42 protein-coding genes and 2 pseudogenes (1 of these 44 only partly in view) are annotated in these 44,223 nt (G+C 36.2%); 31 read left to right on the top strand and 13 right to left on the bottom strand.

Translation table 11 applies throughout. The features are described 5' to 3' along the window. The 3 genes in view from cagE to cagG are tightly spaced (at most 54 nt apart) and all read left to right on the top strand, a layout consistent with a single transcriptional unit that may run on beyond the window. On the top strand, nt 1 holds a 1-nt sliver of the coding sequence (cagE, locus tag J5F42_RS02755; RefSeq protein WP_283491522.1) for a cag pathogenicity island type IV secretion system ATPase CagE. It extends 2,951 nt beyond the left edge of the window; a 1-nt sliver of its 2,952-nt coding sequence is all that appears in the window; its start codon lies off the left edge, out of view; only part of the stop codon is in view: it crosses the left edge, with 1 base visible at nt 1. Nucleotide 2: 1 nt separating this feature from the next. Continuing rightward, a complete protein-coding gene (gene cagF / locus J5F42_RS02760; protein WP_097699139.1) occupies nt 3–809 on the top strand; it encodes a type IV secretion system chaperone CagF in 807 nt (268 codons plus the stop codon). A 54-nt stretch (nt 810–863) separates the two neighbouring features. Continuing rightward, nucleotides 864–1,292, top strand: coding sequence for a cag pathogenicity island type IV secretion system translocation protein CagG (cagG, locus tag J5F42_RS02765; RefSeq protein WP_078249171.1), 429 nt, complete (start codon nt 864–866; stop codon nt 1,290–1,292). On the opposite strand, the gene J5F42_RS02770 is transcribed toward cagG, so the two are convergent. Then, nucleotides 1,289–1,489, bottom strand: coding sequence for a hypothetical protein (locus tag J5F42_RS02770; RefSeq protein WP_000562352.1), 201 nt, complete (start codon nt 1,487–1,489; stop codon nt 1,289–1,291). The two genes, cagG and J5F42_RS02770, sit on opposite strands and share 4 nt — an antisense overlap. On the opposite strand from J5F42_RS02770, the gene J5F42_RS02775 reads away from it, so the two are divergent. The 3 genes from J5F42_RS02775 to cagL are packed head-to-tail and all read left to right on the top strand — an operon-like array spanning nt 1,476 to nt 4,286. Further along, the gene (locus J5F42_RS02775; protein WP_001920864.1) at nt 1,476–2,420 is read left to right on the top strand and encodes a hypothetical protein; all 945 of its coding nucleotides are present in this window, start codon (nt 1,476–1,478) and stop codon (nt 2,418–2,420) included. The two genes, J5F42_RS02770 and J5F42_RS02775, sit on opposite strands and share 14 nt — an antisense overlap. Nucleotides 2,421–2,430: 10 nt before the next feature. Continuing rightward, nucleotides 2,431–3,576, top strand: coding sequence for a cag pathogenicity island type IV secretion system translocation protein CagI (gene cagI / locus J5F42_RS02780; RefSeq protein WP_097699141.1), 1,146 nt, complete (start codon nt 2,431–2,433; stop codon nt 3,574–3,576). Beyond that, nucleotides 3,573–4,286 (top strand): cag pathogenicity island VirB5 family T4SS-associated adhesin CagL, encoded by a 714-nt coding sequence (gene cagL, locus J5F42_RS02785; RefSeq protein ID WP_097639153.1) that lies wholly within the window; start codon nt 3,573–3,575, stop codon nt 4,284–4,286. The genes cagI and cagL overlap by 4 nt, the downstream gene beginning before the upstream one ends. A gap of 80 nt (nt 4,287–4,366) precedes the next feature. On the opposite strand, the gene cagN is transcribed toward cagL, so the two are convergent. Further along, nucleotides 4,367–5,287, bottom strand: coding sequence for a cag pathogenicity island type IV secretion system protein CagN (gene cagN, locus J5F42_RS02790; protein ID WP_097639152.1), 921 nt, complete (start codon nt 5,285–5,287; stop codon nt 4,367–4,369). A 14-nt stretch (nt 5,288–5,301) separates the two neighbouring features. Next, a complete protein-coding gene (gene cagM / locus J5F42_RS02795; protein WP_078294566.1) occupies nt 5,302–6,432 on the bottom strand; it encodes a type IV secretion system apparatus protein CagM in 1,131 nt (376 codons plus the stop codon). A 613-nt stretch (nt 6,433–7,045) separates the two neighbouring features. Between cagM and cagP the strand changes: the two genes are divergently transcribed. The 4 genes from cagP to cagS all read left to right on the top strand — a co-directional run bounded on the left by cagP (nt 7,046) and on the right by cagS (nt 9,185). After that, a complete protein-coding gene (gene cagP / locus J5F42_RS02800; RefSeq protein ID WP_000812858.1) occupies nt 7,046–7,390 on the top strand; it encodes a cag pathogenicity island protein CagP in 345 nt (114 codons plus the stop codon). Nucleotides 7,391–7,700: 310 nt separating this feature from the next. Next, complete coding sequence (locus tag J5F42_RS02805) at nt 7,701–7,886, top strand: hypothetical protein (RefSeq protein ID WP_079337943.1); 186 nt, start codon at nt 7,701–7,703, stop codon at nt 7,884–7,886. Next, a complete protein-coding gene (gene cagQ / locus J5F42_RS02810; protein WP_097699142.1) occupies nt 7,823–8,203 on the top strand; it encodes a cag pathogenicity island type IV secretion system protein CagQ in 381 nt (126 codons plus the stop codon). Before J5F42_RS02805 ends, cagQ begins: the two co-directional genes overlap by 64 nt. 382 nt (nt 8,204–8,585) lie before the next feature. Next, on the top strand, nt 8,586–9,185 hold the full coding sequence (cagS, locus tag J5F42_RS02815; RefSeq protein WP_000069543.1) for a cag pathogenicity island protein CagS: 600 nt from the start codon (nt 8,586–8,588) through the stop codon (nt 9,183–9,185). A gap of 201 nt (nt 9,186–9,386) precedes the next feature. Here the strand turns inward: cagS and cagT are convergent, their stop codons facing one another. Further along, complete coding sequence (cagT, locus tag J5F42_RS02820; protein ID WP_000776470.1) at nt 9,387–10,229, bottom strand: type IV secretion system apparatus protein CagT; 843 nt, start codon at nt 10,227–10,229, stop codon at nt 9,387–9,389. 35 nt (nt 10,230–10,264) lie between these two features. Further along, nucleotides 10,265–10,921 (bottom strand): cag pathogenicity island translocation protein CagU, encoded by a 657-nt coding sequence (gene cagU / locus J5F42_RS02825; RefSeq protein ID WP_001000423.1) that lies wholly within the window; start codon nt 10,919–10,921, stop codon nt 10,265–10,267. Nucleotides 10,922–11,301: 380 nt separating this feature from the next. Here cagU and cagV point away from each other — a divergent pair, with 380 nt between their 5' ends. From cagV to cag5, 7 genes are all read left to right on the top strand, one after another. Then, nucleotides 11,302–12,060 (top strand): cag pathogenicity island type IV secretion system protein CagV, encoded by a 759-nt coding sequence (gene cagV, locus J5F42_RS02830; RefSeq protein ID WP_000900801.1) that lies wholly within the window; start codon nt 11,302–11,304, stop codon nt 12,058–12,060. A 4-nt stretch (nt 12,061–12,064) separates the two neighbouring features. Then, on the top strand, nt 12,065–13,672 hold the full coding sequence (gene cagW, locus J5F42_RS02835) for a cag pathogenicity island VirB6 family T4SS protein CagW (protein WP_283491523.1): 1,608 nt from the start codon (nt 12,065–12,067) through the stop codon (nt 13,670–13,672). Nucleotides 13,673–13,724: 52 nt separating this feature from the next. Continuing rightward, nucleotides 13,725–15,293, top strand: coding sequence for a type IV secretion system apparatus protein CagX (gene cagX / locus J5F42_RS02840; RefSeq protein WP_283491524.1), 1,569 nt, complete (start codon nt 13,725–13,727; stop codon nt 15,291–15,293). A 14-nt stretch (nt 15,294–15,307) separates the two neighbouring features. Beyond that, complete coding sequence (locus tag J5F42_RS02845; RefSeq protein ID WP_283491525.1) at nt 15,308–20,509, top strand: CagY family CD-EC repeat-containing protein; 5,202 nt, start codon at nt 15,308–15,310, stop codon at nt 20,507–20,509. 135 nt (nt 20,510–20,644) lie between these two features. After that, complete coding sequence (gene cagZ / locus J5F42_RS02850; protein ID WP_000418837.1) at nt 20,645–21,244, top strand: cag pathogenicity island translocation protein CagZ; 600 nt, start codon at nt 20,645–20,647, stop codon at nt 21,242–21,244. A 4-nt stretch (nt 21,245–21,248) separates the two neighbouring features. Beyond that, a complete protein-coding gene (virB11, locus tag J5F42_RS02855; protein ID WP_000133864.1) occupies nt 21,249–22,241 on the top strand; it encodes a cag pathogenicity island type IV secretion system ATPase VirB11 in 993 nt (330 codons plus the stop codon). Between the two features lie 8 nt (nt 22,242–22,249). Continuing rightward, the gene (cag5, locus tag J5F42_RS02860; RefSeq protein WP_097699146.1) at nt 22,250–24,496 is read left to right on the top strand and encodes a VirD4 family type IV secretion system ATPase Cag5; all 2,247 of its coding nucleotides are present in this window, start codon (nt 22,250–22,252) and stop codon (nt 24,494–24,496) included. Between the two features lie 482 nt (nt 24,497–24,978). Here cag5 and cag4 read toward each other — a convergent pair whose 3' ends face one another. From cag4 to cag1, 5 genes and pseudogenes are all read right to left on the bottom strand, one after another. Further along, a complete protein-coding gene (cag4, locus tag J5F42_RS02865; protein WP_283491526.1) occupies nt 24,979–25,488 on the bottom strand; it encodes a VirB1 family T4SS lytic transglycosylase Cag4 in 510 nt (169 codons plus the stop codon). Nucleotides 25,489–25,497: 9 nt separating this feature from the next. Further along, entirely contained in the window at nt 25,498–26,943 is a 1,446-nt protein-coding gene (cag3, locus tag J5F42_RS02870) for a type IV secretion system outer membrane cap subunit Cag3 (RefSeq protein WP_097699148.1), read from the bottom strand. Then, nucleotides 26,936–27,595 carry a topoisomerase DNA-binding C4 zinc finger domain-containing protein gene (locus J5F42_RS02875; protein WP_024369399.1) on the bottom strand — a complete coding sequence of 220 codons (660 nt, stop codon included), beginning with the start codon at nt 27,593–27,595 and terminating at the stop codon, nt 26,936–26,938. Before J5F42_RS02875 ends, cag3 begins: the two co-directional genes overlap by 8 nt. Next, a pseudogene (locus J5F42_RS07890) lies at nt 27,564–27,721 on the bottom strand (cag pathogenicity island protein). The gene J5F42_RS02875 and the pseudogene J5F42_RS07890 overlap by 32 nt, the downstream one beginning before the upstream one ends. Before the next feature lie 15 nt (nt 27,722–27,736). Then, a complete protein-coding gene (cag1, locus tag J5F42_RS02880; RefSeq protein WP_097562447.1) occupies nt 27,737–28,084 on the bottom strand; it encodes a cag pathogenicity island protein Cag1 in 348 nt (115 codons plus the stop codon). A 173-nt stretch (nt 28,085–28,257) separates the two neighbouring features. Between cag1 and J5F42_RS02885 the strand changes: the two genes are divergently transcribed. Then, complete coding sequence (locus J5F42_RS02885; protein ID WP_283491527.1) at nt 28,258–29,112, top strand: SEL1-like repeat protein; 855 nt, start codon at nt 28,258–28,260, stop codon at nt 29,110–29,112. A 147-nt stretch (nt 29,113–29,259) separates the two neighbouring features. Here J5F42_RS02885 and glnA read toward each other — a convergent pair whose 3' ends face one another. Further along, the gene (gene glnA / locus J5F42_RS02890; protein ID WP_097699922.1) at nt 29,260–30,705 is read right to left on the bottom strand and encodes a type I glutamate--ammonia ligase; all 1,446 of its coding nucleotides are present in this window, start codon (nt 30,703–30,705) and stop codon (nt 29,260–29,262) included. Nucleotides 30,706–30,952: 247 nt separating this feature from the next. Here glnA and J5F42_RS02895 point away from each other — a divergent pair, with 247 nt between their 5' ends. The 12 genes from J5F42_RS02895 (at nt 30,953) to J5F42_RS02950 (ending at nt 39,514) form a co-directional block, all read left to right on the top strand. After that, nucleotides 30,953–31,162, top strand: a complete 210-nt coding sequence (locus J5F42_RS02895; protein ID WP_000739617.1) for a hypothetical protein — start codon at nt 30,953–30,955, stop codon at nt 31,160–31,162. A 455-nt stretch (nt 31,163–31,617) separates the two neighbouring features. Next, nucleotides 31,618–32,067: a 50S ribosomal protein L9 gene (gene rplI / locus J5F42_RS02900; protein WP_001880660.1), complete on the top strand. Its 450-nt coding sequence runs from the start codon at nt 31,618–31,620 to the stop codon at nt 32,065–32,067. A gap of 3 nt (nt 32,068–32,070) precedes the next feature. Next, nucleotides 32,071–32,613, top strand: a complete 543-nt coding sequence (hslV, locus tag J5F42_RS02905; protein ID WP_045003743.1) for an ATP-dependent protease subunit HslV — start codon at nt 32,071–32,073, stop codon at nt 32,611–32,613. Then, nucleotides 32,613–33,944, top strand: coding sequence for an ATP-dependent protease ATPase subunit HslU (gene hslU, locus J5F42_RS02910; protein WP_283491528.1), 1,332 nt, complete (start codon nt 32,613–32,615; stop codon nt 33,942–33,944). The genes hslV and hslU overlap by 1 nt, the downstream gene beginning before the upstream one ends. Next, on the top strand, nt 33,944–34,849 hold the full coding sequence (era, locus tag J5F42_RS02915; protein ID WP_283491601.1) for a GTPase Era: 906 nt from the start codon (nt 33,944–33,946) through the stop codon (nt 34,847–34,849). Before hslU ends, era begins: the two co-directional genes overlap by 1 nt. Beyond that, entirely contained in the window at nt 34,846–35,838 is a 993-nt protein-coding gene (gene csd6, locus J5F42_RS02920) for a cell shape-determining L,D-carboxypeptidase Csd6 (protein WP_078280297.1), read from the top strand. Before era ends, csd6 begins: the two co-directional genes overlap by 4 nt. A gap of 251 nt (nt 35,839–36,089) precedes the next feature. Beyond that, nucleotides 36,090–36,698, top strand: coding sequence for a MarR family transcriptional regulator (locus J5F42_RS02925; protein WP_097699764.1), 609 nt, complete (start codon nt 36,090–36,092; stop codon nt 36,696–36,698). Beyond that, complete coding sequence (locus J5F42_RS02930) at nt 36,695–36,940, top strand: hypothetical protein (RefSeq protein WP_001872712.1); 246 nt, start codon at nt 36,695–36,697, stop codon at nt 36,938–36,940. Before J5F42_RS02925 ends, J5F42_RS02930 begins: the two co-directional genes overlap by 4 nt. A 7-nt stretch (nt 36,941–36,947) precedes the next feature. After that, nucleotides 36,948–37,229, top strand: a complete 282-nt coding sequence (locus J5F42_RS02935) for a hypothetical protein (RefSeq protein ID WP_014419567.1) — start codon at nt 36,948–36,950, stop codon at nt 37,227–37,229. Between the two features lies 1 nt (nt 37,230). Continuing rightward, nucleotides 37,231–37,479, top strand: a complete 249-nt coding sequence (locus J5F42_RS02940) for a hypothetical protein (RefSeq protein ID WP_001258096.1) — start codon at nt 37,231–37,233, stop codon at nt 37,477–37,479. 14 nt (nt 37,480–37,493) lie between these two features. Beyond that, nucleotides 37,494–37,652 (top strand): hypothetical protein, encoded by a 159-nt coding sequence (locus J5F42_RS02945; protein ID WP_000545119.1) that lies wholly within the window; start codon nt 37,494–37,496, stop codon nt 37,650–37,652. Nucleotides 37,653–37,702: 50 nt separating this feature from the next. After that, nucleotides 37,703–39,514 carry an AAA domain-containing protein gene (locus tag J5F42_RS02950; RefSeq protein ID WP_283491529.1) on the top strand — a complete coding sequence of 604 codons (1,812 nt, stop codon included), beginning with the start codon at nt 37,703–37,705 and terminating at the stop codon, nt 39,512–39,514. A 275-nt stretch (nt 39,515–39,789) separates the two neighbouring features. On the opposite strand, the gene J5F42_RS02955 is transcribed toward J5F42_RS02950, so the two are convergent. Then, entirely contained in the window at nt 39,790–39,957 is a 168-nt protein-coding gene (locus J5F42_RS02955) for an urease-enhancing factor (protein ID WP_078249852.1), read from the bottom strand. 431 nt (nt 39,958–40,388) lie between these two features. Here J5F42_RS02955 and cagA point away from each other — a divergent pair, with 431 nt between their 5' ends. After that, a complete protein-coding gene (gene cagA / locus J5F42_RS02960; RefSeq protein ID WP_283491530.1) occupies nt 40,389–43,934 on the top strand; it encodes a type IV secretion system oncogenic effector CagA in 3,546 nt (1,181 codons plus the stop codon). Between the two features lie 62 nt (nt 43,935–43,996). Here the strand turns inward: cagA and J5F42_RS07965 are convergent. Then, nucleotides 43,997–44,101, bottom strand: a pseudogene (locus J5F42_RS07965) (RNA-guided endonuclease InsQ/TnpB family protein); the annotation flags it as partial. Nucleotides 44,102–44,223 lie beyond the last annotated feature (122 nt).

Below are 44,223 nucleotides of genomic sequence, written 5' to 3' on the forward strand. Positions count from 1 at the left end.
AAATGAAACAAAGTTTGCGCGAACAAAAATTATTGAAAATTTTAGAAAATGATGTCTTGACGATTTTGGATAGTTTTTCTAATTACCTTTTTGAACTGAGAGAAGAGTTGGACTTCATAGAAGAAGAAATGGAAGGTGAAATCACTGAACAAAACCTTACCGCTCTTTATGATTTTTCTAATTTCTTAGAAGACCATGTCAATGTGTTTTATGAGAATGTTTTGAATATAGATGATATCAAAACAGAACACCTTTATTCAGGTCTCATAGATAGTCTTAACGCTAATCTTCACTTTGTCAAGTCATTTCTCAGTAATCAGGATTTAGACTTCCGCTTTTTTAAAGAAATAAACGAAGGGCAAGATCCCCAAAAAACATTATCAAGATTAATTCCTCTTCAAAGTGGGAAAAATGATGCAAGCTCGTTTAAAGCCAATAATTCTTTTGTTTCATTAGTTTATGTTTATGCTTACTTCATGCTAGAAACTATCAGGCAGTCGTATAGGATTCTCAGATTACTAGAAAAACCTATCAATAACAACATAAGCGAGGATATGCAGAACGATATAGAGAATTTTTTTGTTCAAGCAAATTTTTTAGAATACTATGTTCAGAACAAAATATACCCAACCAATCATGCCTATGACTTCACGCATTTGATCATGGACTCTATTATTCCTAATTGGATTCAAACTGATATGAGCGTTGAAGCTAAAAAGAAAGAGCTTTTTGAAAAATATTTTCAAAACATTGATGAAGTAACAAACAAAATGCTCGATCAAGAAAATCAAAACAAAAACAGCGATTGAGTGGTGTTAATGCGCTAGAATAATGCTAAAAATAAGAATAAAGGAGTCAAAAGTATGAAAACGAATTTTTATAAAATTAAATCACTATTTGCTTGGTGTCTTATCATTGGCATGTTTAACGCTCCGCTTAACGCTGACCAAAACACGGATATAAAAGATATTAGTCCTGAAGATATGGCGCTAAATAGCGTGGGGCTTGTTTCTAGAGATCAACTAAAAATAGAGATCCCTAAAGAAACCCTAGAGCAAAAAGTGGCCGTACTCAATGACTATAATGATAAGAATGTTAATATCAAGTTTGACAACATAAGTTTAGGGAGTTTTCAACCTAATGATAATCTAGGTATCAATGCGATGTGGGGCATTCAAAATCTTCTCATGAGCCAAATGATGGGCGATTACGGTCCAAACAATCCTTTCATGTATGGTTATGCGCCAACATACTCAGATTCATCGTTTTTACCACCGATCTTAGGGTATTAACTAGGGGGTATTAACATGGCAGGCACACAAGCTATATATGAATCATCTTCTGCAGGCTTCTTATCGGAAATTTCCTCAATCATCTCAAGCACAAGTGGTGTCGCAGGGCCATTTGCAGGAATAGTAGCGGGCGCTATGTCAGCAGCGATTATTCCTATTGTTGTGGGATTTACTAATCCGCAAATGACCGCTATCATGACCCAATACAATCAAAGCATCGCTGAAGCTGTAAGCGTGCCTATGAAAGCCGCTAACCAACAATACAACCAATTGTATCAAGGTTTTAACGATCAAAGCATGGCTGTGGGGAACAATATCTTAAATATCAGCAAATTAACAGGGGAATTTAACGCGCAAGGCAACACGCAAGGCGCGCAAATTGGTGCTGTCAATAGTCAGATTGCGAGCATTTTAGCGAGTAACACTACCCCTAAAAATCCTAGTGCTATTGAAGCTTATGCGACGAATCAAATCGCTGTTCCTAGCGTGCCAACAACGGTTGAAATGATGAGCGGTATATTAGGCAATATTACAAGCGCGGCACCAAAATACGCCCTAGCTCTACAAGAGCAACTGCGTTCTCAAGCAAGCAACAGCTCAATGAATGACACAGCCGATTCCCTTGATAGCTGTACCGCTTTAGGTGCACTTGTTGGCTCATCAAAAGTGTTTTTTAGTTGCATGCAAATTTCTATGACGCCCATGAGCGTTTCTATGCCCACTGTTTATGCCAAATACCAAGCGTTAGCCACTAATGCCCTAACTTCAGGCGTTAATCCTATGACCACCCCTGCATGCCCTATTGGGGACAAGGTTCTTGCTGTTTATTGCTATGCTGAAAAAGTAGCAGAAATTTTGAGAGAATACTATATAGAATTTGTGAAAAACAATACCAATTTGTTGCAGAACGCTTCTCAAATGATACTCGGTCAATCAGGATTAGCTACTAGCACCTATGACACTCAAGCGATTTCTAACATAAGCTCGCTATATAATTACAATATAGTAGCGAATAAATCTTTTTTGAAATCGCATTTGACTTACCTTGATTACATCAAAGACAAGCTTAAGGGGCAAAAAGATAGCTACTTAACAGAAAGGGTGCAAACTAAAATAATCGTGAAGTGAGGAAAGAGATGTGAAATGTTTTTTAAGCATATTTTCTTTCTTGACTTTTTGTGGCTTGTCCTTGAATGGTGCAGAGGTAGTAATGACGCTTGAACCTGCCTTAAAAGCCATTCAGGCGGACGCACAAGCCAAACAAAAAACCGCTCAAGCCGAATTAAAAGCCATAGAAGCTCAGTCTAGTGCCAAAGAAAAAGCCATTCAAGCGCAAATAGAGGGAGAATTGAGAACCCAGCTTGCAACCATGAGCGCTATGTTAAAAGGGGCTAATGGCGTTATTAATGGTGTCAGTGGCATGACAGGGGGGTTTTTTGCAGGTTCAGACATCTTGCTTGGCGTCATGGAAGGGTATTCAAGCGCGCTTAGCGCATTGGGGGGGAATGTCAAAATGATCGTGGAAAAACAAAAAATTAACACCCAAACAGAAATCCAAAACATGCAAATCGCGCTCCAAAAAAATAACGAAATAATCAAGCTCAAAATGAACCAGCAAAACGCTCTCTTAGAAGCGTTAAAAAACAGCTTTGAACCGAGCGTTACTCTAAAAACACAAATGGAAATGCTTTCTCAAGCTTTAGGAAGTTCTTCTGATAACGCTAAATACATCGCTTACAATACGATCGGCATCAAGGCGTTTGAAGAAACCTTAGAAGGTTTTGAAACATGGTTGAAAGAGGCTATGAAAAAAGCGACCCTTATTGACTACAATTCCCTAACAGGTCAGGCTTTGTTTCAAAGCGCCATCTATGTGCCTGCTCTTAGTTTTTTTTCAAGCATGGGCACACCATTTGGAATCATTGAAACATTCACTCTAGCACCCACAAAATGCCCCTATCTTGATGGGCTAAAAATTTCAGCATGCCTTATGGAACAGGTTATTCAGAATTACAGAATGATTGTAGCCCTTATTCAAAATAAACTGAGTGATGCAGATTTTCAAAATATCGCTTATTTGAATGGGATCAATGGAGAAATCAAAACCTTAAAAGGATCAGTAGATTTGAACGCGCTCATAGAAGCTGCTATCTTAAACGCAGAAAATCATTTAAACTATATAGAGAATCTTGAAAAAAAAGCCGACCTTTGGGAAGAACAACTGAAATTAGAGAGAGAAACGACAGCAAGAAACATTGCCGGCTCTAAAGTTATTGTCAAATGAAAACACTCGTGAAAAATACCATATCTTCTTTTTTGCTATTGTCTGTTTTGATGGCAGAAGATATAACAAGCGGCTTAAAGCAACTGGATAGCACCTACCAAGAGACCAACCAACAAGCGCTCAAAAACTTAGATGAAATTTTTTCAACCACTAGCCCTAGCGCTAATGATAAAATGGGTGAAGAAGATGCTCTAAACATCAAAAAAGCGGCCATGGCTTTGAGAGGAGATTTAGCGTTATTGAAAGCCAATTTTGAAGCGAATGAGTTATTTTTCATCTCAGAAGATGTGATTTTTAAGACTTATATGTCTAGCCCTGAACTTTTATTAACCTATATGAAAATCAATCCCTTAGACCAAAAGACTGCTGAACAGCAATGCGGAATATCCGATAAAATTTTAGTTCTTTATTGTGAGGGGAAGCTGAAAATCGAGCAAGAAAAACAAAATATAAGAGAGCGTTTAGAAACTTCTCTAAAGGCGTATCAGAGCAACATTGGAGGTACAGCTTCTTTAATCATTGCTTCACAGACGCTTGTAGAAAGCCTAAAGAATAAAAATTTCATCAAAGGAATCAGAAAGCTTATGTTAACTCAAAACAAGGTTTTTTTAAATTATTTAGAGGAGTTGGACGCATTAGAAAGATCCCTAGAACAAAGCAAGCGACAATACCTACAAGAAAGGCAATCAAGTAAGATCATTGTCAAATGATTTTCTGAGATGACAAGCTATGATTTCTCATTTTTGGGATTTGTTTCTCTAGTTGTTTTTTGGGCTAATAATTTGGATCGCTATTTTTTTCCATGAGCGATGCTTTGTTCTATTTGATTAATGACGCTATTGGGCAGTTCAGATTTAGAGCGATTGTTTGAGAATGTTGCATCTTTTGCTTCATTTTCTTTTGTATCAGTAGCTCCAAACTCGCTTGCATTTGTAGTATCTTGGTAGCTATTTTCTTGCTCCATTTCTTTTTTTCTCTTCTCACAAATAGCGCACGAAGCTATAAGAAAGGTTCTATTGTTGCTGTTATTAAGAGCGAGTTTTAAACCACTCAGGTGTTGTCTAGAAAACTTGTTATTTTCTGTCTCTATTTCTTGAATTTTTTCTAATAAGGGGGCAAGAATTTTTTGATCCTTGATTCCTTTGATCAAACACTTTCTTAACCCATCATAATCGTTGCTTGAAATAATACACTTATTGATAACGATTTCAATTTCAGGCGTTCTCCACTCATTAGGCACAAGCGGAGCAGTAGGTTTTACAAAAGCTTCATTCACCTTATTGATCATCTCATCAAAGTTATCATCTTTATTAGATTTGGTTTCAGTGGAAGAATTGCTATTAGGGTTGTCATTCAAAGGGTTAGCGTTAATTTCGTTTAATTCTTGCAATCCTCTGTGCTTAGCCGCTTTTTTTTGAACAGAAGAGTTGTTCTTTTTTTCAAACGCTTCAATATTCTTTTGAATTTGCTCTACTCTCGCCCTATCATTCCGTAATTTTTCTCTCAAAGCGTTAGTGGCGAATTCTTTTTCCTCTTTTGTAATTTCTTTGTCGTCATGTCTTTGATAGAGTGTTTTGATTTTTTTAAAGCCTAAAGCCACCAATTCTTTGTATTCACTCGGTAATAATGCCGTATTGATAGCGTTTAAGCCCCCATAAACAACCAAAGAATAAAGAGCGACAGAACCTAATTTTTTGAAGATACTTTTCAAGAGCGTCTCCTTTCTTATTCAAAGGGATTATTCTTGGCAACATTGTTTCGGTATGCAGAAACCACTGTTTTGAAGAAATTAAATATCTTGTAGTGTTCTTTTTGCATAGTGGTTTTGTCATGCATCATAGGATCGCTATCTACGAAAATATTGTATTCATTAGTCTTTTTTAATATAGATTTTTTGGATTGGGTATCAAAATTGAAGCTGTCTAAAACCAACAAACACAATTTTTGTTTTTGAGCGAAACTCAATTTTTGATTGGTAAAGTTTTTAGTCAGAGTATTCAATTCCACATCATCTTTGACATTTTTCAACAAGTTAGAAAAAGCCTCATAGCCCTTTAAGTATTTCTCATTGATCTTATCAATCGCCATGCTAAACGCCAAGCGTTCCGAGTTAAAAATAAGCGTGTTAGTAGCTTTTTGAGCAATATCTTTTGCTTTGGAGTCAAATTTGTTTCTTTCAAGCTGTAAGTAATAATCTATATTATCCAATTCTTTTCTGCTCAATAGATTAGAAATGTTATTGGAATATTCTTCAATCGCTTGCTTGTAAGATAAAGCTAATCGGCTCGCTTTTTTGTTTTGTTCTTCATCTAAAGAAAACACACCCATTTGAAGCAAAGCCTGAGCCTTATCTTTAGTGGTAGCGGTAGTTTTTTTAAAAATACTGCTCGTTTTCACCTGAGGGTAGTAATAACTCAAACGCTCCTTATCCTCTTTGGTGAATGTTTCTTGGTTTAAAACATAGGCATAAGGGTTAGGAAGAAGTTTCTTATAGAGAGGGTTATCTTTTAAGGCTTGCTCTAGATCACCATAAGCCTTTGACTTAGCAGTAAGGATTTTACCTCTTGTCTCTTTCTCTAGAGCCTCTTTTTCTTTTTTGTATTTGTTCTCTAAGTCTAAAAGGACTTTAGCTCTGTAATCCACAAGCTCTTTGATTTTTTGTTTTCTAAAAACCAAGTCTTCTAAGAAATCATGCGTATTGTTTAAGAGCTTCTTGCGAGCCTTAAGAGCGTCTTCTTTTGCAGCCACTTCTTCTTGTTCTTTTTTTATCTCGTTGAAAAATGAACCAAACTGCTCCACATTAGCCGACAAAACTCCAAACGCAACCAATGAGCTAAAAACGATTTTTGCAAGCATCTTATAGTTTTTGTAACCTTAAAATTTCAAAAAATATCAATACATTTTACCACAATTTCCACAAAACTATGGATCAAAACTTTTCCATATTCAAAAGGTAAGTAAAATCTAGGTCTTTGAGTATCAAGTTAATAAAATAATAGCTCATTTTTGAAAAATAATAGATCACATCTGAGCGTGTTTAGCTAGTATTCAAAAAGGTTTTTGATTGGATCAGATTAGGGATTATTGAAATCATAAAAATTCAAAAGGGCTTTTTCCATTTTTTGGTATAACAATAACATTACCTTTCTTAATATAGTGTTATGTTTTTCTTGCTTGTATGCGGCTTGTTGGTATTTTTTAAGTTTCTCTTAAGGTTATTTTTATACAATGGATTGGTGTTTTTTGGATAGAAACTCCTTTATTCCTTGATAGGTGTTTTCTGTTCTTTGTTTGGCATAAACAAACAAATCGTTGGTTTGTGCTATACCACATGCTAGTATCAGCATAGTAGGGTATTCTTTGGGATTTTGAGCTAGATTAAGGTGGTTTTTTAAAAGACTTATTATTTCCTATGCTCCTTTGCTCCTTTATAGGTTCACCGCCTTGAACTATTGCTTTAAAAACCAAAATGAAACAACCGATTAGCAAATTAAAACAAAACTTCTTACAATTCAAACATTCTTTCAATAAACATTTAGATAAGTACAGCCTTTATTATAGGCTGTTCAATATTAGCTCTATCGTTATAGGTTTTTTAATAGGGCTTTTTTCTTATGGGGCAGGGGTGATTTTAGTTTATCCAATATTATTCTTATTTGCTCTTATAACAAAACCTAGCTTTTTTTATTACACTACTTATCTTTTGCTACTCGTTTCTCTCAGCATAATAAGCAAATACTATCTCTTAAGCCACGCAAATTTCACGATGAAGCTAATCATACTTATGACTCAATGGCAAAATTGGTTCTTATGATTCGTTCAAAAATTTCTCAAGACTTGATTTAGAGAAATTTCTTTATTTCCAAACATTAGCATAAAACCTTACTGACTAAAAACTAAAATCTTTTTAAGCGCATACCCAAAGCTAGCTTATTTGAAAAAACCAATCTATTTTTGGTATTCAAATCCTAAAACCCCATGATTTTAAATTTAAAGGAGCGTTTTTTAAAAATAATTCTGCATCTAGTGTGTTAGTAATTTGTTTTTGATATGGTGGTGGTTTTCCAAATTAATATTGAGAAAAATTTGCTATAATTAGGAGATAAAAATAAAAAGGATATGGCTTGTTTGGTGGCAAAATATTTGATTTTTTTGCGATTGGTGGCTACTTATCGCTTGATTTCATGAGTAATCTTACCAATAGATTCAAGAATTTTCTTAGTAGCTTTAGGTATGCTATTGTGAAATGCTTCCTACTAAAACACGCATTAGAGATCCGAACAAGCAAGAACTTACACAACCAAAAATAAAAGGACTGATCATGGGAAAAATTTTAGCTTCTTTGTTGGGTGGCGGAACAAATCTTTTTACAGGTTTATCCAGTGATTTGTTTTCTATGATATTAAATTTTTTGTTCTTTCTGATGTTAATGATGGGACTTAATGAAGCATTAGGGAAAAAATTTAACTTGCCTATGGACAATATCAAGAATTTTATGGCAGAAGTGCTGAAGAATGGATTCGATAGTATCAAAAACATGGGATCTGCTTTGGTTGGTAATGGTTTTGGTAGCAACAAATCAGACAAAGCCACTAATAAAATGAGTGTCTCTCAAGTAAGACTCTAGTGGTGTATTAACTCTCTAAAGATGAAATTTTTTCATCTTTCATGCAGAGCTTTGTTTGATCAACAAGGCAATAGATTACTAGCTGAATGTTATGATTTTATTACTTAAGACTCCTTTTTGAAAATGAGTTATCTTGACTCTTTATTTTAGTTGTAACGCATTCTTACAACTTATCTTGCTTTATAACATTAAAACTTTTTTAAATCGGTTTAGGGCTATTTGTGAAAGCGTTTTTTGATGGTTAAAAAAATAGTTTCTTGCTCTTTGAATTATGACCGCTCTGAAATTTTCACACAACAGATATTGTATAATTTCAATATAAACCTTTACGATCTGAACAATCTAAAGAGAAACCAAATCCATTGAAGGGATTAAGAGCGATATGAGTAATAACATGCGAAAACTCTTCTTAATGATTGCCAACTCAAAAGATAAGAAAGAAAAACTTATTAAGAGCTTGCAAGAGAACGAACTTTTAGGCACTGATGAAAAAAAGAAAATCATGGATCAAATAAAAACCATGCATGATTTTTTTAAACAGATGCATACAAACAAGGGAGCGTTAGATAAGGTTCTAAGAAATTACATGAAAGATTATCGCGCTGTTATCAAAAGCATTGGTATTGATAAATTTAAAAAGGTTTATCGTTTGCTTGAGAATGAGACTATGGAACTGTTGCATGCGATTGCAGAAAATCCTAATTTCTTATTCTCCAAATTTGATCGATCAATTCTTGGAATATTTCTGCCTTTCTTCAGCAAGCCCATCATGTTTAAGATGAGTATTAGAGAAATGGACTCGCAAATAGAATTGTATGATACTAAGCTCCCACTATTGAAATTGTTTGTGATGACAGATGAAGAAGTGAATTTCTATGCTAATCTAAAAACCATTGAACAATATAACGACTATGTTAGGGATTTGCTGATGAAATTTGATCTTGAAAAATACATGGAAGAAAAAGGAGTGCAAAATGCTTGATATGGAAAACGAACAAAAAATCTCGGTGTAACTAACAAAATTCAGTTTGAAAAATATTCGTCTTGGGCAGAGACAGAATTAAAAAATGATGAGCACTTTAAAAAGATTACCTACTTGATCGCCTTACCTATCAAGTAAAGCTAACGCCCGTTGGCGTTTCTCTCTACCCTTAGAAAAATCTATTCTCTCCTTTTCTTTCAATCACTTACCACTGAGCAAACTTCTGATTTGATTGCGTAAGTATTCATTCTCTCTTTCTTCTTGCAACTTCTCCCTAACTTCTTCCTCTTTGGCTTGCATGTTCAAGTTGCCATTCTTAAAAATCTCAGAACTAATCACATTCTGCCTCATTTGATAACCTGCACGATTACTCAATGTTTCTAAAATTTCTCGTTGGTTATTTTTCCTAGTGGTATATTCTTGTTCCTTGTCTTGCAAGAGAGTTTTGTAATACTGATTGATTTTTTCTAGCTGGGCTTTTTCTCTTGCCACTTCATTGATCACTTGCTTGTTGTTTGCTCCACTCACATCATAGCCATGCAAGTTTTTTGTGTTAGCTCCTAGCATTGGCTGACTTCCTTGCAACACATCAAAGGTCTGTGGTTGTTCTTTGTTGTTGGGATTATCATTGTAGTTACTCGCTATCATCACCACACCCTTTTGATTCAAAGTAGGCTGCAAGTAAAAATCAATGTCAGATCTTGCTCCATTAGCTTGGAAGTAATTCTTGTATTGAAGGATCTTATTAGCATCGCCTATGAGCGTAATCTTTTTAGAATGATGAACAAGTTTGAAAGTTAGTACAACTTGTTTATTATCCAACAAATAGTCCTTGTAATTTGGCAACTTCACTTGCACCATGAATGGTGTGTCTTTGAGTTTGTCGTTTAAGGGGATCTCACTATACTTCTCTATCAGTTCATTATACACAGGCGTATAAACATGGTTCTTTTGTTTCACCACTTTTTTCGCATAATTACTGCACGCGCTTAAAGTTAAGCACAGAATTGTCGCACCGATTAAAACACTTGCTCTCAGTTTCATTGTTGTTTCTCCTTATTGCTCTCGTTTCATTAGTTTCATTCTGCACCGCCTTGTTTCTTTGAAGTGAAAAGACCATTGATAAAATTTTTTATACCAATAACCTTAATAACTTTATAAATCAAATAGCCCATACCTATGAAGCAAATGTTTTTCAAAACAAAGAGTACCTTGTCGTTAGTGCTACCAATTCCTAAGATATATAGTTCATAAATAGATCTAATTGTTTCTAATCCAAAAAACAAAACCGCACCCACACCAAAGGCATAGTAAAAATACTGAAGTTTTAGTTTTGTTTTTAGACTTTCCACTAGCTCCATGTTTTTGCTAGTTCTTAAAAATACAAAATAGATTGCAAACAAAACAAATATCCCACCCATACACAATCCTAACAGATGCTCTAGTCCCCCTATATATCCTAAGAATGAATGAGCATATGCTTCCATTATTCTTTGCTTGGCTTGTCCTATCTGCATCAGAAGTTCATACCTTTTTTCTTGCGGTAGCTTTTCTATTTCTATTAGGATATTTTTCAACTCTTCTTGATTCTTTAAAGCTTCGTGAAATCTTTGCTCCCCTAAACTCCCTTTGGGATATAATGAGTCTAGCAAATTTAAGAGATCATTGCTCTGTGAGTTGCTAGGTGGTGGGGCGTTTAGCGGATTAGGTCCATGATGCTCTGTTGTATCGTTCATGAAGCTCCTTTCAAGAATTAAATTGAGAACTTATTTTGATATTATACCATTCTCTCTCTAGGTTGCGATTGTCTTATCTCTTTGAATTAGGCGCTTCTAAAATTTCATTACTAAGTTACGACTGCTTACTCATTGCTCTTACTTTTTGAGTTGCATCGTGTTTCATCTTGCTTCTTATTTGAAGCAATTCGCTGCTTACATTGCTTATAAGGAATCTTTGCTCAACACCTTATCCAAAAAGATTCTTATTATAAGGTTTTTTCAAATACATATTTTTACAGAAATTTTGCTATAATTAGAGTTATTTTAAGGAGTTTTTAATGAAAAATCTCTCAAGTTTTACAACCAACAAACCAATAATTAAACAATAAAGCTGTCGCATGTTGGGGAAAAAAAACGAGGAAGTCTTGGTTGATGAAAATTTAGTTGGGGGTGTGATAGCCCTTGATAGATTGGCAAAACTCAATAAGGCCAATAGGACTTTCAAAAGGGCTTTTTATCTCTCTATGGCACTCAATGTCGCCGCTGTAACGAGTATTGTAATGATGATGCCTTTGAAGAAAACGGATATATTTGTTTATGGCATTGATCGATACACAGGAGAATTTAAAATTGTCAAACGATCCGATGCTAGGCAAATTGTCAATTCTGAAGCCGTTGTGGATAGTGCAACTTCAAAATTTGTCTCATTGCTGTTTGGTTATAGTAAAAATTCTTTGAGGGATCGCAAGGATCAACTAATGCAATATTGCGATGTGAGTTTTCAAACCCAAGCAATGAGAATGTTCAATGAAAATATCAGACAATTCGTGGATAAAGTCCGAGCAGAAGCTATCATTAGCTCTAACATACAAAGAGAAAAAGTCAAAAATAGTCCCTTAACGAGATTAACATTTTTCATTACCATCAAAATCACACCTGATACGATGGAAAATTATGAATATATTACTAAAAAACAAGTAACTATTTATTATGATTTTGCTAGAGGCAACTCTTCTCAAGAAAATCTTATCATCAATCCTTTTGGCTTCAAAGTGTTTGACATTCAAATCACAGATTTGCAAAACGAACAGACGGTAAGCGAAATTTTGAGAAAGATTAAAGAAGTGGAAGCGAAAAATAAGACATTAGAGAAATAAGAGCATGTTTAATATCAAAAGGACTTTTTTAATAACGATCATGAGCTTTTTTCTCATTGTTCCTAATTGGTTGAAAGCTATTGATTTGCCCATTGTTTCAAATCTCAAAATTTACCAAACAGTTTATTGCATGCTGATACCGAGTTATGTTTTAACCAACAAGAGTTTTGCAGATATTTTGACAGGCTATACATCTATTGGCCAATCAGGGAGTGGAAAGAGTTCAGGGCAGGGTGTGATCGAAGCGCTTAGCACACCATTAGCCACAAGTTTAGCCGCTAGCAATCTGGTGAAATATTTGAACACTTTAGGTCCTTTATGGGGATCGGCGTGGGCAAGTGTTGCTACAGCTATACAAGGTTTTGCTCTAACGCCATCAAGTGGCTGTAATTTTGGTTGGAACGCATTGATAAATAAAAACATAGACATATCCATGGATAGCGTGCTAGACAATTTGAGCAACAAGATTCAGAATTTTACCAAAGGCGGTGTTGAGGACAATGTGAAAGGCAATATTCTTTTACAAATAATTGGCTCAATAACCGCTCAAGCTTCTACGAATATTACAGCTGATGGTTTAATTTGGCTGATTGGTAAAGAATTCACTGCAAATAAACTGCAAAACAACACTACAGCCATGCTTGCTTTTGCCGCACTAGAATCTGTTGTCAAAGGAGCGGACGCTGCTGTTCTTCCTGCATATGGTGTAGTCAATCTGCCTGACATTATCATAGGGCAAGGGTCATATCTTGATTTTGTTTCTTACCTAATTTATATTGTTTTTGGGATTTTTGTTTTCATTTCTTTTATGAAATTGAGGGATATTTCAAATGGCATTCAGCTTAACATAGGTTTTGAATACATGCGATTTGTTGGGGGGACATTATTCAAAATGGCGATGGTCTCTTTTATCGCCTATGCAGGTTTTGGTTATCTTTATAAAATCTCTTATTCCATTTATTTTGGTTTAGCAGGCGCTTTTGGGCTGAATCAAGTTCTTTTTTGGGCTTTAGATTTAGTGCTGAATTACACTGTTAATTCAATTTTACCTGCGGTAAGAGCTGTTTTTTCTAATGTTGGCAACAACGCTCCTAGTTTGTTACAAGGCTTGCAAGTGGCAGGTATTTCTTTATTTGCTATTTTTATGCAAGTAACTATCATTATGAGAATAAGCACTGTGGTTGTGAAACCTTTGATAGCTGGGGCTTTTAGCGGTATTGTGTTCCCTATTGCGGTATGTTTGATCGTGCTAGATTGGTTCAAAGATTCTATGAAAAACATATTGATATGGTTTATTAATAATTTGTTTATCCTGGTTCTAGCTATTCCTATTTTGCTCTTTGGTGTTTTGGCATTATTGGCATTCAATTTGACCATAACGCCCTCTGTTGCTATACAAAACATCAATCAAGGGGGACTAGGTATCGATTCAACTATTGCGAGTTTGATCACCCTATTTATTTTAAAAGGTTTCATAGAGACGATTATTGAGAGTGTCAATGCGATCGTTAATACCATTTTCAGCTCTGTTTCTATGGATGGTAGCAGAATGGATAGAGAAAGAGATGCCTTAATGATAGGAAGAGTTGGTGGATCTATGTTTAAAGGATAAGCCACTTTATTCTTGTGTTACAACTACAAATATTTTTTAAGAGGAATTGTTGATGGGGCAGGCATTTTTTAAAAAAATTGTTGGCTGTTTCTGTCTTGGTTATTTATTTTTATCTAGTGCAATAGAAGCAGCAGCACTTGACATTAAGAATTTTAATCGTGGTAGGGTGAAAGTGGTGAATAAGAAGATTGCTTATTTGGGAGATGAAAAACCTATTACGATTTGGACTTCATTAGACAATGTTACTGTGATCCAACTTGAAAAAGATGAAACTATTTCTTACATCACAACAGGTTTCAATAAAGGTTGGAGTATTGTGCCTAATTCCAATCATATATTCATTCAACCTAAATCGGTAAAAAGTAATCTCATGTTTGAAAAAGAAGCAGTGAATTTTGCCCTAATGACAAGAGATTACCAAGAATTTTTAAAAACAAAAAAACTTATCGTAGATGCGCCTGACCCTAAAGAATTAGAAGAACAAAAAAAAGCTCTAGAAAAAGAAAAAGAAGCTAAAGAACAGGCGCAAAAAGCGCAAAAAGATAAAAGAGAAAAAAGAAAGGAGGAGCGTGCAAAAAATAGAGCCAATTTAGAAAATCTCACTAACGCTATGAGTAACCCACAAAATTTGAGCAATAACAAAAATCTTAGCGAATTGATCAAGCAACAGAGAGAAAATGAATTAGACCAAATGGAACGACTAGAGGACATGCAAGAACAGGCTCAAGCTAATGCGCTCAAACAAATTGAAGAACTCAACAAGAAACAAGCTGAAGAGACAATCAAGCAAAGAGCCAAAGATAAAATCAGTATTAAGACAGATAAGTCTCAAAAAAGCCCTGAGGATAACTCCATAGAATTATCTCCTAGCGATAGCGCTTGGAGAACCAATCTTGTTGTGCGGACCAATAAAGCCTTGTATCAATTCATTTTGAGGATAGCTCAAAAAGACAATTTTGCTTCGGCGTATCTAACAGTCAAATTAGAATACCCACAAAGACACGAAGTCTCTAGCGTTATTGAAGAGGAATTAAAAAAGAGAGAAGAAGCAAAGAGGCAGAGAGAATTGATCAAGCAAGAAAATCTCAACACCACAGCCTACATCAATAGAGTAATGATGGCGAGCAATGAACAGATTATCAACAAAGAAAAAATAAGAGAAGAAAAACAAAAAATTATACTAGATCAAGCAAAGGCGCTAGAGACCCAATATGTGCATAATGCGTTAAAAAGAAACCCTGTGCCTAGAAACTACAATTACTACCAAGCACCTGAAAAACGCTCTAAACATATTATGCCCTCTGAAATTTTTGATGATGGCACATTCACTTATTTTGGTTTCAAAAACATCACTCTCCAACCTGCTATTTTTGTGGTTCAACCTGATGGGAAATTGAGCATGACTGATGCCGCCATTGATCCTAACATGACTAATTCAGGATTGAGGTGGTATAGAGTTAATGAAATTGCAGAGAAGTTTAAGCTCATTAAAGACAAAGCCCTTGTAACAGTGATCAATAAAGGCTATGGGAAAAATCCATTGACAAAAAATTACAATATCAAAAATTATGGTGAATTGGAGCGTGTGATTAAAAAGCTCCCTCTTGTCAGAGATAAATAAAAAGGCGTTAAGACATGAATGAAGAAAACGATAAACTTGAAACTTCTAAAAAAGCCCAACAAGATTCACCCCAAGATCTATCTAATGAAGAAGCAACAGAAGCCAATCATTTTGAAGATCTTTTAAAAGAAGAAAGCTCAGACAATCATCTTGACAACCCCACAGAAACTAAAACCCAAGAAACTAAAACCCATTTTGATGAAGACAAGCTAGAAGAAACCCAAACTCAAATAGATTCTGGAGGTAATGAAACTTCAGAATCTAGCAATGGCAGTCTGGCAGACAAGTTATTCAAGAAAGCCAGAAAATTAGTTGATGATAAAAGACCTTTCACTCAGCAAAAGAGTTTAGATGAAGAAGCCCAAAAACTGAACGAAGAAGACGATCAAGAAAATAATGAGTATCAAGAAAATAATGAGTATCAAGAAGAAACTCAAACGGACTTAATTGATGATGAAACTTCTAAAAAAGCCCAACAAGATTCACCCCAAGATCTATCTAATGAAGAAGCAACAGAAGCCAATCATTTTGAAGATTCTTTAAAAGAAGAAAGCTCAGACAATCATCTTGACAATTCCGCAGAAACTAAAACCCAAGAAACTAAAACCCATTTTGATGAAGACAAGCTAGAAGAAATAACTGACGACTCTAACGATCAAGAGATTATCAAAGGAAGCAAAAAGAAATACATTATTGGTGGCATTGTAGTCGCTGTTCTTATCGTGATTATTTTATTTTCTAGAAGCATTTTTCACTACTTTATACCTTTGGAAGATAAAAGCTCTCGTTTTAGCAAAGACAGGAATCTTTATGTTAATGATGAAATCCAAATAAGGCAAGAGTATAACCGATTGCTAAAAGAACGGAATGAAAAAGGCAATATGATCGATAAGAATCTTTTCTTCAATGACGATCCCAATAGAACCTTATACAACTATTTGAATATTGCAGAAATTGAGGACAAAAACCCATTGAGAGCCTTTTATGAGTGTATTAGTAATGGTGGCAACTATGAAGAATGTTTGAAGCTTATCAAAGACAAAAAACTTCAAGATCAAATGAAAAAGACTCTAGAGGCTTATAACGACTGCATCAAAAACGCCAAAACTGAAGAAGAAAGGATTAAGTGTTTAGATTTAATCAAAGATGAAAACCTGAAAAAAAGCTTACTGAACCAACAAAAAGTTCAAGTGGCTCTAGATTGTTTGAAAAACGCTAAAACCGATGAAGAACGGAAAGAGTGCCTAAAACTCATAAATGACCCTGAGATTAGAGAGAAATTCCGTAAGGAATTAGAGCTTCAAAAAGAGCTTCAAGAGTATAAGGATTGTATCAAAAACGCCAAAACAGAGGCTGAGAAAAACGAATGCTTGAAAGGCTTGTCTAAAGAAGCTATAGAAAGATTGAAACAGCAAGCGCTAGATTGTTTGAAAAACGCTAAAACCGATGAAGAACGAAACGAGTGCTTGAAAAATATTCCCCAAGACTTGCAAAAAGAACTACTAGCTGATATGAGCGTCAAGGCTTACAAGGACTGCGTTTCAAAAGCTAGGAATGAAAAAGAGAAACAAGAATGCGAGAAATTACTCACGCCCGAAGCGAAAAAAAAGTTAGAACAACAGGTTCTAGATTGTCTGAAAAACGCTAAAACCGATGAAGAACGAAAAAAGTGTTTGAAAGATCTCCCTAAAGACTTACAAAGCGATATTTTAGCTAAAGAGAGTCTGAAAGCTTATAAAGACTGCACATCTCAAGCCAAAACTGAAGATGAGAAAAAAGAGTGTGAGAAATTACTCACCCCTGAAGCGAAAAAACTTTTAGAAGAAGAAGCCAAAGAGAGCGTTAAGGCTTATTTGGATTGTGTATCTCAAGCCAAAACTGAAGATGAGAAAAAAGAGTGTGAGAAATTACTCACCCCTGAAGCGAAAAAAAAGTTAGAAGAAGCTAAAAAAAGCGTTAAGGCTTATTTGGATTGCGTATCTCAAGCCAAAACTGAAGATGAGAAAAAAGAATGCGAGAAATTACTCACCCCTGAAGCGAAAAAACTTTTAGAGCAACAAGCGCTAGATTGTTTGAAAAACGCTAAAACCGAAGCTGAGAAAAAAAGGTGTGTCAAAGATCTCCCTAAAGACTTGCAGAAAAAGGTTTTAGCCAAAGAGAGCGTTAGGGTTTATTTGGATTGCGTATCAAGAGCCAAAAACGAAGCTGAAAGAAAAGAATGCGAGAAATTACTCACCCCTGAAGCGAGAAAGCTATTAGAAGAAGCTAAAAAAAGCGTTAAAGCTTATAAAGACTGCGTATCAAGAGCCAGGAATGAAAAAGAGAAAAAAGAATGCGAGAAATTACTCACCCCTGAAGCGAGAAAACTTTTAGAGAAGCAAGCACTAGATTGTTTGAAAAACGCTAAAACCGAAGCTGATAAAAAAAGGTGTGTCAAAGATCTCCCTAAAGACTTGCAGAAAAAGGTTTTAGCCAAAGAGAGCGTTAAGGCTTATTTGGATTGCGTATCTCAAGCTAAAACTGAAGATGAGAAAAGAGAGTGTGAGAAATTACTCACCCCTGAAGCGAGAAAACTATTAGAAGAAGCTAAAGAGAGTGTTAAGGCTTATAAAGACTGCGTATCAAGAGCCAGGAATGAAAAAGAGAAACAAGAATGCGAGAAATTACTCACCCCTGAAGCGAGAAAACTATTAGAGCAAGAAGTTAAAGAGAGTGTTAAGGCTTATAAAGACTGCGTATCAAGAGCCAGGAATGAAAAAGAGAAAAAAGAGTGTGAGAAATTACTCACGCCTGAAGCAAGAAAACTTTTAGAGAATCAAGCGCTAGATTGTTTGAAAAACGCTAAAACCGAAGCTGAGAAAAAAAGGTGTGTCAAAGATCTCCCTAAAGACTTACAGAAAAAGGTTTTAGCCAAAGAGAGCGTCAAGGCTTATTTAGACTGCGTTTCAAGAGCTAGGAATGAAAAAGAGAAACAAGAATGCGAGAAATTACTCACGCCTGAAGCGAAAAAACTATTAGAAGAAGCTAAAGAGAGCCTTAAAGCTTATAAGGACTGCCTCTCTCAAGCTAGAAATGAAACTGAAAGGAGAGCTTGCGAGAAATTACTCACGCCTGAAGCGAGGAAACTCTTAGAGCAAGAAGTTAAAAAGAGCGTTAAGGCTTATTTGGATTGCGTTTCAAGAGCTAGGAATGAAAAAGAGAAACAAGAATGCGAGAAATTACTCACGCCTGAAGCTAGGAAATTTTTAGAGAAGCAAGCGCTAGATTGTTTGGAAAAAGCTAGAAATGAAGAAGAAAGAAAAGCATGTTTTAAAAATCTTCCTAAAGACTTACAGAAAAATGTTTTAGCTAAAGAGAGCCTTAAAGCTTATAAGGACTGTCTCTCTCAAGCTAGAAATGAAGAAGAAAGGAGAGCTTGCGAGAAATTACTCACCCCTGAAGCGAGGAAACTCTTAGAGCAAGAAGTTAAGAATAGCGTTAAGGCTTATTTGGACTGCGTATCAAGAGCTAGGAATGAAAAAGAAAAACAGGAATGCGAGAAATTGCTCACCCCTGAAGCGAGGAAATTTTTAGCGAAAGAACTCCAACAAAAAGATAAAGCGATAAAAGATTGCTTGAAGAACGCCGATCCTAACGACAGAGCGGCTATTATGAAGTGTTTGGATGGTTTGAGCGATGAAGAGAAGCTCAAATACCTGCAAGAAGCTAGAGAAAAGGCTGTTGCGGATTGTTTGGCTATGGCTAAAACCGATGAAGAAAAAAGGAAATGCCAAAACCTTTATAGCGATTTGATCCAAGAAATCCAAAATAAAAAGGCACAGAACAAACAAAATCAATTGAGTAAAACAGAAAGGTTGCATCAAGCAAGCGAGTGTTTGGATAACTTAGATGACCCTACTGATCAAGAAGCCATAGAGCAATGTTTAGAGGGATTGAGCGATAGCGAAAGGGCGCTAATTCTAGGAATCAAACGACAAGCTGATGAAGTGGATCGGATTTATAGCGATCTAAGAAGCCGCAAAACCTTTGATAACATGGCGGCTAAAGGTTATCCATTGTTGCCAATGGATTTTAAAAATGGTGGCGATATTGCCACTATTAACGCCACTAATGTTGATGCGGACAAAATAGCTAGCGATAATCCTATTTATGCTTCCATAGAGCCTGATATTACTAAGCAATACGAAACAGAGAAAACCATTAAGGATAAGAATTTAGAAGCTAAATTAGCTAAGGCTTTAGGTGGCGATAAAAAAGATGATGATAAAGAAAAAAGTAAAAAACCCACAGCAGAAACTAAAGCAGAAAGCAATAAGATAGACAAAGATGTCGCAGAAACCGCTAAAAATATCAGCGAAATCGCTCTTAAGAACAAAAAAGAAAAGAGTGGGGATTTCGTAGATGAAAATGGTAATCCCATTGATGATAAAAAGAAAGAAGAAAAACAAGATGAAACAAGCCCTGTCAAACAGGCCTTTATAGGCAAGAGTGATCCCACATTTGTTTTAGCGCAATACACCCCCATTGAAATCACTCTGACTTCTAAAGTAGATGCCACCCTCACGGGTATAGTGAGTGGGGTTGTAGCCAAAGATGTATGGAACATGAACGGCACTATGATCTTATTAGACAAAGGCACTAAGGTGTATGGGAATTATCAAAGCGTGAAAGGTGGCACGCCTATTATGACTCGTTTAATGATAGTCTTTACTAAAGCCATTACGCCTGATGGGGTGATAATACCTCTAGCAAACGCTCAAGCAGCAGGCATGCTGGGTGAAGCAGGGGTAGATGGCTATGTGAATAATCACTTCATGAAGCGTATAGGCTTTGCTGTGATAGCAAGCGTGGTTAATAGCTTCTTGCAAACCGCGCCTATCATAGCTTTAGATAAACTCATAGGCCTTGGCAAAGGTAGAAGTGAAAGGACACCTGAATTTAATTACGCTTTGGGTCAAGCTATCAATGGCAGTATGCAAAGTTCAGCTCAGATGTCTAATCAAATTCTAGGGCAACTGATGAATATCCCCCCAAGTTTTTACAAAAATGAGGGCGATAGTATTAAGATTCTCACAATGGACGATATTGATTTTAGCGGCGTGTATGATGTTAAAATTACCAACAAATCTGTGGTAGATGAAATTATCAAACAAAGCACCAAAACTTTGTCTAGAGAACATGAAGAAATCACCACAAGCCCCAAAGGTGGCAATTGATTCAAGAGAAAGGATAAAATATATTCATGTTATTAAACTCGGTTCTTTACAAAATAAAAGACAAAACCAACTAGGCTATTCTAGAGGATATAGTGGCGAAAAAAAACCAAGCAAAAACAATGAAAGGAAACAGCAATGGAACTCGGTTTCAATGAAACAGAAAGACAAAAGATCTTAGATAGCAACAGTTCTCTTATGAGAAATGCGAATGAAGTAAGGGATAAGTTTATTCAAAATTACGCCACTTCTTTAAAAGATAGCAACGATCCACAAGATTTTTTGAGAAGGGTTCAAGAGTTAAGAATCAATATGCAAAAGAATTTTATTAGTTTTGATACTTATTACAACTATTTGAACAACCTTGTGTTAGCCAGTTACAATCGTTGCAAACAAGAAAAGACTTTTGCAGAAAGCACGATCAAAAATGAACTAACGCTTGGAGAGTTTGTTGCAGAAATTTCTGACAACTTCAATAATTTCATGTGTGATGAAGTGGCAAGAATTTCAGACCTAGTGGCTTCTTATCTGCCAAGAGAGTATTTACCGCCATTCATAGATGGCAATATGATGGGCGTGGCGTTTCAGATTCTAGGGATAGATGATTTTGGGAAAAAGCTCAATGAGATTGTCCAAGATATAGGGACTAAATATATCATTTTGAGCAAAAATAAGACTTATCTCACTTCTTTAGAAAGAGCTAAATTGATAACCCAATTAAAATTAAATTTGGAATAAGAACATGACTGAAGACAGATTGAGTGCAGAAGATAAAAAATTTCTAGAAGTAGAAAGAGCTTTAAAAGAAGCGGCATTAAATCCTCTAAGGCATGCTACTGAAGAACTTTTTGGTGATTTTTTAAAAATGGAAAATATCACTGAGATTTGTTACAATGGGGACAAGGTTGTATGGGTTTTAAAAAATAATGGCGAATGGCAACCGTTTGATGTGAGAAACAAGAAAGCTTTTAGCCTGTCTCGTTTAATGCATTTTGCTCGGTGTTGTGCAAGTTTTAAGAAAAAAACAATAGACAACTATGAAAATCCTATTTTGAGCAGCAATTTAGCGAATGGTGAAAGGGTGCAGATTGTCCTTTCCCCTGTTACAGTTAATGATGAAACCATTTCCATATCCATAAGGATACCTAGCAAAACAACCTATCCTCATAGCTTCTTTGAAGAGCAGGGTTTTTATAATCTACTAGATAACAAAGAACAAGCGATCAGTGCGATTAAAGATGGTATTGCTATTGGTAAAAATGTGATTGTTTGTGGTGGCACAGGAAGCGGTAAAACGACTTATATCAAAAGCATCATGGAGTTTATCCCCAAAGAAGAAAGGATCATATCCATTGAAGACACCGAAGAGATTGTATTCAAACACCACAAGAACTACACACAGCTTTTTTTTGGTGGGAATATCACCTCTGCTGATTGCTTAAAGTCATGTTTGAGAATGCGGCCTGATAGAATCATTTTAGGGGAACTCAGAAGCAGTGAGGCATACGATTTTTATAATGTGCTTTGTAGCGGCCATAAAGGCACGCTAACCACTCTGCATGCAGGGAGCAGTGAAGAAGCGTTTATTCGTTTAGCTAACATGAGTTCATCTAATAGCGCAGCAAGGAATATCAAGTTTGAAAGTCTCATTGAAGGCTTTAAAGATTTGATTGATATAATCGTTCATATCAACCACCACAAACAGTGTGATGAATTTTATATCAAACATAGGTAGTAGGCATAATGGAAGACTTTTTGTATAACACCTTATACTTCATAGAGGATTATAAGTTGGTTGTTATTTTTAGTTTCATAGGGTTAATAGCGTTATTTTTCCTCTACAAATTCATAAAAACTCAAAAAAAGGTTTTTAAAGATAAAGCTAACCAGCCTCAAAAGAAAAAAAGCTTTAAAGAAATCATTATAGATGGGCTGAAAGAAAGGGTTAAAACCTTTGGCTTTTGGTTGCAAGCTATACTATTACTATCCTATTCTTTTATCACATCAGGGTTATTTTTCTTGATTCTCTTAGGTAATTTTTATGATGATAATCGATCGCCTGAAAGTGATGATGATCTTTTTGATATATGGGTCTATGCGATACAAGATTTTCCTAATTACTATTTTAAGGCGCTCACTTTTAGCTCACTCAAGATTTATGGGTTCAATATATCCTTAGTCGTATATAGTTCTATTTTATGCTCTTATATATTCATTACCTTTTTTGTGTGGTTCTTAAAATACTTAACTCGGACTAGAGATATAGGAGCGAATAAAAAAGTTGATGATCTCTTTGGTAGCGCGAGTTGGGAAACTGAAGAGAAAATGATCAAAGCCAAACTTATCACGCCCAACAACAAAAAACGCGCCTTTGACAAACGAGAGGTTATTGTAGGCAGGCGTGGCTTGGGGGATTTTATCGCTTATGCAGGACAGGCGTTCATTGGCTTGATTGCTCCTACCAGAAGCGGTAAAGGTGTGGGTTTCATCATGCCCAATATGATCAATTATCCTCAAAATATCGTTGTGTTTGACCCTAAAGCTGACACTATGGAAACTTGCGGGAAAATCAGAGAGAAACGCTTCAACCAAAAAGTGTTCATCTATGAACCTTTCTCCTTAAAAACACACCGATTTAATCCTTTCGCTTATGTGGATTTTGGTAATGATGTGGTTTTGACCGAAGACATACTCTCTCAAATTGACACACGCCTAAAAGGGCATGGGATGGTGGCTAGTGGAGGGGATTTTTCCACTCAAATCTTTGGATTGGCAAAGCTCGTGTTCCCTGAAAGACCTAATGAAAAAGATCCTTTTTTTAGCAATCAAGCGCGAAATCTTTTTGTCATCAATTGCAATATTTATAGGGATCTCATGTGGACTAAAAAGGGGCTTGAGTTTGTCAAAAGAAAAAAAATCATCATGCCTGAAACCCCTACGATGTTTTTCATAGGTTCTATGGCAAGCGGTATCAACTTGATTGATGAAGACACAAACATGGAAAAAGTCGTGTCTCTGATGGAATTTTTTGGAGGTGAAGAAGATAAGAGTGGCGACAATCTAAGAGCGCTTAGTCCTGCTACTAGAAACATGTGGAATAGCTTCAAGACAATGGGCGGTGCTAGAGAAACTTATAGCTCGGTTCAAGGGGTATATACTTCAGCCTTTGCACCTTATAATAACGCCATGATTAGAAATTTCACAAGCGCTAATGATTTTGATTTCAGGCGTTTAAGGATCGATGCAGTGAGTATTGGTGTGATCGCTAATCCTAAAGAAAGCACTATTGTTGGACCGATATTAGAGCTGTTTTTCAACGTGATGATTTATAGCAACCTTATTCTACCAATCCATGATCCACAATGCAAAAGAAGCTGCTTAATGCTCATGGACGAATTCACTTTGTGTGGCTATTTAGAGACCTTTGTTAAAGCGGTAGGGATTATGGCAGAATACAACATGCGCCCCGCTTTTGTGTTTCAAAGTAAGGCGCAACTAGAGAATGACCCCCCACTTGGTTATGGTAGGAATGGCGCTAAGACTATTTTAGACAACCTTTCTTTGAATATGTATTATGGAATCAACAACGATAACTACTATGAACACTTTGAAAAACTTTCTAAGGTGTTAGGGAAATACACAAGACAAGATGTGAGCCGAAGCATTGATGATAATACAGGTAAGACCAACACTTCTATCAGCAACAAGGAGCGGTTTTTGATGACCCCTGATGAATTGATGACTATGGGCGATGAGCTTATTATTTTAGAAAATACGCTCAAACCTATCAAATGCCACAAGGCGCTTTACTACGATGATCCTTTCTTCACCGATGAACTCATTAAGGTGAGTCCAAGTTTGAGCAAGAAATACAAATTGGGGAAAGTGCCTGATCAAGCAACATTCTATGATGATTTGCAAGCCGCTAAAACCAGAGGCGAATTGAGTTATGATAAATCTTTAGTGCCTGTGGGTTCAAGCGAACTGTGATTTTAATTTCTAATCATTAGTTTCGTTTTGGAAATCTTTCAAAATCAGATCAGGTGCTTCTTTGCTAAAAAATATGATCTTTGTCTTGCATGAAGCGTTTGAGTTTTCCTATATCTTTAATGGAATTTTCACTCACCAAAAGCTTGTGTGTTCTTTGTTTTGCCAACCATCGCTTTTATTGGATTGCTGCATGCACTAGGTTAAAATTCATCAAGTCATTCTTACAGCACCCATGCTCAGAGAAAATGGTGCGAATTGGAAGAATTCTTACGCTATATGTTCTTATAAGGAAGGCAAAAAGCCTATTCCAAAAAATAAAAAGACAGAATATCTTAACAAAAAGAATCAAAATATATTTTAAAAAGATTAAAAGATAATGATGCAAATAATTATTATTATAAATTTGTAAGATAGTAGGAGTATACCACCAAGATTGCTTATAAAAATTATAAAGATTCAAAATAAGTTAATTCTAGCATGCTTTATTCGTTATATCGCACCTGAGAATAAATGCAACGGAATTTTTTCACGTAAGCGCCATTAGGGTCATGTTTCATTCCCCCATTGTAAGCGCCTATTGCCATTTCTACTAATTGATACACGCTTTTGTTGGGGTGTTTTTGTTTGTAGTAGTCAAAATTTTCTTTTAAAATTTGTTTGGCTAATTGGATCGCAAAACCCACATCGTTTAACAATTTGTATTTGAGGAGCGTTTTAGAATAGGTAGGGTAGAACTTTTTAGCGGTGTTTAAAGTGATATGAAACATGGAATAAGAAGTGTCTTTAAGGGATTTTTTTCGCTTGTTGTTCAACCCTAGAGAGCTTTCTAGTAAAGCGATAGAGATGAGCGTTCTGCACACCACTTCATTGTTGCAACCTTTTTGATGGATATGGATAAGATTTTCGTATTGCTTGAAACTAATGGCTACCTTTTGGCATGGATAGCCTAAGGAACTAAGGAGTAAGGTCAGACAAATCCATTTCTCAAACAAAATTTTAACTTACTTTGAATCTTTCAGTAACGCTTTTTGTAACTTCTGCTTGTCGTATTTGAGCTTGTCCTTTAGAGGTGAGAGCAGATTTTGAACACTCTCATAACCACACAGCATTCCCTCTTTATAGGGGTCGTTTTTGATTTTTGCATAGAGGCTAATGCCATTAGCGTAACACAAGCCGTTAGACTTGATGTAGTAGCTTTTGATTTCTTCTTCTAAGTTCCTCAAGTCATTAGGATTGAGAGGTGTTTTTTTGCTGTAAGAATTTTCACTGATCAAAGTCCCCTCATAGCTTCTTTTGATCGTGGTCTCCTTATCCACTAATAACCCATTATAGTTCTCTTTTTCTTTGACAACTCTCATTGTTTCATCAGAATTACTTGTTTGAGGAGAAACAGGCACTTCCACTACTCTAGGTTTCTTAGCGTTTTTCTTTTTCAACTCTGCTTTTAGAGCTTTTAGTTTCTTTTGATTTTCTAAGTCTTTGAGCCTGTATTTAGCCAATTCAGCCTCTTGTTTTTCTTTTTCTGCTAAGAGTTTCTTTTCCCTCTCTTCCTCATTGGCTATGAGTTGGGAGTTAGCGATTAGCTCTTCTATGAGCTTCTCTTTGCTGTTTTCAGGAGCGGTTTGGGTGGCATAAGGTGATGGTTGGGCCTCATTGGCGTTATTTGTCTCTTTGAGTCTATACAAGCTATAAGGAGCAACGATATTGGGTTTTTGAATAACGCTATCGTTACTAGGCATAGCTACCATCTCATCTCTTAGGGGCGAACACACTTCATCATTAGGTCTGCAGATCACATCGTTGGCGTAGTTGAAATACGCGCGTTTTTGTTGTTCAAAAAGCTTATTCTCATCAATTGACGCTCCCTTATCAAGCGTGTGGGCATTGGGATCGCTTCTTTTTGGCACTCTTAAAAAAGTCGCTTGGGCATAAGGCATATTCTCATTGATTTTTAACACAAACTTAGCGTTTCGTTTGTTGAGCGCTTTTAGAATGTTGTAATACCCATTGACTTGTTCTAACGAACCTGTGATGATGATGAGATCCGCATAAGTCCCCATTGCTCTTGTTTTGATAATGGGGTTTTCTATGGATAAATAGTTGTTGTAATCCAATAGATCCATAGCGTAGAGATAAGTTTTGTCTTTCAAAGCGCTATTACCAAACCAATCCCCAAAGCTTTTGTCATTCACGTTCAAGGTGTCGTATATATCAAAAAGCGCTTGAGTTTTTGTGTCATCAACAGAGACATATTGAGGTTTCTTATGATCAGGGATCTGTTGGCGCTGTTTAGCTTCTTTTTTGAGGCGTTTAGCCTCTTTCTTGGTCTCTTTAGTTTCTTTAGTGGCCTTAATGACCTTATCGGCTTCACTTATTTCTTTAGCATAAAGAGTGTTAGAGATTAGTAAGCCCATGAGTAATACAGCGGTTGCTAGTTTTCTAAACATTAGTTTCCTTTTTTTTCAAATTAATATGGAGACAAAATTCTATTGCTTTTAAGATAAGCGATGTAGCTGTAAAAAACTCATTGTTTTTGAAATTCTTTTTTCTTTTCATTAATCTATTGCATTTGGGATATTTAAGATCTTGTGAATCCATACTAGCAGTCCATTTGCACTTAGGATAATTTTTACATCCTAAGAAAAAAGAATTTTCTTTAATATTAGCTTTTACACCAGCCAAAATGAAACGCTCAAGGCGTTTGATTTTTTGCTTTTCAATCTTATTAAGCAATTCTTTTTTTTCTTTTTCTAAATCTTTTTTTCGTTCGTTTTGTTTTGCAAGATCGATAAAGTAAAACTTCCTATTGCAATTCTTACAAGCGTAAGCTCCTCCCCTACCACTTTCTACTTTTTCCATTATGGGCGTGTTTTCACAATGCAAGCAGACCGCTTTCATTGAGCCATTTATTTCTCGTAAAACGCCCTTACAGTCGCCTTTATTTACATAATCAGAGCAACCATAAAATGAGACACCATTCAATCCTCTTTGTATCATTTTAGGTGTGTTACAAACAGAACAAATCAAATATCCTCTGACTCTCTTAATATTAAACTTAGAAAAATTATTACTCACATTGTAACTCGTAGCTAGACTCATATTGCAAACAACTACTCTTAAATCTAAAAAAGAATTTATAGGTTGCTTGTGTAAGTCATGCAGTGAGTAATAAACCACTACAACGCCTAAATTTTTGAAATTTTCTCTCATTCTTTCTTCAGTCAAAATCGTTGTTTTGCCTCAATCTTTAGTCTCTTTGGCTTCAGTTGGTTCGTTGGTAACGCTTGTTGCTTGAGATTTTTGGGTTTCGTTATTGACAGTTGTTGCCGCTTTAGATTGCTTTTTGAACAATTTTTCAGTTAATTTCACTAAGTTGATATTAGAAAAAGACAAAAAGATTCCTATTGCGACAAAGATTATCCCAACAATCCCCATAGCACCGCTCAAGACACAACATAAAACCCCTGCTCCAATGAGACCTAATGAATCATAACGCTTATCAGTCAAATTGTTTTTGAAAAAATTTACAAAAGCGTTTGGTTTTTTTGTTTCATGAGTTGCTTCAGTTGTATTGATTGTGTCAGCCATAGCATTACCTCCATAATGGTATATTTTCAATTTGTTACTACTATGAAACAAATCCATGTCATTATAGCAAAAAATATAAAACCATCTCCATGTTGTCATTATGCTGTTGTTTGTAATTTAAAAAAGATGATAAAACAGGCTAAAGAATGGCTCAAATTGTAAAAGGACTTGACATGTTTAAAGATTTTTATCGCACCACCCTCTCTTTTTTAAAGCCTTTATTGCTTTTATTGGGCTTATTGTTGCCGTTTTCACTTTGTATAGCTGATGAATATATTAGCATAAGTGATGATTGGGATGAAAGGGCGCGAAATCAGTGGGATGAAATTGCGCGAAATCATAAGACATATTATTTTGAAAATGGTTTAGACCATTTTAATCAAGGCCAATACAAACAAGCCTTTAAAGATTTTAAATTGGCGCAAGAATACAGCATTGGGCTTGGCAGCGTTTATTTAGCCAAAATGTATTTGGAGGGAAAGGGCGTGAAAGTGGATTACAAAAAAGCGCAATTCTATGCACAAAACGCTATCAAAGGGTATGGGAGCGGGTTGTTAGGGGGCGCTTTAATTTTAGGACGCATGCAAGTGCAAGGCTTAGGGATGAAAAAGGATTTGAAACAAGCGCTCAAGACTTACAGGCATGTGGTTCGCATGTTTTCTAATAAAAGCACAAATTATTTTGCTAACAATTTTAGATTACCAAACCTTGCGTTCACTAGTATGCTTATTGGATCGCGATTCATTGATCTTTCAGGTTTGAGCGCGAATCCTATAAAATTTGGAAAGAAATTTGGAATACTTGTTAAGAAAGCCCTTCAAATCAAAGATAATACACTTTCTTGGGAAGACATTGCTGAAATTTCAAGCAATATTATTTTACTCAAACAACAAATGGGGGAGATCCTTTATAGAATTGGGATCGCTTATAAAGAAGGGCTTGGCACTAGAAAGAAAAAGGACAGGGCTAAAAAATTCTTGCAAAAATCCGCAGAATTTGGCTATGAAAAAGCCATGGAAGCTCTGTAATTTTAGAAAATACACCTACCTAATCTTTACTATCACTTGGCTAAAATCAAGTTCTTTGCTTTAATCTTAAAAAATACCTTTGAGTATTTTTTAAATCTTATCATCGACACTCTATTAAAGTGGGATTATTAACCCACTCATTCAATTCTAGCATGAATAAGTGGTGATAAATTCAAAAGGATGGGGTTTGCTCTCCCATGGGAACACTTCAGCGTTGAATTTAAGAGATTGATAGGCTTGAATAAATTCTTCGCTAAAGACCTGCCCCTCTTTTAAATACTGCTTATCGGCTAGCATTTCTTCTAACGATCTCCTTAAAGTGTGGGGCATTTGTTTGATACCTTTTTCCCTAATTTCATCTAAAGTCAATTTGAAAAGGTTGATATCCATCGCTTCGCCGGGATCCATTTTGTTTTTAACGCCATCCATGCCTGCCATTAAAATCGCTGCAAAAGCCAAGTAGGGGTTTGATGAGCTGTCCGGGAATCTGAATTCAAACCTAGCACTATTTTTAGAAATCCCATAAGGGATACGCACGCTCGCACTCCTGTTATTAGCCGAATAAGTTAAAATAGATGGGGCTTCATATCCCGGAATCAGGCGTTTGTAAGAGTTAGTGGAAGCGTTAGTGAAAGCGGCTAACCCTCTAGCGTGGCGCAACACGCCCCCTAAAAAATGCAAGGCAAACTCACTCAAGCCCTTGTAAGTTTCGCCGCTAAAAAGGTTTTCGTTGTTTTTCCAAACGCTCACATGGGTGTGCATCCCGCTCCCGTTATCCCTGTATAAAGGTTTTGGCATGAAAGTGGCGGTTTTCCCGTTTAAATGAGCGACCATTTTAACCACGTATTTGAGTTTTTGGACATTATCAGCCGCTTCCACTAAATCCCCAAATTTCACGCCCACTTCGCCTTGCGCTTGCGCAACTTCATGATGGACGACAAAAGTTTCTAACCCCACTTGGTTTAAGACTTTCACAATTTCAGTGCGAATATCCATCATCGTATCCGTTGGCGGCACAGGCAAATAGCCCCCTTGCTTGCCCGGTCTATGCCCAAAATTCACGCCATTTTCAAAGCTCTTATCCCGATTCCATTCGCCCTCTTCGCTATCCACTTCGTAATATTGGGAATTGGAAGCGTCTTTAATCTTAATGGAATCAAAGATGAAAAATTCGCTCTCCGCGCCAAAATAAGCCACATCGCCCAAACCTGAATCTTTCAAATGTTGCAAGGCTTTTTTAGCGATACTTCTAGGGCATTTTTCATAAGGCTGGTTTTTATACACATCATACACATCGCAAAACACGACCACGCTCACATCCGCACTAAAAGGGTCAATGAAATAACGCACCAAATCGGGGGTTAAAATCATATCTGAATGTTCAATGCCTTGCCAGCCTTTAAAACAACTCGCATCAAAAGGAATCCCCTCTTTAAACATGCCATGCGTTAAAGCCCCAAAAGAATAAGCGATGTGATTCCAAGTGCCTTTAATATCGCTGAATCTAAAATCCACAAATTCCACTTCATTTTCTTTGCAAAATTCAAAAAATTCTTTGATCTTGCTTTCACTATTTTGAGTTCTTACTATCATTAACCACCTTTAATTGTTATGAATTGAGTTTGATTGATAGGGGTGATTATAGCATTTATGGGGTAAAAAAGTAAAATTGACGCCCTAAATTTTTCCCTAAATTTTTAGAGACTAAAAACCACCTTTTTTAAAATCTTGGCATTCTGTTTTCTTTTTTTGTGGTAATATTCGTTTGCTAGTTATTAGGTATAGTTAGCCATATCCTGGAAATAGGGGTATGATTTTAAATTTCATATAAGGAAATATTATGAAAAAAAATAAAGATAACTTTACTGTTTCAGATGGCGTTTACTATGATAGATACGGCAACCCTTTAAAAGGTGGTGCTATACAAGTTTGTAGAGCCAAACATTTGAATGGTGGTCTTAAGCAGACTTTAGATCAAAATGAAGAACTTAAGAAAGCACTCTTTTATTCACTTTCTCTTCTTTCTACTATGGGTATTAGATTTCAATAAAAAAGTATCATAGTTAAACTCTTGCATCCACATGGGTGCGAGTTGGTCAAGGCAATTAGCTTTTGTAGTTAAGAAAATGCCTTTAAAGGTTTTTAAATCAATGTTTTGTTGAATATGGAGTTTTTATTTTGACTCCGCTCCAATCAAGCGTTGATAATAAAATTTAAATTAAACAATGGAGAACTTGACTTTAATTTTAATTTTAATTTTAATTTTAGCCAAGCGATAACTTCTTAAAGCGTTCGTAGGGTTTTAGGGGATTTTGAGAGGGGGATTATTTCAAAATACCCAACTACCCCCTTAAAGTTTTATAAAAACATCATTAAAAAGCTTAAAAACAAACTTCTTTCAAAAAAATTAAAAAAATTTTAGCGATCAACATTTGATGAGAATAGAGCCTTTTTTATTATAAAAAGAGTATAATTACAAGTTACTTACAACTTAAAGGGGATATGATGAAAGTTCTATTATTAGAAGATGTGAAAAATTTAGGCAAAGCGGGTGAAGTGTGTGAGGTTAAAGATGGCTATGGGAATAACTTTTTAATCGCTAACCAAAAAGCCAAACTCGCCACTAACGAAGTGATCAACAAATACAAAGCCGAAGTTAAAAAGAAAGCGGAAAAAGAAGCCCTAGAAAAGGCGCAAAAATTGCAAATGGTAGAAACCTTACAAACCATCACGCTGACTATCCATAAAAAAGTCGGCGCGAACGGCTCTTTATTTGGAGCGATCACTAAAGAAGAGATCACGGAGCGTTTGAAAGAGCAGCATGCGAGTTTAAATTTAGATAAAAAAGACATTGAGCTCAAACACCCAATTAAAAGCACAGGGATTTATGAGATTGAAGTCAAGCTTGGATCGGGGATTGCGGGTGCGTTTAAAATTGATGTGGTGGCTGAGTAGAAAATGTTTGAAGCGACGACGATTCTAGGCTATAGAGGGGAGATGGAGGGCAAGAAGTTCGCGCTCATTGGAGGCGATGGGCAGGTAACTTTGGGCAATTGCGTGGTCAAAGCCAATGCGACAAAAATCAGAAGCTTGTATCACAACCAGGTTTTAAGTGGGTTTGCCGGGAGCACCGCAGACGCTTTTAGCTTGTTTGATATGTTTGAACGCATTTTAGAGAGTAAAAAGGGGGATTTGTTTAAAAGCGTAGTGGATTTCAGCAAAGAATGGCGCAAAGACAAGTATTTACGCCGACTAGAGGCGATGATGATCGTTTTAAATTTGGATCACATTTTCATTTTGAGCGGCACGGGCGATGTTTTAGAGGCTGAAGACAATAAGATCGCTGCTATTGGGAGTGGGGGGAATTACGCCTTAAGCGCGGCTAGGGCTTTAGATCATTTCGCTCATTTAGAGCCTAGAAAACTCGTAGAAGAGTCCTTAAAAATCGCAGGGGATCTTTGCATTTACACCAACACGAATATTAAAATTTTGGAGCTTTAATGTCTAAATTGAATATGACCCCAAGAGAAATTGTCGCTTATTTAGATGAATACATCATTGGGCAAAAGGAAGCTAAAAAGTCTATCGCTATCGCTTTTAGGAATCGTTACAGGCGTTTGCAACTGGAAAAATCCTTACAAGAAGAAATCACGCCTAAAAACATTTTAATGATTGGCTCTACTGGCGTGGGTAAAACTGAAATCGCTAGAAGAATAGCAAAAATCATGAAACTCCCCTTTGTGAAAGTGGAAGCGAGCAAATACACAGAAGTGGGTTTTGTGGGGCGCGATGTGGAGTCTATGGTAAGGGATTTAGTCAATAACAGCGTGCTTTTAGTGGAAAATGAGCATAAAGAAAAACTAAAAGACAAGATTGAGGAAGCGGTTATAGAAAAAATCGCTAAAAAACTCCTACCCCCCTTGCCTAATGGGGTGAGCGAAGAAAAAAAACAAGAATACGCTAACAGCCTTTTGAAAATGCAACAAAGAATCGTGCAAGGCGAGTTGGATAGCCGAGAAATTGAAATTGAAGTGCGTAAAAAAAGCATAGAGATTGATTCTAATGTGCCGCCTGAAATTCTAAGGGTTCAAGAAAATGTGATTAAGTTTTTCCATAAAGAACAGGATAAAGTCAAAAAAACTTTAAGCGTTAAAGAGGCTAAAGAAGCCCTAAAGGCAGAAATTAGCGACACGCTTTTAGATGGCGAAGCCATTAAAATGGAAGGCTTGAAGCGCGCGGAAAGTTCAGGGGTGATTTTTATTGATGAAATTGATAAGATCGCTGTAAGCTCTAAAGAAGGAGGCCGTCAAGATCCCAGTAAAGAGGGGGTTCAAAGGGATTTGTTGCCGATTGTGGAGGGGAGTGTGGTGAATACGAAGTATGGTTCTATCAAAACGGAGCATATTTTATTCATTGCAGCAGGGGCGTTTCATCTTTCTAAACCAAGCGATTTGATCCCTGAATTGCAGGGGCGTTTCCCTTTAAGGGTGGAGTTAGAGAATTTAACCGAAGAAATCATGTATATGATTTTAACTCAAACTAAAACCTCTATCATCAAGCAATACCAAGCCCTTTTAAAAGTGGAGGGCGTAGAAATTGCGTTTGAAGACGATGCGATCAAAGAGTTAGCCAAACTTTCTTATAACGCCAATCAAAAAAGCGAAGATATAGGCGCTAGAAGGTTGCACACCACCATTGAAAAAGTGCTAGAAGACATTAGTTTTGAAGCGGAGGATTATTCGGGGCAACATATCACTATCACTAAAGAATTGGTTCAATCAAAGCTAGAGGATTTAGTGGCTGATGAAAATTTGGTGAAGTATATTTTATGATGAAAACTAAGGCGGGCTTTGTAGCTCTTATAGGCAAACCAAACGCTGGAAAAAGCACTCTTTTAAACACTTTATTAAACGCTCATTTAGCCCTTGTTTCGCATAAGGCTAATGCGACCAGAAAATTGATGAAATGCATCGTGCCTTTTAAAGACAAAGAAGGGTATGAGAGCCAGATCATTTTTTTAGACACACCAGGGCTCCATCATCAAGAAAAATTACTCAACCAGTGCATGCTCTCACAGGCTTTAAAAGCGATGAGCGATGCTGAATTGTGCGTTTTTTTAGCTTCTGTGCATGACGATTTAAAAGGCTATGAAGAGTTTTTAAATTTGTGCCAAAAACCCCATATCTTGGCTTTGAGTAAGATTGATATGGCCACGCATAAGCAGGTTTTACAAAAATTACAAGAGTATCAAAAATATTCATCGCAATTTTTAGATTTAATACCTTTGAGCGCGAAAAAATCTCAAAATTTAAACGTGCTTTTAGAATGCATCAGCAAGCATTTAAGCCCTAGCGCATGGCTTTTTGAAAAGGATTTGATGAGCGATGAAAAAATGCGCGATATTTATAAGGAAATCATTAGGGAGAGTTTGTTTGATTTTTTGAGCGATGAAATCCCTTATGAAAGCGATGTGATGATTGATAAATTTATAGAAGAAGAACGCATAGACAAGGTGTATGCGCGTATTATCGTAGAAAAAGAAAGCCAAAAAAAAATCGTGATAGGCAAAAACGGGGTGAATATCAAACGCATCGGGACTAACGCGCGATTGAAAATGCAAGAAGTGGGCGAAAAAAAGGTTTTTTTAAACTTGCAAGTGATCGCTCAAAAATCATGGAGCAAGGAAGAAAAGAGCTTGCAAAAACTGGGCTATATCTATCAAAGGAATAGGGATTGAAAAAAATATTACCGGCTCTGTTAATGGGGTTTGTGGGATTGAATGCTAGTGATCGTTTGTTAGAAATCATGCACCTTTATCAAAAACAAGGCTTGGAAGTGGTGGGTCAAAAGTTGGATTCTTATTTAGCGGATAAATCTTTTTGGGCAGAAGAACTTCAAAACAAGGACACGGATTTTGGCTATTATCAAAACAAGCAGTTTTTATTTGTGGCTAATAAATCCAAGCCCAGTTTGGAGTTTTATGAAATAGAAAATAACATGCTTAAAAAAATCAACAGCTCTAAAGCCCTTGTAGGCTCTAAAAAGGGCGATAAAACTTTAGAGGGCGATTTGGCCACGCCTATTGGAGTGTATCGTATCACGCAGAAATTAGAGCGTTTGGATCAATATTATGGCGTTTTGGCTTTTGTAACGAATTACCCTAATTTGTATGACACCTTGAAAAAACGCACCGGGCATGGCATTTGGGTGCATGGAATGCCTTTAAATGGCGATCGGAATGAATTGAACACCAAGGGCTGTATTGCGATTGAAAACCCGCTTTTAAGCTCTTATGATAAGGTGTTAAAAGGCGAAAAAGCGTTCCTCATCACCTATGAAGACAAGTTTTCCCCTAGTACTAAAGAGGAATTGAGCATGATTTTAAGCTCCCTTTTCCAATGGAAAGAAGCTTGGACTAGGGGCGATTTTGAACGCTACATGCGTTTTTATAACCCCAATTTCACTCGCTATGACGGCATGAAATTCAACGCTTTTAAAGAGTATAAAAAAAGGGTGTTTGCAAAAAATGAAAAAAAGAATATCGCTTTTTCTTCTATCAATGTGATCCCTTACCCCAACTCTCAAAACAAACGCTTGTTTTATGTGGTGTTTGACCAAGATTACAAGGCCTACCAGCAAAACAAGCTCTCTTATAGCTCCAATTCTCAAAAAGAACTCTATATAGAGATTGAAAACAATCAAGTGTCTATTATAATGGAAAAATAAGCTAGGGATAGACGCTGAAGTCAAGGCCACGATAAAAGACAAAGTAATGGAATCCAAAATCATTGGCATTAGAAATAATCGTGCAACTTTACAGAGTGAAAAAGGAAATGAAGCTTTAAAAATAACAAATGATTAAGAAATATTAATTAAGAATTATGAATAGAGGATTTTAGGAGTTGTGAGGGTGAAGCATGGCATTAGTTTTGTAGATGTGAGTATTCCATATTCATGGATATAAGTTAAGTCTTTGTTTGGAAAGAATTGAAGATATAGGGGAATTCACTCTATTTTGCTTGCATGCTTTTGGGGATGGATTAAATCTTAATGAATTATCGCAAGTTACAGAGATTGACCCTATAACCATTCAAAAACACCTGGATTTTTTAGTAAAGCGGGGTTTTGTCAATGAAAAACACAAGATTAGTGCTTATGGGCGCAACATTTTAAAATTACACGATGAAATCAACAAATTTAATCGCGCAAATCGGGCGGTGTTTTTGGAAAATGCAGCGAGAGAAAAAATAAAAAGATGGCGTGAACGCCAAGAGCTAACAGATTGTTCTCGTGGGTGGCTCATCGCAGGAGAAGATTTAAGCCTACAAGAATTTGAGGAGCTTTATAATGCACGCAAGGATATTGATCAGGTATTGCGCTTATTGGATAATACGAAAGATTTCAAAGATGTTTCAGATGAGATTAGGATGCGTTTAGAACCAAAGGAAGTAGAGCGGTTTTTAGTTTTTAAAATCAATCCAAAGGCGCTAACGCATGCAAAGATCGAAGGGAAAACATATATCCGTGCAATCCATGGGGAGCAAGAGTGTTTTATAGAGATAGAAACACTCTGCAAGCAACTATGATAAGCATCGATCTCTTTAAAACCGATGGGCGTTTTGCGCGTGGTATGCGCAACACAAAAATCATCTATAGTGCCATACGCTATGGAGCAAAAGGAATTGCTAAAGTGAGTCCGGTCTTAGTCTGTGTGGATGTGGTGATTAGTTTGGCTGATATGATCCATTCCTATGGCCAATATCGTGCCGCTAAAGAGCAAACCAAACAACTAGAAATAATACGCAATACTTTAAAGAAAACAATATGAAAATCTTTTGATAGAATTAAGATTAGACAAACAGAAGCTCAGATTACAGCTTGCCCAAGACTTAGAAAAGATAGATGCTAGAATACGCAAGAATGCGGATAAAATGCATCTGCTTAAATTAGCTTATGAAAACAGCTTTATGGTTTTAAAATGCATCAAGGAGCATTTAGATGAATACGAGAAAAAATTCCCTTATGACAATGCCCAAAGAATTGTAGTCTTGTGCCAACAATACCATGAAGCGCTCACAACACATTGCCAAGCGTCTTTAAACTTTATAGGAGGTTAATATGAGAAGCGTTAATTTACCCACACCAAAAGGAAACTCTAAAGGGGATTTTCTTGACAACCTCTCTTTATCAGATATGTTAAAGTTGGTAACTGCTTCTAAAGACTTGATTTCATCAGCGATCAATGCCCAGAAAGAAATTAGCAAAGAGCAAGAAAAGACTAAACAAGTAGAAATACAAGCAAATCAAGAGATGATAGCTTCAAACAACAGATTGAGAGAAAGATCGCTGAATTCCAAAGAGATATAACAGAACTCAATAATATGCATGAACAAGAAATGCTCAGACTCTCCAATGAGCATGAAAAAGACATGAAGCTTTTAGAAATAATGCAAGGCATCATCAATAAGATTGATTCGCTGAATCAATTTTTAAGCTGCGAACATGGGGAACACCAAATGGTGGATGAATTGCATGCGTAACTGATTCATTACCAACAAGCTTTGCTTGCATTAACATCTAAGGTGAATTAATGCTACCCTTTATTGTGGGTGGGGCTATCCTAGCAGTTGGTTTTGGGGCGTTAGCGTTTTTTTTTGATGTTGAAACCGAAAAAGAAAAAGAACGCCAAAACACGCTAAAAAAAGATATTAAGGACTACACGCACAAAGCGCAACAGGCTAAAAAATGCCATAAACACCAGCAAACCCTAAAGATCGCAGACCATTGTCTCAATATTATCCAACGCTATTTGCAAGAAATTGAAAGATTGCAACAAGAAAAGAAAGAGACACCCACGCAATTAAAGGCTGTGTTAGAGCAAATCCAACAAGAAATGAAATCTCTACCCATACAGCAAAAACATGCACTGCAAATATATTACAACCGCTTTGAAGACGCGCAACGCCGCGCTTTAGCTTATTTGGGTTATTTGTCTCGCTTAAAAATTCAATTACAAGAGAAAGAAAAGCGCCTTAAAAGTGATTTGGGTGAGATTAAAAAATTAGAGCAAAAGGTCAAAAAGAATAACGAGAATATCGCCAGTAACCAAGAGTGGTTGGAGAGGCATAGAGAATGGCGTGATGAATCTCAATCCAACAATCCAGACAATGCAGATAAGATGCAAGAACGAATGGATCGCAATAAGGACAATATCAGAAAAGCCAAAGATTTTATCGCTAAAACCCAAAATTGGATAAAGAAAAAAGAATGCGACATAGATGAAATTTTAAAGCATATCCAAGCTATGGAGCCAAACTATCTCTTGCCTCAAGACTTTCTTTATGTTGGAAAACTTGCTTGTGTCAATAAAAGTGAAATCTATGCGCATGATGGAGATGAAGAAAGTGGCTGGAATATTTATGGGCAACGCCTAAGTTTGGAATCTGGAGAACATGAAAAAAAGTTATGGGATTCTTATAACTCTCAAGAGGAATTTTATATTTTAATCACACGGCAAAATAAAGAAGACAACAGATTTTTCAAAGCTAGCTTGTGTAAAGGTTTGCTCTATAAACACATTTTAGAAGAGAGCGTTTTTGAAGTGTCGCCTAATACAATTGATTGGAAAATGACCAAGTGTTTGTTTCATGGGATACAACTTTCACTACCCATTGAATACAAGGAATTTAAACATAAAAAGTACACACCAAGAGATACTCTCAAGGTGTGGGTAACAAATTATGACAGCTTGCTAAAAAGTGTATTCATTGCTGAAAAAGAGCCAGAACCCAAACACATGGATGTGATTATGCTTTTTAATGACCGACTGGGATCTCAAATTTTAAAATATGCTTATATTTTTAATGACTTCAATTTTAATTATTCCGTGTTAGATTATCAAAAGAATGGAGCAATCAAAAATACCTCGCAATTTTACGATCCTAAGAATATTATCCGTTGGATTAATGTTGAAAGAGAGCATCAACTAGAAAAAACAAGTAGCTATAACAAAGATCAAGTTCAAAAAATCATAGAGCTTTTAGAGCAAATCAATCGCGCTCTTAACCAAAGAAAAATCAGAAAAACCATAGGAATTATCACACCTTATAATGCCCAAAAAAGACGCTTGCGATCAGAAGTGGAAAAATGCGGCTTCAAGAATTTTGATGAACTCAAGATAGACACTGTGGATGCCTTTCAAGGCGAGGAGGCAGATATTATCATTTATTCCACCGTGAAAACTTATGGTAATCTTTCTTTCTTGCTAGATTCTAAACGCTTGAATGTAGCTATTTCTAGGGCAAAAGAAAATCTCATTTTTGTGGGTAAAAAGTCTTTCTTTGAGAATTTACGAAGCGATGAGAAGAATATCTTTAGCGCTATTTTGCAAGTCTGTAGATAGGTAATCTTTTCCAAAGATAATCATTAGGCATTCTTCGCTTCAAAACTCTCCTAAATTGCAAACTTATTTTTTTGAATGCTTTACTTTATGGTGAGCCATAACTTTATAATCTACCAATCCATCGCATGATTTTTAAAATACTCAAAGATCCTAGATGAGAGCTTGAGTTGGATTGACTTTATTTTAATTTTTCTTTATTTTGAAATATCTTGAAATGCTTGACTCAATCAACATTTAACAAAAAAGCCAAAACATTTTTTAAGAAAGAAAAAACCCTAAAACCCAATATCAGTTTGATTGCTAAAATAAGAGCCACCAAAGTCCTTAGGCGTGTAATGCGATTCTTTTTCTATAGAAGTATCTTTAATGCAAGCGACACGCAAAGCGTCAAAATAAGTCCCAACGCTAGCGCAACCGCCGAGTAAAGAAGCTCCAATAAACATGCTATTTCTAATCTATTTCTAATGGTTTTCATTTTATATCCTTTTGTTTTAAAATTTTTTGATTGAATAACCTAAACACTTTAAATTATATGACTGCAATTTTAGGACTTATTGTTAAACAAAAAGTAAATGAAACTCAAAACAACTAAAATAACGCCCTAAATCCAAACCATAAACGCTACCCTTTGTAAGCCTTGCTAATTTTTGCTATAATAAAGCCCTAACTAAAATTTCTCCTTTTATTTTAGTTAGACTTCTTGAATTAGAATTATAGTAGACTTGTTATACCTTGTTCTAAATATTCTGGTATAATGATAGTGTTCAAAGACATGCATGAATTGATTACTCAAAGTGTGTAGCGATTTTTAGCAGTCTTTGATACCAATAAGATACCGATAGGTATGAAACTTTAGGTATAGTAAGGAGAAACAATGACTAACGAAACTATTGACCAACAACCACAAACCGAAGCGGCTTTTAACCCGCAGCAATTTATCAATAATCTTCAAGTAGCTTTTCTTAAGCTTGATAACGCTGTCGCTTCATTTGATCCTGATCAAAAACCAATCGTTGATAAGAACGATAGGGATAACAGGCAAGCTTTTGATGGAATCTCGCAATTAAGGGAAGAATACTCCAATAAAGCGATCAAAAATCCTACCAAAAAGAATCAGTATTTTTCAGACTTTATCAATAAGAGCAACGATTTAATCAACAAAGACGCTCTCATTGATGTAGAATCTTCCACAAAGAGCTTTCAGAAATTTGGGGATCAGCGTTACCGAATTTTCACAAGTTGGGTGTCCCATCAAAACGATCCGTCTAAAATCAACACCCGATCGATCCGAAATTTTATGGAAAATATCATACAACCCCCTATCCATGATGACAAAGAAAAAGCAGAGTTTTTGAAATCTGCCAAACAATCTTTTGCAGGAATTATCATAGGGAATCAAATCCGAACGGATCAAAAGTTCATGGGCGTGTTTGATGAATCTTTGAAAGAAAGGCAAGAAGCAGAAAAAAATGGAGAGCCTACTGGTGGGGATTGGTTGGATATTTTTTTATCATTTATATTTGACAAAAAACAATCTTCTGATGTCAAAGAAGCAATCAATCAAGAACCAGTTCCTCATGTCCAACCAGATATAGCCACTAGCACCACCCACATACAAGGCTTACCGCCTGAATCTAGGGATTTGCTTGATGAAAGGGGTAATTTTTCTAAATTCACTCTTGGCGATATGGAAATGTTAGATGTTGAGGGAGTCGCTGACCTTGATCCTAATTACAAGTTCAATCAATTATTGATTCACAATAACGCTCTGTCTTCTGTGTTAATGGGGAGTCATAATGGCATAGAACCTGAAAAAGTTTCATTATTGTATGCGGGCAATGGTGGTTTTGGAGACAAACACGATTGGAACGCCACCGTTGGTTATAAAGACCAACAAGGTAACAATGTGGCTACAATAATTAATGTGCATATGAAAAACGGCAGTGGCTTAGTCATAGCAGGTGGTGAGAAAGGGATTAACAACCCTAGTTTTTATCTCTACAAAGAAGACCAACTCACAGGCTCACAACGAGCATTGAGTCAAGAAGAGATCCAAAACAAAATAGATTTCATGGAATTTCTTGCACAAAACAATGCTAAATTAGACAACTTGAGCGAGAAAGAGAAAGAAAAATTCCGAAATGAGATTGAAAATTTCAAAAAAAACTCTAAGGCTTATTTAGACGCCCTAGGGAATGATCGTATTGCTTTTGTTTCTAAAAAAGACACAAAACATTCAGCTTTAATTACTGAGTTTAATAAGGGGGATTTGAGCTACACTCTTAAAGATTATGGGAAAAAAGCAGATAGAGCTTTAGATAGGGAGAAAAATGTCACTCTCCAAGGTAGCCTAAAACATGATGGCGTGATGTTTGTTGATTATTCTAATTTCAAATACACCAACGCCTCCAAGAATCCCAATAAGGGTGTAGGCACTACGAATGGCGTTTCCCATTTAGACGCAGGCTTTAGCAAGGTAGCTGTCTTTAATTTGCCTGATTTAAATAATCTCGCTATCACTAGTTTCGTAAGGCGGAATTTAGAGGATAAACTAATCGCTAAAGGATTGTCTCTACAAGATACTAATAAGCTCATCAAAGATTTTTTGAGCAGCAACAAAGAATTGGTTGGAAAAGCTTTAAACTTCAATAAAGCTGTAGCTGACGCTAAAAACACAGGCAACTATGATGAAGTGAAAAAAGCTCAGAAAGATCTTGAAAAATCTCTAAGGAAACGAGAGCATTTAGAGAAAGAAGTAGAGAAAAAATTGGAGAGCAAAAGCGGCAACAAAAATAAAATGGAAGCAAAAGCTCAAGCTAACAGCCAAAAAGATGAGATTTTTGCGTTGATCAATAAAGAGGCTAATAGGGATGCAAGAGCAATCGCTTACAGTCAGAATCTTAAAGGCATCAAAAGGGAATTGTCTGATAAACTTGAAAATATCAACAAGGATTTGAGAAACTTTAGTAAATCTTTTGATGAATTCAAAAATGGCAAAAATAAGGATTTCAGCAAGGCAGAAGAAACACTAAAAGCCCTTAAAGGCTCGGTGAAAGATTTAGGTATCAATCCAGAATGGATTTCAAAAGTTGAAAACCTTAATGCAGCTTTGAATGACTTCAAAAATGGCAAAAATAAGGATCTCAGCAAGGTAACGCAAGCAAAAAGCGACCTTGAAAATTCCGTTAAAGATGTGATCATCAATCAAAAGATAACGGATAAAGTTGATGATCTCAATCAAGCGGTATCAATGGCTAAAGCAACGGGTGATTTCAGTAGGGTAGAGCAAGCGTTAGCCGATCTCAAAAATTTCTCAAAGGAGCAATTGGCTCAACAAGCTCAAAAAAATGAAAGTTTCAATGTTGGAAAAAAATCTGAAATATATCAATCCGTTAAGAATGGTGTGAATGGAACCCTAGTCGGTAATGGGTTGTCTGGAATAGAGACCACAGCTCTCGCCAAAAACTTTTCGGACATCAAGAAAGAATTGAATGAGAAATTTAAAAATTTCAACAACAATAACAATAATGGGCTCAAAAACAGCACAGAACCCATTTATGCTAAAGTTAATAAAAAGAAAACAGGACAAGTAGCTAGCCCTGAAGAACCCATTTATGCTCAAGTTGCTAAAAAGGTAAATGCAAAAATTGACCAACTCAATCAAATAGCAAGTGGTTTGGGTGGTGTAGGGCAAGCGGGCTTCCCTTTGAAAAGGCATGATAAAGTTGATGATCTCAGTAAGGTAGGGCGATCGGTTAGCCCTGAACCCATTTATGCTACGATTGATGATCTCGGCGGACCTTTCCCTTTGAAAAGGCATGATAAAGTTGATGATCTCAGTAAGGTAGGGCGATCAAGGAATCAAGAATTGGCTCAGAAAATTGACAATCTCAGTCAAGCGGTATCAGAAGCTAAAGCAGGTTATTTTGGCAATCTAGAGCAAACGATAGACAAGCTCAAAGATTCTACAAAAAACAATTTTGTGAATCTATGGGCTGAAAGTGCAAAAAAAGTGCCTGCTAGTTTGTCAGCGAAATTGGACAATTACGCTACTAACAGCCACACACGCATTAATAGCAATATCCAAAGTGGAGCAATCAATGAAAAAGCAACCGGTATGCTAACGCAAAAAAACCCTGAGTGGCTCAAGCTCGTGAATGATAAGATCGTTGCGCATAATGTGGGAAGCGTTCCTTTGTCAGAGTATGATAAAATTGGCTTCAACCAGAAGAATATGAAAGATTATTCTGATTCGTTCAAGTTTTCCACCAAGTTGAACAATGCTGTAAAAGACGTTAAGTCTGGCTTTACGCAATTTTTAGCCAATGCATTTTCTACAGGATATTACTGCTTGGCGGGGGAAAATGCGGAGCATGGAATCAAAAATGTTAATACAAAAGGTGGTTTCCAAAAATCTTAAAGGATTAAGGAATACCAAAAACGCAAAAACCACCCCTTGCTAAAAGCAAGGGGTTTTTTAACTTAAAATATCCCGACAGACACTAAGGAAAGGTTTTGTTCTTTAGAGTCTGCATGGATATTTCCTACCCCAAAAAAACTTAACCCTTTGCTTAAAATTAAATTTGATTGTGCGTTCGTGCTTTATAGTGCAGAATTAATTAAGGGTTATAAAGAGAGCATCAACTAGAAAAAACAAGTAGCTATAACAAAGATCAAGTTCAAAAAATCATAGAGCTTTTAGAGCAAAT

It is taken from the genome of Helicobacter pylori, assembly GCF_030062585.1.
GTDB classification, from domain to species: Bacteria; Campylobacterota; Campylobacteria; order Campylobacterales; family Helicobacteraceae; genus Helicobacter; species Helicobacter pylori_CN.

What these genes read in the sequence shown, in the direction of transcription:
- cag5 (WP_097699146.1), top strand. Translation starts at nt 22,250, where the DNA reads ATGGAAGACTTTTTGTATAACACCTTATACTTCATAGAGGATTATAAG.
- J5F42_RS02955 (WP_078249852.1), bottom strand. Translation starts at nt 39,957, where the DNA reads ATGTTTATTGGAGCTTCTTTACTCGGCGGTTGCGCTAGCGTTGGGACT.
- J5F42_RS02770 (WP_000562352.1), bottom strand. Translation starts at nt 1,489, where the DNA reads ATGATAGCGGTCATTTGCGGATTAGTAAATCCCACAACAATAGGAATA.
- hslU (WP_283491528.1), top strand. Translation starts at nt 32,613, where the DNA reads ATGTCTAAATTGAATATGACCCCAAGAGAAATTGTCGCTTATTTAGAT.
- glnA (WP_097699922.1), bottom strand. Translation starts at nt 30,705, where the DNA reads ATGATAGTAAGAACTCAAAATAGTGAAAGCAAGATCAAAGAATTTTTT.
- rplI (WP_001880660.1), top strand. Translation starts at nt 31,618, where the DNA reads ATGAAAGTTCTATTATTAGAAGATGTGAAAAATTTAGGCAAAGCGGGT.
- cagM (WP_078294566.1), bottom strand. Translation starts at nt 6,432, where the DNA reads ATGCTTGCAAAAATCGTTTTTAGCTCATTGGTTGCGTTTGGAGTTTTG.
- J5F42_RS02930 (WP_001872712.1), top strand. Translation starts at nt 36,695, where the DNA reads ATGATAAGCATCGATCTCTTTAAAACCGATGGGCGTTTTGCGCGTGGT.
- cagQ (WP_097699142.1), top strand. Translation starts at nt 7,823, where the DNA reads ATGCTTCCTACTAAAACACGCATTAGAGATCCGAACAAGCAAGAACTT.
- J5F42_RS02950 (WP_283491529.1), top strand. Translation starts at nt 37,703, where the DNA reads ATGCTACCCTTTATTGTGGGTGGGGCTATCCTAGCAGTTGGTTTTGGG.
- J5F42_RS02875 (WP_024369399.1), bottom strand. Translation starts at nt 27,595, where the DNA reads ATGAGTCTAGCTACGAGTTACAATGTGAGTAATAATTTTTCTAAGTTT.
- virB11 (WP_000133864.1), top strand. Translation starts at nt 21,249, where the DNA reads ATGACTGAAGACAGATTGAGTGCAGAAGATAAAAAATTTCTAGAAGTA.
- cagV (WP_000900801.1), top strand. Translation starts at nt 11,302, where the DNA reads ATGTTGGGGAAAAAAAACGAGGAAGTCTTGGTTGATGAAAATTTAGTT.
- cagL (WP_097639153.1), top strand. Translation starts at nt 3,573, where the DNA reads ATGAAAACACTCGTGAAAAATACCATATCTTCTTTTTTGCTATTGTCT.
- cagG (WP_078249171.1), top strand. Translation starts at nt 864, where the DNA reads ATGAAAACGAATTTTTATAAAATTAAATCACTATTTGCTTGGTGTCTT.
- cag3 (WP_097699148.1), bottom strand. Translation starts at nt 26,943, where the DNA reads ATGTTTAGAAAACTAGCAACCGCTGTATTACTCATGGGCTTACTAATC.
- J5F42_RS02885 (WP_283491527.1), top strand. Translation starts at nt 28,258, where the DNA reads ATGTTTAAAGATTTTTATCGCACCACCCTCTCTTTTTTAAAGCCTTTA.
- J5F42_RS02775 (WP_001920864.1), top strand. Translation starts at nt 1,476, where the DNA reads ATGACCGCTATCATGACCCAATACAATCAAAGCATCGCTGAAGCTGTA.
- cagA (WP_283491530.1), top strand. Translation starts at nt 40,389, where the DNA reads ATGACTAACGAAACTATTGACCAACAACCACAAACCGAAGCGGCTTTT.
- J5F42_RS02945 (WP_000545119.1), top strand. Translation starts at nt 37,494, where the DNA reads ATGCATGAACAAGAAATGCTCAGACTCTCCAATGAGCATGAAAAAGAC.
- cagP (WP_000812858.1), top strand. Translation starts at nt 7,046, where the DNA reads ATGAAACAACCGATTAGCAAATTAAAACAAAACTTCTTACAATTCAAA.
- cagZ (WP_000418837.1), top strand. Translation starts at nt 20,645, where the DNA reads ATGGAACTCGGTTTCAATGAAACAGAAAGACAAAAGATCTTAGATAGC.
- cagU (WP_001000423.1), bottom strand. Translation starts at nt 10,921, where the DNA reads ATGAACGATACAACAGAGCATCATGGACCTAATCCGCTAAACGCCCCA.
- cagF (WP_097699139.1), top strand. Translation starts at nt 3, where the DNA reads ATGAAACAAAGTTTGCGCGAACAAAAATTATTGAAAATTTTAGAAAAT.
- cagS (WP_000069543.1), top strand. Translation starts at nt 8,586, where the DNA reads ATGAGTAATAACATGCGAAAACTCTTCTTAATGATTGCCAACTCAAAA.
- cag1 (WP_097562447.1), bottom strand. Translation starts at nt 28,084, where the DNA reads ATGGCTGACACAATCAATACAACTGAAGCAACTCATGAAACAAAAAAA.
- era (WP_283491601.1), top strand. Translation starts at nt 33,944, where the DNA reads ATGAAAACTAAGGCGGGCTTTGTAGCTCTTATAGGCAAACCAAACGCT.
- J5F42_RS02845 (WP_283491525.1), top strand. Translation starts at nt 15,308, where the DNA reads ATGAATGAAGAAAACGATAAACTTGAAACTTCTAAAAAAGCCCAACAA.
- hslV (WP_045003743.1), top strand. Translation starts at nt 32,071, where the DNA reads ATGTTTGAAGCGACGACGATTCTAGGCTATAGAGGGGAGATGGAGGGC.
- cagW (WP_283491523.1), top strand. Translation starts at nt 12,065, where the DNA reads ATGTTTAATATCAAAAGGACTTTTTTAATAACGATCATGAGCTTTTTT.
- J5F42_RS02895 (WP_000739617.1), top strand. Translation starts at nt 30,953, where the DNA reads ATGAAAAAAAATAAAGATAACTTTACTGTTTCAGATGGCGTTTACTAT.
- cagT (WP_000776470.1), bottom strand. Translation starts at nt 10,229, where the DNA reads ATGAAACTGAGAGCAAGTGTTTTAATCGGTGCGACAATTCTGTGCTTA.
- cagX (WP_283491524.1), top strand. Translation starts at nt 13,725, where the DNA reads ATGGGGCAGGCATTTTTTAAAAAAATTGTTGGCTGTTTCTGTCTTGGT.
- J5F42_RS02940 (WP_001258096.1), top strand. Translation starts at nt 37,231, where the DNA reads ATGAGAAGCGTTAATTTACCCACACCAAAAGGAAACTCTAAAGGGGAT.